Below are 57671 nucleotides of genomic sequence, written 5' to 3' on the forward strand. Positions count from 1 at the left end.
ACTTCGCGGCCATGCACCCGCCCCGGCAGGCGTCGAATGCCGAACACGACGTGCACGCGCCGCCGGTCTGCGGCCTGCGCAGGTCGGTGAACAGCTCGGACTCCCGCCACACGCGGGAGAAGCCGCCGGTGTCGCGGACGTTGCCCGCGAGGAAGTTCTCGTGGATCGCGAACGGGCAGGCGTAGACGTCGCCGACCGGGTCGATCAGGCACACCACCCGCCCGGCACCGCACAGGTTCAGGCCAGGCAACGCGTCGCCGTAGGCCGCGAGGTGGAAGAAGGAGTCACCGGTGAGCACGTCCTCGCCGCGCGCGAGCAGCCAGTCGTAGAGCTGTCGCTGCTGCGCGGCGGTCGGGTGCAGCTCGTCCCAGACGTCCGCGCCCCGCCCGGACGGCCGCAGCCGGGTCAGCCGCAGCTGCGCGCCGAACCGGTCCGCGATCTCCTTGAACGCGTCGAGCTGGCCCGCGTTCGCCCGCGTGACCACGACCGACACCTTGAACCCCCGGAACCCGGCGGCACGCAGGTTCTCCATGGCACGCAACGCCGTCCGGTACGAACCGGGCCCGCGCACCGCGTCGTTGACCGCCTCGGTCGCGCCGTCGAGGGAGATCTGGACGTCCACGTAGTCGCTCGCCGCCAGCCGTTCCGCGACCGACGGCGTGATCCGGACCCCGTTGGTGGAGAACTTGACGCCCACGTGATGGGCGGTGGCGTAGTCGACCAGCTCCCAGAAGTCGGGACGCACGGTCGGTTCGCCGCCGCCGATGTTCACGTAGAACACCCGCATCCGCGCCAGCTCGTCGACGACCGCCTTGCACTCCACAGTGGACAGCTCACGCGGGTCGCGGCGCCCCGAGCTGGACAGGCAGTGCACGCACGACAGGTTGCACGCGTAGGTCAGCTCCCAGGTCAGGCAGATCGGCGCGTCGAGCCCGTACTGGAACTGCTCGACCAACGGCAGGACAGTCACGTTCGCTCCCGGATCATGTCGGACGCGGCCAGCGCGGTCAGCGCGGCGCGGAAGGCGGGCAGCTCCTCGACACCGACACCCGCGTGCTCACAGGCGATCCTGGCCGTCGGCCAGTCGCCGAGGGTCCGCACCACCGCCAGCAGCGCCGGGCTCTTCAGGAACGACAGCCGCCGCGTGCCGAAGTGGTACAGCAGTGCCCCGAACCGCTCCGGTCGCACCGCCACCTGCTCCGGCACGCGCCAGGCCGCGTCCAGAACGTCAGTCATTCTGTTCGCTCCGCAAGCTTCGCTCAGTACACACCGCACATTCCGTCGATCGAAACCTCTTCCACGAGCAGTTCCTCCACGACCAGCACCGGCTCGGGAGTGTCCTGCTCGATCGTCCGCGTCTGGTTGTCCGACATGGCGAACTCCTTTTTGGCACCGTGTGTCGAATATCTAGTACGATAACGTCACGGTGTGACACAAACAAGCCCCGGACGGCGCGGGCGACCCCGTGGCACCAGCGCCCGCCAGCTGGAGCTGATCGCGCTGCGCCTGTTCACCGGACAGGGTTTCCACGAGACGACCGTCGACCAGATCGCCGAGGCCGCTGGCGTCAGCAGGCGCACGTTCTTCCGCTACTTCGACGCGAAGTCCGAGGTGCTGTGGGCGGAGTTCGACAACGAGGTCACGACGATCCGCGCCATGCTCGCCGAGACGCCCGAGGACCTGCCCGTGATGGTCGCGGTGCGCCAGGCGGTCATCGCCGCCAACCACTACCGCGCGGAGGACGTGCCCGAGCTGCGCATGCGGATGCACCTGATCAGCACCGTGCCCGAGCTGGCCGCCAGCGCCACCGTCCACTACGACGCCTGGGAACGGGCCATCGCCGAGTTCGTCGGCCGCCGCACCGGCCAGCCCGGCGACTCCCTGTACCCGCTCGCCGCGGGCCGCGCCACCCTCGCCGCCTGCCGGGCGGCCTACGAACGCTGGTCGGCCCGCGCGGACGCCGACCTCACGCACTACCTCGACGCCGCACTCCGTGCCCTGGCAGCGGGTTTCGGCGACACCGCGCTGACCACAGAGCCGGATCCCGGCAGTGGCAGCGAATCCGGCGGGGTCAGCGCGCGGTCCACCCGCCGTCCACGACGACCGTCTGCCCGGTGACGTAGCGCCCGGCGTCGCCGACGAGCCACAGGACGGCGCCCACGATGTCGTCCGCGGTGCCCTCCCGGGGCAGCGGGGTGTTGCGGCGCAGGTACTCGACGGCTCGCTCGCTCTCGTACAGCGGACCGGTGATCTCGCTGCGGAAGAAGCCCGGTGCCACGGTGTTCACGCGGATCGAGTGCCGCGCCCACTGCACCGCCAGCTCGGCCGTCAGCCCGGACAGGCCGGCCTTGCTCGCCGCGTAGGACGCCTGCGGAATCCCGGGGATGCCGACCCGGCCGCTGATCGACGACACGTTCACGACCACACCCCGGCCCGCGTCACGCATGTGCGGGAACACGGCCTGCGCCAGCAGGAACGGCGCCACCAGGTTGAGGTCCAGCGTGCGGCGGACGGCGTCGAGCGGCTCGGACTCGGCGCGTTCGGTCGTGAACATGTTCCCGGCCGCGCTGACGAGGATCTGCGGCGGACCCAGGCCCTCGACGACCGCGGGCACCACCGTGCCGACCTCGTCCACGCTGGACAGATCACGGCAGACGGCGACGCCGCCGATCTCCTCGGCCAGCTCCGCCAACCGGTCCCGGCGCCGCGCGACCACCGCGACCCGGGCGCCGAACGCGGCCAGTGCCCTGGCCACGGCCGCGCCGAGACCCGACGACGCGCCGGTCACGATCGCGACCCGGCCGTCGAGGCGGAACATCGTGTCGGGGTCCGGCGGCACTGGTCTCCTTCGCGCGAGGTCTCTAGCCGCGGCGGAACCGCGCCCGGCTGGCTGCCGACGCCGCGTCGACCACCCGGTCCCTGAGCGTGCGGTTCACCCAGCGCTGGGTCGCCGTGAGGTGCTCCCCGGCGATCCGCGCCGCCTCGTCGGCGTCGCCTGCCGCGATGCTCGCCACGAGGCGCTCGTGCGCGTGCTGGGCGGCCTCGCAGTCCGTGCGCGACGGGTACGCGCCCCGCGACACCTGTGCGTCCGCCCACGCCTCCTCCTGGACCGACCAGAGCGACGTGATGCTCTTGACGACCACGCGCAGCGTGGTGTTGGGCTCGAAACCCACGATGGCGTCGTGGAAGTCACGCGAGGCACGGGTGAACGCCGCGCCGTCGTCGATGTGGCGCAGGCTCTCGGCCAGCAGTGCCTTCAGGTGTGGCACGACGGCCCGCCGCCGGTCCGACCGCCGCGCGCAGTGCGCCGCGCACAGCGGTTCCAGTGTGGCGAGGGCGGTGCCGAGGTCGGGAGCCGTGACCCGCATCGCCTGGAGCGTCAGGCCGAGCGCGTAGCCGGCGGTCCCGATGTCGGGCGCGTGCACGGTGGCGCCGCCGCGGTTGCCGCGCCGCACGGTCACGAAGCCCTCGGTCTCGAGGATCCGCAGCGCCTCGCGCACCGACGGGTGGCTGACGCCGAACTCGGCCATCAGCTCCTCCTGCTTGGGCAGCGTCGAGCCGTCCTCGATGCCACCCGCGAGGATCCGGTCGCGCAGGGCCGAGGCGACCAGCTCCGCCATGCGCAGCTGCCCGATCTTCACCGGCTGTGCGGTCACCATGATTGCAAGGCTAACAGTGATCCCGGACGAGGTCGGGCAGCCCGGCGCGCACGACCTTGCCCATGGCGTTCACCGGCAGGGCGGCCACCTGCGACCAGACCTCCGGCACCTTGTACGGGGCGAGCGCGGCCCGGCAGCGCTCGGCGAGCGCCGTGAGGTCGAGCGGGGGACCGGTGCTCTCGACGAGGGCGGCCACCCGTTGTCCGAGCCGGTCGTCGGGGATCCCGCACACGGCCACCCGTGCGACGTCCGGGTGTGCGGCGATGACCCGCTCCACCTCGAGCGGGTAGACGTTGGCCCCGCCGCGGATGATGACGAGCTTCCTGCGGTCCAGCACCGTGAGCCACTCGTCGACGGTGCCGACGTCGCCGGTGGCGACGGGGCCCGGCTCCGGTGGCCGGACGCCGCCGCGCTCCCAGTACCCGAGCATCGGCCGCCACCGGCCCGCCCACGGCCCGGTGGTCGCCGCGGAAAGGCGCAGTTCGCCCAGCTCGCCGGGCGGCAGGCGGTTGCCGTCGTCGTCGTACGCGGCCACGTCGTAGTGCGGCAGCACCCGTCCGCTCGCGCCCGGCCGCCACCCGGTCCCCGGCGGGTCGATCGCCACGACGGTCGGCGCCTCGGTCAGGCCGTAGGTGGCCCGGGGGACGAGCCCGTGCGTGCCCGCGAACGCCTCGCGCACCGAGTCCGGGGTGTCGCCGCCGCCGCTCCACACCTCGCGCAGCGTCCCGAGGTCCCGGTCGGGACGGGCGGCGAGGTCGTAGAGCTGTGCCGGGGCGCCGTTCCACACGGTGACGCGGCGTGTGGTGATCCAGTGGGCGACCCCGTCGACGTCGCGGCGGTCCATCACGACGGCGCACCCGCCTGCCTGCGCGGTGAGCAACGTGGACAGGACCATCAGGTTGAGGATGGTGAGCGGGAAGCTGTCGCCCTTGCGCAGCTCTGGTCCCCAGCCCCGGGTGGCGACGAGGACCGCGCCCGGCAGCAGGAGGTTGCGCTGGCTGTGCACGACCGCCCTGGGGCGACCGGATGTGCCGCTGGTGAAGGCGATCCCGGCCGGCGCGTCGACGTCCGGGTCCACGTGCGGCACCGGTTCGTCGCGGGCCAGGAGCGCCGCCCACCGGTCCAGGTCGACACCGTCCAGGTGGCACCGTGGCCCGGCCAGCACGACGGCCGGGTCGCACACCTCCCGCAGCTCGCGTTGCTCGGCCGCCGACAGCGCCTCGCCGATGCCCGCCCAGACCGCACCGATCCGTTGTGTGCCATGGAAGGCCGCCACGATGTCCAGATCGTTGGGCAGACAGGCCGCGACCCGGTCGCCGGGACGCACCCCGAGCGACCACAGTGCGCCCGCCGCGCGTCGGGCCCGGTCGTCGAGCTCGGCGTAGGTCCAGACGCCGGACGCCGCCTCGACGGCGGGGGCGTGCGGGTCGGACGCGAGCGCCGCGTCCAGAACTCCGGCGATGCTGTGCACAACCCTTCTTATCACTATCCTTGCAAGGATTCACCAGATAGTGTCGAACGCGTGGAGTCACACACGGGACCGTTGTCCGGGGTGCGGGTCGTCGACCTCACGGCGATGGTGATGGGGCCCTACTGCACACAGATCATGGCCGACATGGGTGCGGACGTGGTCAAGATCGAGCCACCGTCGGGGGACAACACCCGCTACATCTCGGTCGGGCCCGAACCGGGCATGGCAGGCGTCTTCGTCAACGTCAACCGCGGCAAGCGCAGTGTGGTGCTGGATCTGCGCACCGAGGCGGGAAAGGCGTCGCTGCGCGCACTCGTGGCACGGGCCGACGTGGTCATCCACTCGATGCGGGCCACGGCCATCGCGCGGCTCGGCTTCAGCTACGCGGACGTTGCCGCGGTCAACCCGTCGGTCGTCTACACCAACTGCTACGGCTACGGCCGCCGCGGCCCGGAGGCCGATCGCACCGCCTACGACGACACGATCCAGGCGGAGTGCGGCCTCGTGTCCGCGCAGGAGAGGCTGACCGGCCGGGCCGCCTACGTCGGCACCATCCTGGCGGACAAGGTCGCCGGGCTGACTGCCCTGTACGCCACCACGATGGCGTTGTTCCACCGTGAACGGACCGGCGAGGGCCAGGAGGTCGAGATTGGCATGTTCGAGACCATGGCCTCGTTCATGCTCGTCGAGCACGCGGGCGGCGCGCTGTTCAGCCCCGCGCTCGGTGGCGCCGGGTACCCGCGTGCGGTGACACCCGACCGTAGGCCCTACCGCACCAAGGACGGGTACCTGTCCGCCCTGGTGTACAACGACAAGCAGTGGTCCGCGTTCGTCGCGGCCGTTCGTCCGGAGTGGGCGGACGCGCGGTTCGCCACCCTCGAGCAGCGAGCACGCCAGATCGACACCGTCTACGCGTTGCTGGGGGAGACCTTCGCGGCCCGCACGACCCAGGAGTGGCTGGACCTGTTGCGGTCCCTCGACATCCCCGCCGCCCCGGTCCGCACGCTCGACGAGCTGTTCGACAACGCGCACCTCGACGCGGTGGGCTTCTTCGAGACGGTCGACACGCCGAACGGCCCGGTGCGGTTCCCCGGCTCGCCTGCCTGGTTCTCCCGCAGCCCCGGCCGGGTCGCGGGCCCGGCGCCGAGACTCGGCGCCCACACCGAGGAGGTCGCGGCCGAACTCGGTCTGGTGGAGGGAAACCAGTGATCGCACGCTCCTGGCTGTTCGCCCCGGGTGACAGCGAGAAGAAGATGGTCAGGGCCGCCGCTGGCCCGGCGGACGTCGCCATCCTCGACCTGGAGGACGCGGTGGCCGAGGAGGCCAAGCCCGCCGCACGAACGATGGTCGCGGACTTCCTCGCCGCCCGACCCGAGGCGGACCGGGCACGGCTGTGGGTGCGGATCAACCCCCTCGACGGCCCGCACGCGCTCGCCGACCTGGCCGTGGTGATCCCGGCACGCCCGGGAGGCGTCATGCTGCCCAAGGCGAACGGCCGGGCGGACGCGGAACGGCTCGACCACTACCTGTCGGCACTGGAGGTCTCGGCCGGGATCGACCGGGCCACGACGAAGGTCATCGTCCTGGTCACCGAGACCGCCGCGGCGATGTTCACCACCGGCTCGTACGTGGGCGCGCCGAGGGTCGTGGCGATGACCTGGGGCGCCGAGGACCTCGCCGACGCCGTCGGTGCCGCCGGGAACCGCGGTCCCGACGGGAGCTACGGGTTCACCTACGAGCTGGCGAGAAGCCTGTGCCTGCTGGGCGCGGCCGCCGCGGGCGTCGCGCCGGTCGACACCATCCACGGCGACTTCCGCGACCTCGACGGCCTGCGTGCGCGGGCCGAGAAGGTGCGCCGGGACGGCTTCCAGGGCATGCTCGCCATCCACCCCGCCCAGGTCGACGTGATCAACACGGCGTTCACGCCGACGACGGCGGAACTCGCCGCCGCGCAGGAGATCGTCGACCTGTTCGCCGCGAACGCCGGTGCCGGGACGATCGGCCACCGGGGCGTGATGCTGGACCGCCCCCACCTCGCCCGGGCCCGCGCGGTGCTGGCGGCGGGTGGTCGAGGATGAGCGTGGACCTGCGCCGCCACCTGCGTCCCGGTGACCGCATCGTCATGGGGCAGGCGTGCGGAGAGCCGACCACGCTCGTCGAGGCGCTGCTCGCGCAGGCCGGCGACATCGGTGGGCTCTCGGCGTTCGTCGCGACGAGCTTCTCCGGCCTGTTCACCCCGGGAGCGGGCTTCTCGCTGTCGAGCATGGGCGCGATCGGCGGGTTGCGGACCATGGCGAAGGCACGCGAGCTGACCGTGGTCCCGTGTCATGTCAGCCAGGTCGGCCCGCTGATCGAGGCGGGGACCATCGGCTGCGACGTCGCCTTCGTACAGGTCAGCCCGGCCGACGAGAACGGCGACCACAGCTGCGGGCTCATCGGCGACCACGTGCTGGCCGCGGTCGCGAAGGCCCGTGTCGTCATCGCCGAGGTCAACGACCAGGTGCCGTTCACCGTCGGCGAGACGCTCCCCTCGGCCGCGATCGACCACGCCGTCCGGGTGTCACGGCCGCCGGTCGAGGTGCCTCCCGCGCGGATCACCGACACCGACGAGGCCATCGCGCACCACGCCGCCGCCTACGTCGAGGACGGCTCGGTCCTCCAGACCGGGATCGGGGCCGTGCCCGACGCGATCCTCCGCCTGCTGCGTGACCGCACGGACCTCGGCGTGCACTCGGGCATGCTGGGTGACGGCCTGGTCGACCTGGTCGAGGCGGGGGTGGTCACCAACGCGCGCAAGGACATCGACCGGGGCGTCTCGGTCACCGGCGCCCTCATCGGCACCCGCCGCCTTTACGCCCACGCCGACCGCAACCCCGACCTCCGCCTGTGCGCGGCGTCCTACACCCACGACCCGGCGGTGCTGGCGCGGCTCGACCGGCTCGTGACCGTCAACTCGGCGGTGGAGGTCGACCTCACCGGCCAGGTCAACGCCGAGCAGAGCGGCTCGGCCTACCTCGGCGGCACCGGTGGGCAGGGCGACTTCGTCCGGGCAGGTGCCCGTTCGCCGGGTGGTCACGCCGTCGTCGCGTTGCCCGCCACCGCGAGGGGCGGCACGGTCAGCAGGATCACCGCCGCCCTGTCCGGCCCCGTCACGGTCGCGCGCAGCGACGTGGACGTGATCGTCACCGAGTTCGGCGCGGCCGAGCTGAAGGGCCGCTCGCTCGCCGAACGCGCGGGCAGGCTGGTGGCGATCGCCCACCCCGACTTCCGCGAAGAACTGGCACGGGAGGCACACGCCATTGCCCAGCGAGGTTTCTGACGCCGTCCTGTTCGACGCCCGCGACGACGGCATCGCCGTCATCACGCTCAACCGGCCGCGGTCACGCAACTGCCTGACCCGCGAGGTCCGGGACGGGCTCGGTGCCGCGTGGGACCGGTTCGAACACGACCCGGCGCTGCGCGTCGCGATCCTCACCGCCTTGGGGGAGAAGGCGTTCTGCGCGGGCGGCGACCTGAAGGAGATGGTGGCGACCGGCATGGGGGTGCCGCCCCGTGAGATGTTCCCCGTCCCGTACGACACGGTGGAACTGTCCAAACCGACCATCGCGGCCGTGAACGGCGCGGCGTACGCGGGCGGGTGGATGATCGCCCAGGCGTGTGACCTGTGCGTGGCGAGCACGAGTGCCACCTTCGCGGTGACGGAGGTCAGGGTGGGCCGTGCGTCCCCGTGGGCGGCGCCGCTGATCCACATGATCCCGCAGCGGATCATGATGGAGCTCCTGCTCACCGGGCGCCCCGTCACCGCGCGGCGGGCCTACGAGATCGGCCTCGTCAACCGGCTCGCCGAGCCTGCCGACCTGCTGGCGACCGCGCTCGACCTGGCGCACGAGATCCTCGCGGGCGCACCGCTGTCGGTGAGGGCGGCACGCGAGGTCGTCATGCTCGCGACGGAGATGGGCCGCACGGCGGCACTCCAGGCGGCCCGCCACGCGTCGGAACACTGCTACCACAGCGAGGACGCCCAGGAGGGCCCGAGGGCGTTCGCCGAGAGGCGCGCTCCCCGGTGGCAGGGCCGGTAGCGCGTCCTACGGCTGGTTCGGGACGCGGAGGTTCACCAGCGGCCGGCGGTAGGAGGGGTCGCCGAGGTCGCGGGCGGGGATGCCGTTGCCGTGGATGTCCGGCACGTCGGCGAACGGCACGGCGGTGGTCGGCAGCATGCCGGACCACTCGATGACGGTCGTGCGGAACGCGATGCGCCAGGTGCCGTCCCGCCGCTGGAAGCGGTCGAGGTAACGGCCACCGGCCACCCAGTTGGTCTCGTCGCGGTTGCGGCCCACGAACAGGTAGTAGGTCTCCGTGTGGGCGGTGCTGCCGGTGATCTCGCAGCTGTGGTTCACCAGGTTGTGCTGGGTCGACCGCTGGTCCCGCTCGTGCACGGCCGCCGCCCAGTCGTACAGCGCGGTGGCGCCGCCGACGAAGTCCCCCGCCGCGATCGTGGCGTCCGGGTGGAACGCCGAGAGGAACAGTGCCCGGTCGAAGCGGTCCATGCCCCGCGCGAAGCGGGTGAGCGCGTCGAGGATGTCCTGCCGTTCCAGCAGGCGTTCGAGCCGGGCGATGCGTTCAGCCTCCATGACGTGCCTCCACGATCGGGTGCCAGACGGGTGCGCCGCGCTCGGCCCGCAGGGACGGGACGACGGCGCCGTCGACGTCGGTGACGCCGTACTCGCGCGCCAGCTCGGCGGTGATGAACGTGCCGCCGGAACGCGCCATGACCGCCGGGTCCGTGGCCAGCGCCGCGATCACCCGGCCGGGGAACTCCGGGGTGCACGCGTTCGCGGGGTCAGTGACCGTCCGGGAGGTCATCGCGGCATCGCGGGCGAGGTTGCGCCGCGCCCGTTCGGTCAGGGTGAGGCCCTGCCACAGCGACACCGACGCCACCCCGTGCGGCGCCAGCTCGACCGCCATGTCACGCGCCATGCGGTCGACCGCGGACTTGCACGTGCCGAAGACGACGCCGTAGGTGTAGGTCACCCCGACGTAGCCGGAGATCGCCACGACCAGGCCGGACCGCCTCGGCGCCATGAGCCGCGCCGCGTGCCAGGCCGCGACGTAGTTGGACCGCACGCCGACGTCCACCATTGCCCAGTCGGACAACGGCTTCTCCCAGAACGGCCGCGGCTCGGTGAGGTTCTCCGGCAGGGCGAAGGCGTTGTTGACGAGGACATCGAGCCTGCCCTGCTCCCGCGCCACCCGCGCGAACAGGGCCGCCACCTGCTCGTCGTCGGCGTGGTCGACCCGCACGGCGACGCCGGTGCCGCCCCGGCGGTCGACCTCGGCCGCGGTCTCGCCGACCGTGCCGGGCAGCGGGTGGGTGCCGGGGGTGACCGTGCGCCCGGTGACGTAGACGGTCGCCCCCTCCGCACCCAGCGCCAGCGCGACGCCCCTGCCGATCCCGCGGCTGGCGCCGGTCACCACGACGACCCGGCCGGTCAGCGACCCCATGTCACGAGGCGGGGTCGTAGCCCAGGATGCCCTTGATCTCCAGGTAGTCGTGGAAGCCGAACTCGCCCCACTCGCGGCCGTTGCCGCTCTTCTTGTAGCCGCCGAACGGGCAGGCGAAGTCGAACCCGTCGTTGATGGAGATGTACCCGGCCCGGAGCCGCCGGGCCACGGCGCGTGCGGCGTCGAGGTCCGCGCCCGCGACATAGCCCGCGAGGCCGTACTCCGTGTCGTTGGCGATCGCCACGGCGTCGTCCACGTCGGCGTAGCCCAGGATCGTCAGCACGGGCCCGAAGATCTCCTCGCGGGCGATCGTCATGTCGTTGGTGACGTGGGCGAAGACCGTGGGCCTGACGTAGTAGCCGGTCGCCAGCCCGTCCGGGCGCCCGGTGCCGCCGGCGACCAGCGTGGCGCCCTCGTCGATGCCCTTCTGGATCAGCGCCTGGATCCTGTCGAACTGGCCGCCCGACACCACCGGGCCGATCGCCGCGTCACCGGTCGGGTCGCCGACGGTGACCGTGGCCGTGGCCTCCCGCGCGACGGCGATAGCCTCGTCCATCCTGGTGTGGGGCACCAGCATGCGGGACGGCGCACTGCACGTCTGCCCCGAGTTGCCCATCATGCTGACGACGCCCCTGGCCACGTTCTCCGCGAACGCCGTGTCGTCGAGGACGATGTTCGGGCTCTTGCCGCCCAGCTCCTGGGTCACCCGCTTGACGCTGGGCGCCGCGTTCCGCGCGATCTCCACACCAGCACGCGTCGACCCGGTGAACGACACCATGTCGACGTCCGGGTGGCTCGACAGCGGCACGCCGACCGCGGGACCGTCGCCCTGCACGAGGTTGAACACCCCCGCGGGCACGCCGGCCGCGTCGAGGATCTCGGCGAAGACCTGCCCGGTGAACGGCGACTTCTCCGACGGCTTCAGCACCATCGTGCAGCCCGTCGCGAGCGCGGGGAACACCTTCACCGCGATCTGGTTCATGGGCCAGTTCCACGGCGTGATCAGGCCGCAGACGCCGATCGGCTCCCGCACGACGAGCGTCGCGCCGCGCCCTTCCTCGAAGGCGAACTCCTTCAGGACCGCGATCGCCGTCGTCAGGTGCCCGGCGCCCAGCCCCACCTGGTTGCTGGTGGCGAGCGCGGTCGGCGCACCGATCTCCTCGGTCAGCGCCGCGGCGAGGTCGCCCGCGCGCTGCTGGTAGACGGCCAGGATGCTCTCGAGCACCGCGACCCGGTCCGCGACGCTGGTCGCGGACCAGCCTGCGAAGGCGCCGCGGGCCGAGGAGACCGCGCGGTCCACGTCGGCCGCCGAGCCGACCGCCACCGTGCCGCACACCTGCTCGGTCGCGGGGTTCACCACCGTCATCGTGGTCGGCTCGGCCGGGTCGACCCACCGGCCGCCGACGTAGAACTTCAGATACTCCCGCATGTCACTGCGTTCCTTCCGCGTACCAGGTTCGGAACTCGGCGTAGCTCGGCATCTCCTCCGAGTTCGCCTTCGGGTCGACCGCCACGTGGACGACGGCCGTCCTCCCGGAGGCGTAGGCCCGTTTTATGGCCGGGGCGATGTCCGCGTCCCGCTCCACGTACTCGCCGTGGCAGCCGAAGCCCTCCGCGACCTTGTCCAGGCGGGTGTCGGTGCTCCAGTGCGTGCCGGTCTCCCGCGACCCCTGGCCGAAGGTTCTCTTGTAGACCCCGACCTCCAGGCCCCAGGCGTAGTCGACGGCCACGACGCAGACCAGCGGCAGGTTCAGCCGTGCCGCGGTCTCCAGTTCGGCGATGTGGAACAGGAACGACGAGTCCCCGGTCACCAGCATCACCGGCCGCTTCATCCCGTCCGCCACCGACGCGCCGATGGCGTAGGGCAGGCCGGTGCCGAGGTGGCCGAAGTTCTGGTTCCACATCACGTCGTGCGGCTTGGCCTGCGAGTAGGTCCAGCCGAAGATGGTCGTCGCGCCGCCGTCCCGCACCATGATCCCGTCGGCGGGGAACACCTTCGTCGCCTCGACGACGAGCCGTGCGGGGTGGACGGGGGACCTGCCCGACGGCGCGGTCTCCGCCAGCTCCGCGAGGGTGGCCGCGTCCTGTGCGATCCAGCCGGCCAGCTCGGGTGACGGCGTACGCGGCGTGTCGGCCAACGCGTCGACGAGCTGCGGGACGATCGCCCGCAGGTCACCCACGAGCGGCACGTCGACCGCGCGGTTGACGCCGATCGCCTCGGGATCCTGCTCGATGACGATCCAGGACCGGTTCGCCTCGTTCTCGACCCAGTGCCGCCCGCGTCCGTAGTGGACCGGCTCACCGAGCTCGGTGCCGATGGCGAGGCACAGGTCGGAGCGCACCACCGCGTCGATGGCCGACGCCGAGAAGCCGTACGGGAAGGTGCGGTCCTCCAGCCCCGCGATGTAGGAGGTGCCGCCGGAGGTCTGGATGACCGGGCACGCCATCACGTCGGCGAGTGCCCTGACCACCGCACCGGCACGCGACGTGTGCACGCCGTGCCCGACCAGCAGGATCGGTTGCGTGGCCGCGCGGATGAGCCGCACGGCCGCCGCGACCCGGTCCGCGCCCGCGGTCTGGTCGACCAGCCGGTACCGCTGCGGCGGCAGCGCGGGCGCCACGTCGAGGTCCTCCTGGATGACGTGCGAGGGGTACTCGATATACACCGGGCCCGGCCGCCCGGTCAGTGCCCTGCGCAGGCCCTCGCGGATGATCTCGTCGGTCTGGTCGGCGTACTCGATGCTGGCGCTGTACTTGACCGACGGCTCGAACAGCTCGGCCTGCCTGACGAACTGGATGCGACCGCGGCGGACCCGCTGCTCGGTGATGCGGGCGCGCTGCCCGCCGAGGAAGACCACCGGCGAGCTCTCGACCTTCGCGCACATCATCGCGCCTGCCAGGTTCGCGACCCCCGGGCCGAGCGTGCCGACGCACACCGCGGCCGTCCCGGTCATCCGCGACACGGCCTCCGCCATGAAACCCGCGGCCTCCTCGTGGTGGGGCGCGACCACGGTCCAGCCGCGTTCCTCGGCGAGGTGGAACATGTGGACGAAGTTCGGGTCGGGGATGCCGAAGATCGTGTCGATGCCCTCGGCCTCGAACAACTCCAGGATGCGCTCGTAGACCTTCATGTTCAGCCCTTCGTGGCCATGGCGAAGCTGTCGCGGATGTGGTCGACGTGCGCCGAGGGCACGACCGGCAGGATCCAGGGGTCGCTCGTGTCGCGGATCTCGGCGAGCCGGTCGCCGACGTCCCCGACCGTCCACGCCGGCCGGTACACGCCCGGGGTCTCGGCGACGAAGGCCCGCGCCACCCGCCCGGCGATCGCCACCAGCATCTCCCCGGTGACCGAGCAGGACTCGTGCGCGAGCCAGCCGACGACCGGCGCGATCAGCTCCGGCCCCATGGGCGGGTAGGCGGAGGTGTCGATGCCCTCGGCCATCCTGGTCACGGCACCGGGCACGATCACGTTGCACGCCACCCCGTGCTCGGCACCTTCCAGGGCGACCACGTTGGACAGTCCGATCATGCCCGCCTTCGCCGTGCCGTAGTTGGCGACGTAGTGGTTGCCGTAGAGGCCGCCGATCGACGACGTCAGCACGATCCGGCCGTAGCCCGCCGCGCACATCACGGGGAACGCGGGGCGCACCACGTGGAAGGCGCCCCGCAGGTGGACGTCCAGCACGGCGTCGAAGTCCTCGTAGGACATCTCCGAGAGCGGCGCGGACCGCACGATGCCCGCGTTGTGGACGAGGACGTCCAGCCTCCCGTAGTGGTCGAGCGCCGACTCGACGATCGCCCGGCCGCCCCGCGCGGTCGCCACGGACTCCGTGCAGGCGACGGCGTCCCCGCCGGCGGCCGTGATCGCCGCGACCACCTCGTCGGCGGGACCGGTGTCGACGCCCTCGCCACGCATGCTGCCGCCGGGGTCGTTGACGACGACCTTCGCGCCCAGCCCGCCGAGCAGCAGCGCGTAGGCCCGTCCCAACCCCCGGCCGGCGCCGGTGATCACGGCGACGCGTCCGTCGAACCTGGCCTCAGACATCGGAGTCCAGGACGAGCCCGGCCAGCTCGCCCGTCTCGCGCCACGCCTGCAGGACGTCCTCCATGGCGTAGAAGCCCGGCCAGTACGGCTCGCCCAGGTGTGACCTGATCTGCCGCTCGCCCTCGTTGTTGTAGTAGCCGGGTGTGCACTCCCGCTGGAAGTTCGTGTTGTCGACGGCGGTCTCCCGCACGGTCGCGCACCAGGAGTCCGCGGCCTCGGCCGTCGGCTCCACGGTGGTCGCGCCGCGTGCCACCGCCTCCCTGATGATGTAGGCGATGTGGTCGGCCTGCTGCTCGAACATCGCCGTCGTGGCCGCGGTCACGCCGCCCTGGACGAAGCCGGTGAAGAACTGGTTCGGGAAGCCGTCGGTCATGATGCCGTGCAGCGTGTGGTAGCCCGTGGCCCAGTGGTCGTAGAGCGAGCGGCCGCCGCGGCCGGTGAACGGCGCGATGCCGAGCCTGCGGTCGAGGTCGGTGGTGATCTCGAAGCCGCTCGCGAAGATGATGCAGTCGACCTCGTGCTCCACGCCGCCCGCGACGATGCCCCGCTCGGTGATCCGCTCCACGCCCCTGGTGGCCGACACGTCGACCAGCGTGACGTTGGGGCGGTTGAAGGTCGGCAGGTAGTCGTCGCTGAACCCCGGACGCTTGCACAGGAACCGGTAGTAGGGCTTGAGCGCCTCGGCCGTCGCCGGGTCCGCGACGACCGCGTCCACCCGGTCGCGCAGGCGTTGCATCGCCCGGTAGTCCTCGCGTTCCCGCAGTTCCATGAACCTCCCCGGGTCCGTCATCGCGGCCCAGCCGTCGGTGGCGTCCAGGTGTGCGGCGAGGTTGCGGCTGACCTCGGTCCAGCCGTCGCAGACGAGGTCGGGCTGGCCGGGTGCGAACGCCTCGAACGCGGCGGTGTGGAAGTTGCGCCTGCGCTCCTTCTGCCAGCCCGGCGTCAGCGTCCTCACCCACTCGGGATCGGTCTTCGCGTTGCCGCGGTCGTCGATGTAGGACGGTGTCCGCTGGAAGACGTGGAGGTGCCGGGCGGAGCGGGCGAGGTGCGGGATCGCGCCGATGCCGCTCGCGCCGGTGCCGATGATCGCGACGTTCTTGTCGGCCAGCCCGTCCAGGCCGCCGTCCATGCCGCCGCCGGTGTACTCGTAGTCCCAGCGAGCGGTGTGGAACGTGTGTCCTTTGTAGTCGGTGAGGCCGGGGATGCCCGGGAGCTTCGGCCGGTTGAACGGCCCCTGGCACATCACGACGAAGCGGGCACGCAGGTCGTCGCCCCGGTTGGTGGCGATCCGCCAGCGCGCGGCCTGTTCGTCCCACGTCATCGAGCGGACCAGCGTGCTGAAGAGGGCCTTGTCGTAGAGCCCGAAGTGCTTGCCGATGCGTTGGCAGTGCTCGAAAACCTCGCTGCCCATGGCGTACTTCTGCGTCGGGATGTACCCGACCTCCTCCAGCATGGGCAGGTAGCAGTAGCAGTCGGTGTCGCACTGGATGCCGGGGTAGCGGTTCCAGTACCAGGCACCGCCGAAGTCACCGCCCAGCTCGACGATCCGGATGTCGGCGATGCCCGCCTGCCTGATCCGGGCGGCGGCGATGAGTCCGGACAGGCCACCGCCGAGGACGGCGACCTCGACGTCCTCGGTGATGGGGGACCGCGGCACGACCGGGGTGTAGGGGTCGACCTCGTAGTAGTCGGCGAACTCCCCGCCCGCCTCGACGTACTGCTTCTGGCCCTCGGGGCGGAGGCGCTTGTCGCGTTCGGACAGGTACTTCTCGCGAAGTGCCGCCTGGTCGATCTCGGGTGTGCTGGTGGGAGCGCAGTTCTGCATGTGTGGACCCTCGGGGCTCAGGTGAGGTCGCGGGGCGCGCCGGTGCCCATGTACCTGGCGAGGTTGCGGTGCAGGTTGGCGACGCTGCGCTCGCGGTACGGGTTGGGCTTCGGACCGGTGAAGCCCCGGGTCTTCATGCCCTTCTGCACGGCGGCCATGTTGTCGAAGTCCTGGGGGAGCACGGTCCGCCAGGCCGGGTCGTCGGCGGGGGTGTACTCCCACTCCGTGGCCGGTTCCTCGCCCGGCGGGTACAGCTCGTAGACCGCGACGTCGAAGTAGCACTTGTCGGGGTCGTAGCCGTAGGGGCGGGCGCTGTAGCAGAGCATGTTGTTGAGTGCGTGGCCGATCTGGAAGTTGGGGAAGATCTGCCAGGCGGTGCCGCTCCTGCCGACGTGCACGGGGTCGACGGTCGGCCAGACCACGCCGCGCTTCGCGTCGTCCTGCCGGGCCGAGTCCAGCCAGTGCTTGAGGACCTCGCCCGACGACGTGCCCTCCGGCAGTTCGTCGACGAGCCGCCGCGCGGCGTCGACGAGTGTCTGCGTGGTGTTGGTGTTCGCGTGCTCCCACGTGAAGTTCTGCAGCTCGGCCGTTGACACGCGGGGGTCGGCCCCCGCGCCGAGCCGCAGCTTCGCCTGGTTCTCGTCGAGGCCCTTGGGTGCGTCGTAGCCGATGTTGCTGTGTTTGCCCTGCGCCTTGGCCCAGCCGAGGAAGCTGCCGAAGTTCATGAACTCCGGGTGGGTCCCCGGCACGTGGTAGGTCTCCATGAACGCCTCGAGCGCGGTCTTCCAGTTGCAGTCGAACACGAGCCAGCGCCGCCACCTCGGCCGCATGTTCTCCAGGTGGAACGGGTCGAGCAGCGACGCGGCGGGTTCGAGGTAGTCCCGCAGCGGCTCGCAGTCCGGGTCCATGGTGATCCAGATCCAGCCGCTCCACGTGTCGACCCGGACCTCGGTGAGCCGCGTGTTCTCCTCGGTCAGCCCGCAGGGCCAGTCCTCCCGCTCGGAGACGTGGGTGCACTGGCCGTCCAGGTTGTAGCGCCAGCCGTGGAAGCCGCAGACGAACTGCCGGCCGCGGCCGCGGGCGTGCTTCGCGCCGGAGGGCACGTCCACCAGCGGGCGGCCCCGGTGCGAGCAGGCGTTGTGGTAGGCGCGGATCGTGTCCTTCGCCGTGCGCACCACGATCAGCGAGTCGTCGAGGATGTCGTAGGTGAGGTAGTCACCGACGTTGGGGATCTCCTCGACGCGGCCGACCTGCTGCCACACCTTCGCCCACAGCCTGTCCCGCTCGGCGCGTGCGTAGTCCGCGGAGATGTACGCCTCGACACCGATCGTGAGCGGCTCCGACAGTTCCTCCGGCACGGTTTCCTTGCTGTCCACGATGTCGGTCATCGACTACTCCATATCAGCGCGTGATGGCGGCGCGGAACGACTCGTCCTTCAGGAACAGGGAGGTGTTGTCGGCACCCAGGTGTGTCCACCTGAGATCGAGGCCGCCGTCGACCAGGAGCGTCTGCCCCGTGACGTAGGTGGACAGGTCCGACAGCAGGAACAGGACCGCCCCGGCCTGCTCCCGCGGGGTGCCGCGGCGGCCCATGGCGATGGCGCGGCGGTCGCGGTCCGGGTCGTCGTCGACGTAGGTGCCCGACGCGGGGGTCTCGGTGACGCCGGGGGCGACGGCGTTGACGCGGATGCCGTCGCACGCGAGCTCGACGGCCATCGTGCGGGTCGCCGCCACCACCGCGGCCTTGGCCGTGCCGTAGGCGATGTGCAGCGGCGCGGTGTTCATGCCGCTGATCGAGGAGACCGACACGATCGACCCGGGACGCCCCGAGGACCTCAGCTCCGCGGCGACCGCCTGGCTCATGAAGAACATCGTCTCGAGGTTCTGGGTGAACAACGCCCGCCAGTCCGCCCGGCTCACCCGGGTCGCGGGCATCCACGTCGACGGGGCGGCGCCGCCCGCGACGTTGACGAGCCCGTACAGCTCGCCGTCGGTTCGCCGGACCTGCGCCACGACCGCAGCGACGCCCTCGTCGGTGGCGGCGTCGGCCGCGACCGGGACGACCGGAAGACCCTCCGCGGCAAGGGGTTCGACGTGCTTGCCGAGTTTCTCCGGCGAGCGGCCGACGGCGATGACCGTCGCGCCCGCGGCGGCGACCATGCGCGTCACCGCCGTGCCGATGCCGCCGCCGCTCGCGCCGGACACGACGACGATCCGCCCCGCCAGTCCGAGTAGGTCCATCGCTCAGCCCTCACGCAGCGCGAGGACGCTGCCGTCGGCGTCGGCGGAGACGTAGAGGGTGCCGTCCGCCCCGGCGGCGATGCCCGCGAACGGGCCCTGCGGCCCGGAGAACGGCGGCAGTCCCCGCAGCGGCCTGGGGGTGACACCGGGCGGCGCGCCCACCGGCAGGTCGGCGGCGACCGTGTGCAGGGCCTTGCTGTCGAGGTCGAAGCCGACCAGCGCCTTCGCGCCGGCGTCGACGACGAACAGCCGCCCGTCCCGTACCAGGATCCCCTGCGGCTTCTCCAGACCGTCGACGACCGTGTCCACGCCCGCGCGGGTGACCGCGACGACCCGGCCCGCGCCCGCCTCGGCGACCAGGCACGTGCCGTCCGCGCCGAACGCGACGCCGACCGGCTCGGCGAGACCCGCGGCCAGCTCCTCGACGCGGCCGTCGCGGATCGCGAGCACCCGGCCGCGACCAAGCTCGGTGGCGACGACGTCGCCGTTCGGGGCGACCGCGACGCCGTAGAGCTGGTCGAGGTCATCGGCCAGCACCTCGCTCTCCCCGCGTGCCGGCCACCACCGCGTGACCTGCCCGGTCGAGGTGGTGACGAGGAACGCGCCGTCGGCGACGGCGGTCACGCCGCGGACGAAGCCCGGGTAGCCGGGTGTGAAGAGCATCGCCATGGTCTCCGGCTCGGCGCCGGGGCGCAGCCGGTAGAAGAAGGTGCCGTCGGCGACGTAGAGGGTGCCGTCGGCGCCCACGGTCAGGTCCAGCGGCCAGTTCAGCCCGCCCGGCAGCGTCGTCCTGGTCTCGCCGCCACCGAGGATCTCGGTGATCTGGCCGGTGAAGCAGGAGACGAACAGCCGGTCGCCAACGAAGGCCAGGTTGTCGAGGCCGGGGGAGACGGTGGCGAGGACGGTGCGCTCGCCGGTGCGCGGGTCGATGCGCAGCACCTCGCCGGTGTGCACCTGGGTCGACACGATCCGGCCTGCCGCGTCGAACTTCACGGCGTCGGGCACGCCGAGGTCGCCGACGACCCGCTCCGGCTCGCCGCCGTCCGGGTCGACGCGCCAGATGTCGTTGGTCCCCATCACGGGGTAGTAGAGGAGACCGTCCGGCCCGACCTCCATGGCGTTGGGCATCGCCAGGCCCTCGACCAGCACCCTGGGCTCGCCGCCGTCGCGGCCCAGCTCCACGATCCGCCCGCCGACGCGGCACTCGCCGACGAACAACCTGCCGTCGTGGACGGTGATGCCGTTCGCGCTGGGCAGGTCGTCGCGCAGCACCCTGGTCGTGCCGTCGGTGCCGCGCACGCTCACCCGGCCGTCCATCACCTCGGTGGCGTACAGGTTGCCCTCGGCGTCGAAGGCCACGTCGTCGGGCGCGACGATGTCGCCGCCCTTGGCGGCCACGGTCGCCAGCTCGCCGGTGTCGACGTCGAGCGCGCTGATCTGGCTGCCGGTCACCTGCGCCACGTAGACGCGGCCGTCCGGGCCGGTGCGCAGCCCGTTCGCCCCGAAGAGCCTGCTCGGCGGCGTGAGCCGGGTGAGGGTCCATCCCCGCGTGAGACGGGCCGGTGTCGCGCCGGTGTAGCGCGCGTCGTGCGACAGCATCGTGACGGACTCCCAGCAACCTCGTCGTTGTCCTGGTGGGGTCGCCATTGTGAGAATGACGCTCTCTCAGAACGTATCGTTTGTTCTCAATCATTGCAATGTATGGCTAGCATGTTCGGTGAAGAGCGCTCTCAGGGCGCCTCACCGCCGACGAACCGACCGGGAGCGTGTGATGACCGACGAGAAGGCCGCCCGGCTCGACCTGTCCGACGTCGACCACCGTGTCGGCAGGCCGGTCGGCGGGGGACAGCTGTGGGACCCGTGTGCCGCCTCCGACATCCGCCGCTGGGTGATGGCCATGGACTACCCGAACCCACTGCACTGGGACGAGACGTTCGCACACGAGTCCAGGTACGGCGGGCTCGTCGCGCCGCAGTCGATCGCGGTCGCCCTGGACTACGGGCACGGCGCGCAGCCGGCCTGTGTCGGCCACATCCCCGACAGCCACCTGATCTTCGGCGGCGAGGAGTGGTGGTTCTACGGCTGCCCGGTGCGCGTCGGCGACAAGCTCTTCCAGGAACGGCGTTTCCACGACTACAAGGTGGTGGAGACCAGGTTCGCCGGGCCGACCATGTTCTCCCGGGGCGACACCGTCCACACCAACCAGCACGGCGCGCTGGTGGCCCGCGAGCGGTCGACCGCCATCCGCTACCTCGCCGCCGAGGCGGAGAAGCGCGGCCTGTACGACAACCAGGCCGCCGCGCCGCGCTGGACAGAGGCCGAGCTGGACGGGGTCGCGCGGCTGCGCCACGAGTGGCTGATGTCCAACCGGGCCGGTGTCTCGCCGCGCTTCGACGAGGTGAAGGTCGGCGACGTGCTGCCGAGGCGGGTGATCGGCCCGCACAGCATCGCGAGCTTCACGACCGAGTACCGCGCGTTCCTGTTCAACATCTGGGGCACGTTCGGCTGGACCGCCCCGCCCGGCGTCGAGGACCCGTGGGTCAACCAGGACCCGGGGTGGATGAAGGACTTCGCCTTCGACGAGGAGGGCGCCACGATCGACCCGCGCAAGCGCGACGGGCTCTACGTCGGCCCCTCCCGCGGCCACATCGACGCGGCCAGGGCGGGCGAGGTCGGCATGGGCCGCGCCTACGGCTACGGTGCCACGATGGGTGCCTGGTGCACCGACCACCTCGCCTACTGGGCGGGCCACGACGGCATGGTGCGCCACTCCAGGGCGACCTTCCGGGGCCCCGCCTTCGAGGGCGACGTCACCTACTTCGACGCGGAGGTCGTCGACAAGCAGGCCGAGTCGTCGTGGGGCGTGCCGCTCGTCCAGGTGAGGCTGCGACTGTCCAACCAGGACGGCGTGGTGCTGGTGGACTGCACCGCGGAGGTCGAGCTGCCGTGGTGACGCCCGACTCGGTCGTGTCCGGCCCGCCGCTGCACACCGAGCCGGGCCTCGGCGCGCTCACGCTGCCGGGTTTCCTGCGCGAGGTGAGCACCGCCTACGCCGACCGCGAGGCGCTCGTCCTGCGCACGCCGGAGGAGACCGTCCGCTGGACCTACACCGACCTGTGGGAGCAGGCGGTCGCGGTGGCGCGGGCGCTGCGGGCGTGCGGCATCGGCAAGGACGGCCGGGTGGGCGTGCTGATGACCAACCGGCCCGAGTGGCTCGCCTCGGTGTGGGGCACGGCGCTCGCCGGGGGCGTGGCCGTCACGCTCAGCACGTTCTCCACACCGCCGGAGCTGGCGCACCTGCTCCAGGCCTCCGCCGTGTCCGTCCTGCTGTTCGAGCGGACCGTCGCGGCGACCGACTTCGCCACCGTGCTCGGCGACCTCGCCCCTCGGTCGCCGCTGTTCCCCTTCCTGGGCCACCTCGCCATGGTCGGGGACCCGCTGCCCGGCAGCGCGATCGACACCTGGGCGGACTTCCTCGCCCGCGGCGCAGGCGAGCCACGCGAGCTGGTGGCGGCCACCGCCGAGGCGGTGGCGCCGAGCGACACCGCCGTGTTGTTCTTCTCCTCCGGCTCCACGAGCAGGCCCAAGGGCATCCTGAGCGCGCACCGCGGTGTCTGCGTGCAGCTGTGGCGGTTCCGGCGCATGTACGGGGTCGGTCCGGCCGACCACGTCCGCTGCTGGACCGCCAACGGCTTCTTCTGGTCCGGCAACTTCGGCATGGCACTCGGCACGACCCTCGCGAGCGGCGGCACCCTGGTGCTGCAGCGGACCTTCGACGCGCGGGCCGCACTGGACCTCATGGCTGCCGAGCGGGTGAACCTCCTGCTCGCCTGGCCCCACCAGTGGGCCCAGCTCGAGGGCGCGCCCAACTGGCACGACACGGACCTGTCCGCGTTGCGCTTCGTGGACGCCGACACCCCCATCGCCCGCCACCCGACCGTGAGCACGACCTGGCACGAGCCCGGCCACGCCTACGGCAACACGGAGACCTTCACGATCTCCACCTGCTTCCCGGCCGACACACCACCCGCGACGCACGGCGGCAGCAGCGGCGAGCCGCTCCCCGGCAACACCGTGCGGATCGTCGACCCGCTGACCGGCGCCGTCGTGCCGCGCGGCGAACGCGGCGAGATCTGCGTCAAGGGCCCCACGCTGATGCTGGGCTACCTCGGCACGCCACTGGACGAGACCCTGGACGCGGAGGGCTTCTTCCGCACCGGCGACGGCGGCCACGTCGACGAGGCGGGCAGGCTGTTCTGGGAGGGCAGGCTCACCGACATCATCAAGACTGGCGGCGCCAACGTCTCCCCGCTGGAGGTGGACGAGGCGCTTGCCGCCTATCCCGGGGTGCGGGTCGCGCACACCGTCGGCGTGCCGCACGAGACGCTCGGCGAGGTCGTCGTCGCCTGCGTCGTCCCCCACGACAGCGCCGCCCCCGACGTCGAGGCGATCCGCACCCACCTGCGGGCGCGGCTCGCCAGCTACAAGGTGCCCCGGCACGTCCTGTTCTTCACCGCGGCCGACGTCGCGCTCACCGGCAGCTCGAAGATCAAGTCCGCGGAGCTTCGGGAGCTGGCCACGCGGCGCCTCAAGGAATGTCAAGACTAACAATCCTTGCAATGAATGAGAGCATGACTGTCGTGGACCTCGACTTCGGCACCGACGCGACGGCGCTCCGCGAACAGTTGCGGGGGCTGGTGCGCGACCACGTGCCAGACGACTTCCTCGGCGCGTTCACCGACGACCCGGCCGACCTCGCGACCGCCCAGCGGTTCTGCGGGCTGCTCGCCGAGCGGGACCTGCTGTGCCTCGCGTGGCCCGCCGAGTTCGGCGGGCGCGACGCGTCGGTCTGGGAGCAGACGGTGGTCCGCGAGGAGATGTGGGCACACCACGAACCCCGGGGCGCGCAGTACATGGGCGTCAACTGGGTCGGCCCCACGATCATGCGGCACGGCACCGACGAACAGCGGCGCACACACCTGCCGCCCATCGCGCGCGGCGAGGTGATCTGGTGCCAGGGCTTCAGCGAGCCGGACGCGGGCTCCGACCTGGCGTCCCTGCGCACCACCGCACGCCGGGACGGCACGGGGTGGCGGATCTCCGGCCAGAAGATCTGGACCTCCTACGCCACGATGGCGCAGTGGTGCTTCCTGCTCGCCAGGACCTCGAGGGGCGACAAGCGCCAGCAGGGCCTGACGATCTTCCTGGTGCCGATGTCCGACCCGGCGATCGAGGTCCGGCCCATCCACAGCCTCCTGGGACCGCACCACCTCAACGAGGTGTTCTTCGACGACCTCGTGGTGACCGCAGCCGACGTGCTCGGCACCGTGGACGAGGGCTGGCGGGTGGTGCAGGAGGTGCTGGCGTTCGAACGGGTCGGCATCGCCCGCTACGCCCGCTGCGAGCGCCTGCTGCAGGCGGCACCGGACGCGCTCGGCGCCGCGTGGGAGGACCTGCCCGCGGAGCTGCGCGGGCGGTGGGCGCGGATGCTGGCGCACTGCCGCCGGGCCCGCCTGCTCGCCTACCGCGTGGTGCGGACGCAGAGCCAGGGCACGGTGCACCCTGGCGACGCCGCGACCTACCGCATCGCGGTGACCAGGCTCGACCAGGACAGCGCCGAGGTGCTGATGGAGCTGGCCGAGCACGCCGGCACCGGGGCCGGCCGGTTCCGTGCGGCGGTCGCGGACCACTGGCGCTACGCGCAGGCGTCCACGGTCGCGTCGGGAAGCGTCGAGATGCAACGGGTCCTGCTGGCCCGGTCGCTGCTGGCGGCGCCGTGAACCTCGAGCTGAGCGACGAGGCGCTCGCCTACGGCAAGGAGGCGCGCCGGGCGATCGAGGCGGCGGGCGGCGACGAGCTGACCCGGCGGGCCGAGCGGGAGCCGGACGTGCGGTCGCGGCTCGTCGCGCCGCTGCTCGCCGAGATCGGGGCGTGGGACCTCGCGCCACGCACCGACGCCGACGAGCTGGAGGCGGCGGCCACCCTGTGCCGGGCGGCCGGCTACTGGGGCCTGGCCTACCCGGTCGCCGAACGCCTGTCCCGGCCTGCGGACCTGGACGTCGACGGGCTGGTGGTGGGCACCCGCGGCACCGTCGCCGGACTGGGCCTGCGCTGGGCGGCCGTGACCCTGGACGGCCACCGGAGCATCGCCGTGCCCAGGACACCCGCCGCCCCGCCGCGTGCGTCCGCGTTCGTCGGCGACCTCGACCTGCGCCCGGTCGACGACGACGGCGCGCAGGACGTGGCGCTGGGCCTGGTGCTGCCGTGCTGGACCCTGCTCGGCATGCTGGACCGGGCGCTCGCGCTCACCCGCGAGCACGTGCTGGTCCGGCACCAGTTCGGCCGCCCGCTCGCCGAGTTCCAGGGCGTCCGCTTCCAGCTGACCGACGCCGAGGTCGAACGCGCCGGCGTCGAGGCACTCGCGAAGTACGCGCTGTGGAGCGTCCAGTCCGGCCTGGCCGAGGCCGTCGAGGACGCGCTCACGCTGCGGCTCGCGGCGGTCGAGGCCGCCGAGCTCGTCTTCCGGGTCGCACACCAGCTGCACGGCGCCATCGGCTTCTGCGACGAGACGACCCTGTCCTGGCTCTCCCGCCAGAGCCAGCCGCTGCGGCGGCTGCCGCTCGCCAGGTCCGCCACCCTGGACGCGCTGACGAGGGCACTCGGCAGGCACGGCATGACCGGTTTGTTCGGCCCGTCGCGGGGAGCACGATGAACTACGACCTGCCCGACGAGCTGGCCGTCGAGTGCGTGGGCCCGGTCCGCACGGTGGTCGTCAACCGCCCGGCGGAGCTGAACGCGGTCAACCGGCCGCTGCACCGCGCGCTGGCGGAGGTCTGGCGGCAGCTGGCCGCGGACCGGGCGGCCAGGGTGGTCGTCCTGACCGGCGCCGGGCGGACGTTCTGCGCGGGCGGTGACCTCGACTGGATCACCTCGTTCCTGGACGATCCGGTGGCCAGGGACGAGAGCCTGCGCGAGGGCGCGCAGATCATCGAGGAGCTGCTCCGCTTCCCGCTGCCGGTGATCGCCGCGGTCAACGGCGCTGCGGTGGGACTCGGCTGCAGTCTGGCCGTGCTGTGCGACATCGTGCTGATGGCCGACACCGCGCACCTGGCCGACCCGCACGTCTCGGTCGGTCTGGTGGCGGGGGACGGCGGCGCGGCGTTCTGGCCGCTGCTCACCCCGATCCTGCGGTCCCGCGAGTACCTGTTCACCGGCGACCGCATCCCGGCCGCCACCGCCGTCGAGCTGGGACTGGCCTCCCGCACCACCGCACCGGCGGCACTGCTGCCCGAGGCCCGTTCCCTCGCCGAGCGCCTGGCCGCCCAGCCCACCGAGGCGCTGCGCGGCACCAAGCGGGTGGCGAACATGTACCTGTCCCAGGCGCTGGCGGGCGCGGTGCAGGCGGGTTTCGCCGCCGAGGCGGTCACCATGCGGTCCGCGGAACACCGTGACCGGCTGACGGCGTTGCGACGGAGAGCGGGCCGATGAGCACGCGTCCCGACGAGTTCCGCGCCGAGGTGCGGGAGTGGTGCCGCACGCACGTGCCTGCGGGCTGGCGGACGCGGACCGGCGGCGACGCGGAGTTCGCCGCGTTCCAGCGGGACTGGTTCCAGGAGCTGCGTGGCGCGGGCTTCGCCGTCCCGCACTGGCCCGCGCGGTGGGGCGGCGGCCTGCCGGTGGACGAGCAGGTCGTGCTGTACCAGGAGCTCGCCGCCTCGGACGCGCCCCGGCTGGTGCTGGCCTTCGTCGCGATCCACCACGCCGCCGCGACACTGCTCGCCGCGGGCACCGAGGAACAGCGCCGGCGCCACCTCCCGGCCATCCTGGACGGCGAGTTGTGGGTCCAGGGCTTCTCCGAGCCCGACGCCGGCTCCGACCTCGCCGCGCTCCGCACGACCGCGCGGCGGGACGGCGACACCTACGTCGTCACCGGGCAGAAGCTGTGGGCGAGCGGCGCCGCGCACGCCGACCGGTGCCTGCTGCTGGCCCGCACCGATCCCACCGCGCCGAAGCGGCACGGCATCTCCTACTTCCTGCTGGACATGCGCACCCCGGGCATCGACGTGCGGCCCGTCCGCCAGGCCACCGGCGAGTCCCACTTCAGCGAGATCTTCCTGACCGACGTGGCCGTCCCGGCGACCGACCTCGTCGGCCGGGAGAATGCGGGATGGCAGGTGGCGCAGGCGACCCTGGCCGCCGAACGCGGCATGACCATGCTGGAGCTGGCCGAACGGCTGGGCAACGCGGGCTTCCGGCGCCTCCTGGACACCTGCGCGCGGACCGGGTCGCTCGACGATCCGCTCGTGGCCGACGGGCTCGCCGCGTTCGACACCGAGATCACCGGACTGCGCGCGCTGTGCCGGGACCTGGTCGGGACCGGGGAACCCGGCCCGGCCGACGCCTCGATCGTGAAGCTGTACTACAGCGAGCTGTTGCAGCGGATGACGGACTTCGGCGTCACCGTGGCCGGCCTCGCCGCACACACCGAGCTGACCAGGCCCGCGTCCAGCAGCTGGGAGTCCGGCGCCTGGATGCTGGACTTCGTGGGCTCGTGGGAGTGGACGATCCCGGGCGGCACCAGCGAGATCCAGCGCACGATCATCGCCGAACGCGGCCTCGGCCTGCCCCGCGAACCGAGGCCGACCCGATGACCGGCTTCGCCGCGGTCCACGACGAACTCCGGGCGGTGGCCAGGAACCTGCTCGCGAAGCCGACCCGGGTGGACCGGAAGCTGTTGGCCGAGACCGGATGGCTGGGCCTGGAGGTGCCGGAGGCACTCGGCGGCGCGGGCGCCACCTTCGCGGAGACCGCGGTCGTGCTGGACGAGCTGGGCCGCACGGCGGCTCCCAGTGCCTACCTGGGCGCGGGAGTGCTGGGCGTGGGCACGCTGACGGCGCTCACCCCGAACGCGGACCGCGACGCGTTGCTCCGCGACACCGCGTCCGGCGCCCTGCTGCCCGCGGTGGCACTGGTGCCGGACGCGAACACCGCGGCCCCGAACGAGCCCCCGTTCCGGCTCGAGCGCGGCATGCTGCTGCACGGCAGCGCGACGTTCGTCCCGGACGCCGCGGACGCCGACCGGTTGCTGGTGCTGGCACGGGACCACGACGGTGTGCCCGTGGTCGTGGACGTGCCGCCCTCGGCACCGGGTCTGGTCCGGGAGCGGCAGCCGGTGCTGGACGCGACCCGGCGCCTGGCGACGGTGACCGCGACCGGTGTGCGCCTCCGCGAGGACGCGCGGTGGCGGTTCGCCGACGACCCGGACACGGCGGTGCGCGGCCTGTTCGCCAGGGCGGCGACCGCCGTCGCGTGCGACAGCCTGGGGATGAGCGAGGCGATGCTGGCCGCGACGGTCGGCTACGTCGGCGTGCGGGAGCAGTTCGGCCGCCCCGTCGGCTCCTTCCAGGCGGTGCAGCACGCGTGCGCCGACATGCTGGTCCGCGTCTCGGTGGCGCGCCGCCTGGTGACCGCGGCGGTGGCCGCCGGGGTGACCGGCGAGGCCCCGGAGGTCGCCGCGGCGATGGCGAAGTCGTACACGTGCGAGACCGCGGTCGCCGTGGCGGGCAAGGCGATGCAACTGCACGGCGGCATCGGCTACACCTGGGAATGCGGCCTCCACGTCCACCTCAAGCGCGCGACCCTGAACCGGGCCCTGTTCGGCTCGCCCGCCGCCCACCGCGCCCGCCTTGCCGAGCGGTACCGCCCCACCCGCTGACGGCCGCCTCGCCACCGCCTCCCCGGGGCCCGCCCGCACCGCGGCGTGGACGGACCCCGAGCGCTACGGCGGCGCCGTCAGAAGACGCGGCCCACGTCGGTGCGCACGATCGTGGCCATGCTGTGCTCGGCCAGCGCCGCGATGGTCATCGACGGGTTGCACGCCCCGGTCGAGCCCGGGATCCGCGCGCCGTCGAGGACGTACAGGCCGGAGTGGCCGAGCACCCGGCCGTACCGGTCGACCGCGCTGCCCATCGGGACGCCGCCGAGCGCGTGCCACGTGGACGCGCCCGCCGCGTTGGTGTCGATGATCGTGCCGCCGCCGACGGTGGCGAAGCGCCCCACCTGTGCGCTGATCGCGGCGAGGGTCGTGGCGTCCGCGTCGGCGGGCCAGGTCAGCCTGGCGTCGTCGGCGCTCGCGTCGTAGGCCCACGTGCCCGCGCCGGGCACGATGCCGAAACCGACGAGGGTCACCAGCGACGGGCCCTGGGGCGGCTGCTGAGGTGAGCCCGCGTGGATGATCGTGGTCGGGACGGGACCGCGCGGGTCCCGGCCGCCGACACAGGCTGGGCCGCCCTGGACCTTGCCCGGGTCCTCGTTCATGCCCAGCCACGCGTAGATCCGGTCGCCGTTGTTGCCCCACCCGGTGCCGATCGCGTCGGGCAGGCCGGGGACCAGGCCCTTGGCCTTCGCCTTGACGAGCAGCCGGGTGGTGCCCGCGGTGCCCGCGTTGAGGAACACCGCGTCGGCGATGACGCGCTTGCGTTCCTGGACCTCGCCGTCGGTGTTGACGCGGTCGACGTGCAGCACCCAGCGCCGGTTCGCGTCCAGGGCGATGTCCCGCACCACGTGCAGGGGCGCGACCCGCACCCGCAGCGTCGCCTCGGCGGCGGCGAGGTAGGTGACGTCGATGGAGTGCTTGCCGCCGTTGTTGACGCCGAACACGAGGTCGCTGGTCGTGTAGGTGGGCTGGTAGCGCCCGGACAGCTCGCCGCGCACGAAGTTCCAGTCGACCGGCAGCGGGACCCGGAACGTGTCGAGTCCCGCCCGGGGCGCGGTGTCCAGGAACAGCCGCGACGAGTGGTACTGGGGTGCGGCGAGGATGTCGTCCGGGATGGTCGAGATGCGCAGCATGCGGGCCACGAGCGGGTAGTAGACGGCGTTGAGCACGGCGTAGTCCGCGGCGGCCGTCGGCATGGACCGGGCGAAGTCCGCCTCACCGGGTTTGAGCGTCATCCCGTGGTACATCAGGGATCCACCGCCCACGGCGGCGCCGCAGTTGATGGTCATGCCGTTCTCGACGAGGGTCTCGATCAGGCCGGTGAACGGCTTCCACGTGGTGGGTGGCATGCCGGGCAGCAGGCTGTGGTCGGTGAGCCACGACGAGCGGCGGTCGACGTTGTCGATGCGGGGGAACGTGGTGGCGTTCGGGCCGGTCGGCCAGCGCAGGCCACGCTCGAGCACCAGTGTGGACACCCCGGCCAGCCCCAGTCGCAACGCGGTCACCCCGCCGCCGAACCCGGAGCCGACGACGACCGCGCGTTCGCGTTGTTCGGTCACCGGCACGGTCGTGGCCAGGGCGGGGCTTCCACGCAGGCCGATCGCCGCGCCCAGCCCGGCGGCGGCAGCCGCACCGAGCAGCCGGCGGCGGTCGAGCGTGGGGGAGCGGTCGGGGACGGTCCGGGCAGCGTTGTCCGGCATGAGACCTCCAGGGGCGCAGGGGGAAGACGAGCGGTGACCACGCACGAGTCGACGTGACGGCACGGAACACCGGCGGCCTGCGGGGGTGGGCGGCCACCGGGCGATGCGTGGAACCAAACTCTAACAAGGAGAGAATGTAATTACCACATTCAGAAAACTACGAACTCCCTGTGGTGTCAAGGCTTTGCGCGACCCCGGCGATCGGCACGCAGCGCCGTGGACGTCGGCGACGCGGTCGTGCTCCTCGCCTTCGCTTCAGCCGACCACCAGGGGCAGGCGCTCCCAGCCGCGCACCACCCGGTCCCGCGGGGGCCGCGACGCCGTTGAGCGATCCGCATCACCGCCGCGCCGAGCCGGTCCGTCTCATGCCGCTGAGGGCCGCCCCGGCGTCGGACGCGTGTCGTTTTCCCTACTGTGCCAGGCGTTCGCGGAGGCCGACCGCCAGACCGGCGACGGTGACGAGGTCGACGAACCCGCCGCCGTACTCGGCCAGGCGGCGACGACGTACACCGGCCAGGCGCAGTCGCAGGTGGACTCTGGTGCCGTCGGCCGTGGGGCGCAGGGTGATGGCCCAGCTGAGGTGCATCGCGCCGCGCGTGGAGCGGTGCACGAGGGTGCCGGGCGGGTCATGGGTGACGATCTCGAACGTCGCGTCGCGGCCGCCCCAGTCGTCGATGATGTCGCCGGGGCTCAGGTGCTGGAGCGACTCCTCGAGGTGGCGCAGTGCTCGCGTGCGGGGTGGCATCAGGCACTCGACGGCACGCGGGAGGTACCAGCCGGCGCGGTTCCTGCCCAGCTGGGCGAACCACGGCCACACGTCGGCCGGTGGCGCGGGGAGGTCGAAGCCGCGGTCCATGACGACCTCGGCGTCGGGGACGAGATCGTCGCCCGGCAGGTCGGCGGCGACCTCCTCCGGGTGGGGTCGGATCCGCATCGGCCGCTCCGTGCTAGTTTCAGGTGATATAGTTTCATATGAAACTATCACGAGCGAATCTAACACGGAGGTGGCATGGGCACCACCCGGCTCGACGCGATCGGCAGCACCTCGCTGTTCGTGGCGGCGTTGCGCGCGAAGGAGACACTGCGGCCGGACCGGCTGGTCGACGACCCGTTCGCGGCACGGTTCCTCGACGCGGCGGGCGTCGCGGGGGTGAGCGCGCCGGGTGACGTCACGAGGTTCGTCGAACTCATGGCCGACCAGGTCGCACTCCGCACCCGCTACCTCGACGACGCACTGCTCGCCGCCGGTTGTCGGCAGGTCGTCCTGGTCGCCGCCGGTATGGACAGCCGCGCGTTCCGGTTGCCGTGGCCGGCAGGCGTGGAGGTGTTCGAGCTCGACCAGCCCGCCGTGCTGTCCTTCAAGGACGAGGCGCTCGACGGCGCCGAGCCGCGGTGCGTCCGGCACGCGGTCGGTGTCGACCTGCGGGAGGACTGGTCGACACCGCTGCTCGACGCGGGCTTCCGCGTCGACCGGCCCACCGCGTGGCTGGCCGAAGGGCTGCTCTACGCCCTCACCCCGTGGGCCGCCGACGTCCTGCTCGAGACCGTCGGGTCCCTGTGCGAGGTGGGCAGCATGATCGCCTTCGACCACATCCAGATGTCCGACGCGATGCGCCGGGCCCTGCTCGACGCCGATCCCGGACTCGTCGACCTCTGGCAGGGCGGCCCCACCGACCCGCAGACCTGGCTACGACAGCACGACTGGCGACCGCGGGTCGAGGAACTCGCCGACACCGGCCGCCGCCGTGGCCGTCCGGTCCACCCCGCCTACGACCCGGCCGCCGACGGCGCACACAGCTGGCTCGTCACCGCGGCCCGCTAGCGTGACCGCCATGAGCAGCGTTCCGCGTGCCACCGGCAAGCCGGGCGACCCCTCGCCCTTCGCCCTCGGCCTCCTGCTCAGACGCGCCCACAACCGTGCCGCCACGGCGATGGCCGAGGCCATCCGTCCCTTCGGGATCGAGCTGCGCCACTTCGCCGTCCTCATCGAGCTCGCCAACAACGGCCCGGCCAACCAACGCGACCTCGCGGCCGCCGTCGGCAGCGACAAGGCCTCCATGGTCCGCGTCATCGACGACCTCGAGAACGCCGGGTACGCCACCCGCCGCACCGACCCCGCCGACCGCCGCGCGAGGACCGTCGAACTGACCGGCGCCGGCCTCGAGGTGTTCGACGCCGCCCACCTCGCCGCCGGGCCCCTCGCCGACCGCACCACGGCCCACCTCGACCCCGGCGAACGCGCCCAGCTCCTCGACCTGCTCACCCGTTTCACCTACCCACCCGGCGAGACCGACCCGTGAGCCCGCGAGGGTCGGCCACGTACTCCCGTTCGCGCGGCCACCGGACCGCGTCCACCGCCGTGCACCGGGTGCGGGTCACCGTGATCCGGTGACGCCCGCTCTCCTCGGCGATGTGGTGCACGGTGCCGCCCCACCCGCCAGACGTCGCGACCGATCCGGCGCAGCTTGTCGACGGTTCCTCGATCCTCGACGTGGGTCGAACGCGGCCCGGTCAGCTCGTCGCGGTCGGGCGGCGGGACAGGGCCATGGGGTCGTCCCGGCGGGTGAGGGGGCGTAGCCGGTAGGTGTACCGGTAGTCGCGGTCGGGGAAGAGCTTGTACTCGTCGTGTGTCTGTGCGCCCCAGCTGTCGTCGCCGCCGACGCCCATCTGCCGGTGGTTCAGGCGAAGCACCACCTCGGCGCGTGGGGTCAGCTGGTAGTCGTGCCGGGCCCCGACGGACAGGTCCTCGGGGGTGAGGTGGGACGCGTTGGTCTCCAGCAGCGGCTCGCCCGTGGCCAGTAGCCCGCTGCCGTGCCGGTCGGTGAGCGCGAGCCAGCGCACGTCGGTCCTGTTCCCGTTCTCCTGCGGGCGGATGTAGTCGGTCCACTGCCGCGCCACGGTCGAGGTGTACCGGCCGACGTGGGAGCCGGTGTTGCGGTCCCAGTAGTTCTCCTCCGGGCCGCGTCCGTAGTACTCGACGATGTCCAGTTCCCCGGGCAGCAACAAGATGGTGCCCACTTCCGGGATGTAGGGCAGGGTGGGTGAACCCGGGTGCAGGGTGTTGTCGACCCTGATCTCGGCGTTGCCGAAGATCGTGTACGTGGTGGTGTACGTGGAGGGCACGGTCGTCGGGAGGGTGCCGGTGACCGTGACCACCGCCGCCCTGTCCGAGTCGGTGTGGACGGTGACGTCGGTGACGAGCCGATCCGCACCCGCGTAGCGCCAGGTGCCGTTGCGGCTCGGCTGCCCGTTGCCGCGGTCGTTGTCGGTGGGCGCGCGCCAGAAGTTGGGCACGGGCCCGGACTTCACGAGCGGGGTGCCGCCGACAACGTAGGAGGTGATGGTGCCGGTGGTCTTGGCGACGACGACGCTGAAGTCGTGGCCGCCGACGGTGACGTCGTCGTCGGACTCGCGGACGGTCACCGTCGGCACGCGTGCCGGCGGTACCGGTGTCACGGCCGGGCTGCCGAGGTCCAGCGGCAGCTGCTCGCAGGCCACCTCGAAACCGGGGTCCGCCCACGGCGTGCGTGCCGCGGTGGTGAACGACAGGCGCAGGAAGTGCTCCTCGCCGGGTACCGGGTGGGTCGGGCGCCGGAAGGGCACGGTGACCGTCCGGCTCGACAGCGGCGGCACGTTCAGCTGCTCTCGCGTGAGCCGGCCGCGTTGGACCACCGTGCCGTCGGCGACGAGCGCCCAGTGGCCGTCGTAGGCGTCGACGTTCGTGAAGAGGTGCTCGTTGGTGATCGTCACCGAGCCTGCCGTCGCGCCCGCGGTGACGTTGACGTACTGGTAGACGTGTTTGACCTCGACGGCCTTCCCGCCGAGCGCGCGCTCCGCGGTGACGATGCCGTTGGCGCAGAAGTTGCCGTCGTTGGGATTGTCGCCCCAGTCACCGCCGTAGGCCAGGAAGGTCCGCTGCGCCGGCTGTTGCTCGGTGTAGCCGGCGGTGGACGTGTCCAGCCACAGCCGCACGTCGGGGTCGTGTACGTCGCGGCTCCCGTCGGCGAGCTCGGTGGGGGAGAGCGCCCGGGCGTAGACGCGGCCGGCGCGGATGGTCCCGCTGAACACGCGGTCGGGGTCCTCGGCCTCCGTGCCGACCGCGACCTGCGTCCTCGTGCTGTCGGGGGCGCGGTCGGTCGGCTGGCTCACCGCACGGCCGTCAAGGTGCAGCGTCAGGGTGTTCGCCCTGTCGTCGAAGACTCCGGCGACGTGGTGCTCCCGGCCGGTCCAGTCCGCCGGGAGCGGTGTGGTGACCGAGATCCAGCCGCCCGCGTAGACGAAGAACTCGAGGTTGCCCTCGGTCTGCTTGAGCGAGTACTGGTGGTCGCCCCTCGCGACGATCGGCTGGTGCCCGCCGACCGAACCGGGGGTGACCCACGCCTCCAGCGTCAGCGAGCCGGTGAGGTCGAGGCCCTCGTCCGAGGCGAAGATCGCGCCGCCGGACAGGCCCTTCGTCCGGTCGAAGGACGCGGCGGGGGTCAGCTCGGCACGCAGCGCCTCGGGTCCGGTCTCGGTGAGCAGCTTGCGTGGCGGGGTGCGCCGGCGCAGGCCCTGGTCGACGAAGTCCCAGATGAACCCGCCCTGCAGGACCGGGTGGGCGCGGACGATGTCCCAGTACTCCTCGAGGTTCCCCGTGGAGTTCCCCATCGAGTGCGCGTACTCGATCATGACGTACGGCCTGGTGTCCGACGTGTCGTGCGCCCGTTGCTCCACTGTGGACGGCGGCTCGTACATGTGGGAGCGGATGTCGCTGACCTCGGGCCGGTTGTCGCCCTCGTAGTGGATCACCCGCGTCGTGTCGTAGCTGCGGATCGCGTCGTGCATCGCGACGAAGTTGCTGCCCGCGCCCGCCTCGTTGCCGAGCGACCAGATCACCACGCAAGCGTGGTTCTTGTCCCGGTGCACCATCCGCATGGCGCGGTCGACCACCGCGTCCGTCCAGTCCGGGTCCGAGGCGGGGACCCGGTCGCGGACGCCGTGGGTCTCCAGGTTGGTCTCGTCGAGCACGTAGAGGCCGTAGGCGTCGGCCAGCTCGTACCAGGTGGGGTTGTTGGGGTAGTGCGACGTGCGGTGGGCGTTGATGTTCATCCGCTTCATGACGCCGATGTCCGCGACCATGTCGTCGCGGGTGAGCGCGGCGCCGCGGTCGGGATGCATCTCGTGGCGGTTGGTGCCGTGCAGCTTCACCGGTTGGCCGTTGATCCGCATGAGCCCGTCGACGATCGCGAACTCGCGGAACCCGACGCGGCACGAGAGCGTCTCGATCGCCCTGCCGGACGGGTCGCGCAGGACCAGCACGGCCGTGTAGAGGTCCGGGTGCTCGGCCGACCACAGCTTCGGCGCGGGCACCGCCCTGGCGGCCGTCGCCGTGACGTCCTCGCCCGAGGGTGCCGAGCCGACGTCGACGCGCTGTCGTAACGGATCACGCCACACGGGCCGGTCGGCGGCGTCGTAGAGCTGGGTCTCCACCGTGTAGGTCCCGTGCGCCGACCCGCCGTAGTCGCGCACGCTGGCCGTGACGGCGAGGTCGGCGTTCGTGTACCCGTCGCGCAGTGGCGTGTCGAGGCGGAAGTCCCGCAGGTGCACGGGAGGCGTGGAGAACAGGTAGACCGACCGGAAGATCCCGGAGAGCCGGATCATGTCCTGGTCCTCCATCCAGTCGCCGTCCGGGAAGCGGTACACCTCGACGGCGAGCTGGTTGGTCCCCGGCCTCAGGTAGTCGGTGATGTCGAACTCGGCCGCGTCGTAGGAGTCCTCGCGGTACCCGACGATCCGGCCGTTGACCCACACGTAGAACGCCGACTTCACGCCCTCGAAGTGCAGGAACGTCCGCCGGGCCGGCCAGCCCGACGGGAGCCTGAACGTGCGCCGGTACTGGCCGACGGGGTTGAACCGGGTCGGCGCGAACGGCGGCTGCGCGTTCTCGTTCTGGCCGTTGGCGCCCCACCACGGGTAGGTGATGTTCACGTAGATCGGGAAGTCGTAGCCGTGCGGCTGCCAGTTCGCCGGGACCGGGATCGTGTCCCAGTCGTGGTCGTCGACGTCCTCGCGGTAGAAGTCGGGGTCGCGTTCGTCGGGGCGGCTCGCGTGCCGGAACCGCCAGTCCCCGTCGAGGTCGAGCCGGAACGGCGAACGGGTCCGGTCGCAGGCCAGCGCGCCGTGGAGATCCGCGTACGGCATCAGCGTGGCATGCGGTGGTTCCGCGTTGACCTCGAAGATCCGGATGTTGCCGTTCCACTCCGGCAGACCGTTGGGCGGCGGCGGCCACCCCGCGGCCGCCGCGGCGGCCGGCGCGCACCACGCGGAGACCCCCGGGAGGGCGAGGCCGCCGAACAGCGCGGCGCCTCCCTCGAGCAACCTGCGGCGACTGACCGACCCCGAACGATCCGATGACGAGGGAGACACCGTTGAACCACCCCGTTCCCGAGCGACTCACAGATTCACACTCACTCACACTAAGGCTCGACACTTTCCCTCCATATTGTCTGTTGGAAAGTGTTGACTCGCGAGCGGTCTGTGCGAGGGTGGCCGGTGGGATCGGCCGCGCCCGGTGCCGGGACACGACGTACCAGGAGGTGACGCGGCTGCGCACCGTGGCGCTCCGCGAAGCGGTGCTCCAGGCCACGACCCCCTGGCGTTGACCGACGGCACGCGACCGCCGCTCGTCAGGGCGCCGTCGAGGTACGCCTCGGCGCCCACCGCGGGCCAAGCCCCGTCCACCGCTTCCCCGACGCCACCGAGACCCTCCAGGCCCCGCGCCTCGCGGCGGGTGCCGGTGCGCCGGCCAGACTGCCGAGCCGGAGACAGTAGGGCCGGACCGGAGTCGCGGAAGGCCGCGGGGTTCGCGGTCGGTCAGTGCCCTGCGCGTGTGCCGCTCCGGTCGGGCTCGTCGGCGCGGTTGATCTTCGGTGATTGCGCACTGCGCGTGCACTGTGGCACGGTCTCAGCCCACCGGGTACGGGGGACCATGGCGTGCCGGCCTGGGCCTACCATCTCGGCTGATCAACGCCGATCTTTCGGAGGGTACGCAGAATGTCTTGGCAGGCGGGGAGAACACGCCGGTTCGGCGCGGTGCTGGGCACGGCACTCCTGGTGGCCGGCTGCGGCGGCGCGGCCTCGTCGGTCGACGAGGTGGTCGTCGGGCTCCTCTTCCCCACCACGGGCCCCATGGCGGCGCTGGGCACCGACCAGAGCAACGCGGCCAGGATGGTCCTCGAGTGGGCCAACGACCGTGGCGGCGTGGGCGGCGCGAAGATCAGGATCGTCGAGGGCGACTCGGAGAGCGATCCCGCCACCGGTGCCGCCGTGGCGCAGCGGATGGTCGACGACGACGGCGTCCAGGTGATCATCGGCTCGTACGCCTCCAGCATCGCGCAGGCCGTCGCGCCGGTCGCCGAGCGCAACCGCGTCATGTTGTGGGAACTGGGGGCGGCCGCGCCGAACATCGCCAGTGACGGCAACCGTTACGTCCTGCGCACGGTCAGCACGGCGACCACCTACGCCGCTGCCGACATCGACTTCCTGGAGCAGTACCTCGCGCCGACGATGGGCAGGCCGCTCGCGGACGTGCGGGTCGCGATCGCGCACGAGGACGGTCCGTTCGGCACCAGCGTCGCCGAGGCGATCGACGACCTGGCGCGGAAGAAGAACGTGACCATCGTGGCGAACGAGTCCTATCCGGAAAGCTCGACCGACCTGACGCCCGTGGTGCAGCGGCTCAAGGAGGCGAGCCCGGACGTCGTGCTGGCCGCCCCGCTCGTCGCCTCGACCCCCCTGTTCTGGCAGGCGGCGCGGGCACAGGACCTGCGGCTGACGGCTCTCATCGGGTCGGCCGGGTTCAGCTCGTCCGCGTTCCTGGACAAGTTCGGCGCCAGGGGAATCGAGGGTGTCTACGACGTGGAGCCACCCGCGGTGGCCGAGATGAACACCCTCCAGTTCGCCTCCGACGCCCGGGAGGTGGCCGACGACCTGCGGTCGGCGTTCAGGCAGCGGTACGGCCGCGACTGCCTGGTGCACTGCGGTGACGGGCTCGGCGGCACCTTCGTGCTCGTCAAGGACGTGCTGCCGAGGACGGTCAGGTCCGGACAGGTGACCGGCGACTCCATCCGCGAGGCGGCGAACGCCACGAACATCGCGGACGGCGGCACCCCGCAGGGCTTCGGTGTCAAGTTCGACGCGAAGGGCGACAACGAGCGGGCCGAGTCGTACATCATGCAGTGGCAGGGCGGCGTCCTGAAGGTGGTGTTCCCCGCCGACCGGGCCGTGGCCGAACCGGTCTTCCCCATGCCCGGCTGGGAACGGGGCTGACGGTGGCGTGAAACTGTTGACGCACGACGCGTTGCGGTTGACGAGGTGAGGGGGAGACGCGGTGGGGTGTCGGGACTGCCGGACATGCACCATGTCGAGGGTCTTCAGGGGGCTGCGCGGCCTGTTGCTGGTCTGGTGGGTGTGGTTGCCCAAGCTGTTCGTGCGCAACTGCCCGCAGTGCGGCCACACCCTGCGGCGCCACCGCTACCGCGAGGACGGGTCGTTTCGGGACTGACCCCGTCGTCGGCGGCGTGGCCTCGGCAAGAAGTGGTTGGTAACTGGCCACCGAACGGTTGATTGCGGAACGTGTCCCCTCGACTAACGTGAGAAAGAGTCGCGTTCAGCCGAGGAGGCGTTCCATGGTTCGTCGGGTTGTCAGCACCGTCGCTCTGGTGTCCGCGCTGGTCGCCGCCCCACTGGTGGTGGCCGCACCGGCGTCGGCGATCCCCGCGTGCAGGGCGGGCTATCAGTGCGACCGCATGTACTACACGGACGTCACCCACGAGGTCATCGTCGGCGGCTTCACCCTCTTCTGCGACGGCTCCACGATCTCCTGGGGCGAGACGACGATCTACCAGGTGACGACACAGGCACGATGCCAGTGACCTGCGCCGGGACGGTTCGCGCCTGACGTTCGGGGTACCTGGCCGAGGGCGGGTCAGATCAGGCCGCACCGGACGGCCGACGCGACCGCGTGCGCGCGGTTGCGGGCCTGCAGTCGCGACATCGTCTCGTAGATCACGTTCTTCACCGTGTGCTCGGAGCACGACAACCCGGCCGCGATGTCGGCGTTGCCGAGACCGTCCGCCATCAGGCTCAGCACGGCCGTCTGGCGCGGGGTCAGGTGCGGGCGCGGCGCGGGGTGGCACCTCGTGCCGCCGCCCAGCGCCCGGAACAGCAGCTCCCTCGGCACGGACCCGTCGCCCGCGCGGACCGCCACCTGTGCCGCCACCACGTCAGCGTCCAGCACCGGCGCGCTCACAGCAGGCCCGTCCGCAGCGCGTACGCCACCGCGTGCGCCCGGTTCCGCAACCGGAACCTGCTGATCACGTCGTGCACCACGCTCGCCACCGTCCTCGGGGAGTAGCACAGCTCCCGTGCGATCTCGTCCGTGTCCTGACCGTCCGCGACCAGGCGCAGCACGGCCCGCTCCCGCTCGCTCAGTGCCGACGCGCCGTCCTGCGCCCCCGACACGCAGGTCAGCAGGTCGTCCAGCATCTCAGGCAGCACCGTCGTGGCCCCGTCGGCCGCCGCCAGCACCGCGTCCGCCAGCCGGTCGGCACTCGCCTCGCGTCTGCGCAGCAACCCGCGGGTGCCCGCGGCGAGCGCGTGCAGTGCCGCCGTCACCGTCAGGTCCGCCGCCACCAGCACCACCTCCGGGCGGTGCGCGGCGTCGCGGGTCCGCCGCACCAGATCCAGCTCTCGTTCGCCCACGTCGTCCACCACCACGACGGTGACGAGCGGGCTCTCGCCGGGCGGGACCACCGTGATGTCCGGGCGGGAGCGCAGTACGGCCGTCGCGCCGGACTCCACCATGGGGTCGAGCGCCGCGACGCTCACGGGGACCGGGACACCCATCGCCACTCCTCCTCGAACCGGGCCGCAAACCTTGGGAGAAGCTTCACCGAAGGACACGGGCACGCACATCCGGTGCGGCCCCGCACATTCACCACGCAGCCGCCCACCTGCGCGAAACCGGTCCAGGCGCGTACCAGCACCCCACCCCGGCCCGCAGTCCACCGCACGGGCGCTCCTCGGCCCGCACGAGAAAGTGCGGGTTCGACCCTCATGACGTGCGTGCCGGGTCCCGGCAGTGTGGTGGACATGACACCGAGCAGCCCCGACACCGGGCCCACGACCTGGCCGAACCCGGCCTGGTGGGCACCGGCGCTGGCGCTGCACGAGCGCGTCACCGACCGTGGACCCGCGGTCCCCTCGGACCCGGCCGACCTGTTCGCCGTGCTCGCCGCCGACCTCGGCGCCGACGCGAGCACCGTCGCCGACCTCCGGTCCGAGGCGCCTGCCGCGCTCGCCGCCCGGACTCGCAGGCCGGTGTGGGTCGAGACCACCGAGCGGGTCGTCCGCGCCGCCGACCCCGACACCGACCTGGGGCAGACCTGGCGGGACGCGTTCGGGCACGTGCTCGACCCGTTCGTCGCCGACGCCCTCGACCGGATCGGCGCGGCTGCCCCGCAATCCCTGGACCTGCCGGCCATCGGCGCCGTGCTGCGCCACGACCTCGTCTCCCTCGCGGTCCGCACACTGGTCACCGAGCTGCACGACTGGAAGGGCGCGGGCCGCCTCACCGGCGCGGACGGCCGGGCCCGCTTCCTCTGCTTCGCCCGTGCGATCGCCACCACCGAGGGCCTGACCGGCCTCTTCGGCCGCTACCCGGTGCTGGCCCGGCTGCTCGCCCAGACCACCGACGCCTCCGTGACCGCCACGCTGGAGCTGCTCGACCGGCTCGACGCCGACCGCACCCTGATCGTGGCGACGCTGTGCGGCGGCACCGACCCTGGCGCGGTCACCGCGATCACCGCCGGGCGCGGCGACCGCCACGACGGCGGCCGCACCGTCGCGTTCGTCGACTTCGCGGACGGCACCCGGATCGTCTACAAGCCAAGGGATGTCACGACCCAGGTGCGCGTCGGGGAGTTCCTCGCCCTGCTGGCCGAGGCGCTGCCCGGCCAGTGCCCTCGGGCCGTCACCACGATCGCGAGGCCCGGGTACGGCTGGTCCGAGTTCGCCCCGGCCCGCGAGCTGACCGGCCGTACCGGCGCCGACCGGTTCTACCGCCGCCAGGGCGCGCTGCTCGCGGTGCTGCACCTGCTGCGTGCCACGGACATGCACTACGAGAACGTGATCGCCGCGGGCGACACCCCGGTCCTGATCGACACCGAGACCCTGTTCAACGCCGAACTCGCCGCGGGCACGGGCGACCCGGCCACCGACGTGTTGTCCTCGTCGGTCTATCGTACCTGCCTGCTGCCGCTCATGGTCGTGGGCGAGCAGGGTGTCGCGGACCTGTCCGGCCTCGGCGGCGACCGGGGCGGCAACAGCCCGGCGAGCGTCGTCGACTGGCTCGACGCGGGCACCGACTCGATGCGCATCACCCGCCGCGAACTGGTGATGACCGGCTCGGCGAACCGGGCGCGGATCGCCGGTGCCGACGTCGACCCCGGCGACCACGAACAGGCGCTGCTGACCGGTTTCCGCCAGGCCTACGACGCGATCACCACCCACCGCGCGGACTTCGCGGCGCTCGTGCGGACGTGCGCGGACCTGGAGGTCCGCGTGGTCACCCGGCCCAGCTGGATGTACGCGACGCTGCTCGACGAGACCACCCACCCGGACGTGCTGCGTGACGCGCTCGACCGCGACGAGGCGCTGTCCGTGCTGTACGCGGGCCGCGCCGCGCACCCCCTGTTCGGTGCGCTGGTCACCCACGAGCTGGCCGCGCTGTGGAACGGCGACGTGCCGATGTTCCTGGCCTGTGCCCGTTCCGGCGAGCTGCGGCTGCCCGGCGGGCGGCCCCTGCCGGTGTCGTTGCCCCAGGCGGGGGTGAGTGCCGCACTGGCGACACTCGCCGGGATGGGCGAGGTGGACCGGCGTGCGCAGGAGTGGATCATCTCGGCGACGCTCGCGACCCGCCGCGGCGCGCCCGCGCATCCGCCGGCCGGTGCCCTGCCGAACGTCGCCACGACCTCCGTCGTGCACCCGGACGCGTTGGTCACCGCCGCCCGTGCGATGGGCGACCGCATCGTCGCGCACGCGGCGGCGGGCGAGCACGTCAACTGGCTCGGCCTGGAGCACGTCGACGGCCAGTGGCTGGTGCTGCCGATGGGCGCGAGCCTCGGCACCGGATATCTGGGGGTGGCGCTCTTCCTCGCGCAGCTCTCCGAGGTCACCGGCATCGGCCGGTACGCCGAGTACGCCGGCCGGGTCGTCGCCGACGCACCGGCGTTCACCCAGGCCTTCACCGCGCGGCCCGAGTTGGCCGAGGCGGCGGGCTGGGGTGGCATGACCGGCCTCGGTGGCATCACCTACGCGTTCGCCCGGCTCGCCTGCCTGCTCGACTCCCCGGTCCTGCGTGACTGCGCCACCCACCTGTCCGAGGTGGCCGCCAAGTCCGCGGGCACGACGACCGAGCCCGGCTGGTCCGGCGGTCTCGCCGGCTGCCTCGCCGCGATGACCGCGGTGCACACCGACCTCGGGCTCGAGACCGCGGCGACCGCCGCGCGCGACTGTGCCGACCGGCTCGCCGACCTCGCCGACCGGGACGTGGGCACCCGCCCGCTGTCCTTCGCCGACGGCCTCGCCGGGGTCGCGTGGGCGCTGAACACCTTCGGCCCGCAACCACGCCACCGGGAGGCCGGGCACCGGGCGGCCGCTCTGGTCGCCGCGCGTGCCAGGACCGGCGGCGGCTGGTGCGAGGGCGGTGCGGGCCTTGCCCTGGCCGCCTCGTGCGTGCCGGGGCAGGCCTCGGCGGCCGACGTCACGGCTTTGGCCGACGGCCCGCCGTGCCGGGACCTTTCCCTGTGCCACGGCGAGCTGGGGGTGCTCGAGGTGCTCGCCACGCTCGCCGAGGCGGGCCCGCGGCACGGCCCCGCCACCCGCGCGCTGTCGCGCCGCACCGGTCAGGTGCTGGAGCTGTTGCGCAGGGCGGGGCCCGTGTGCGGCACGCCAGGCCGCATCCCCACGCCGAGCCTGCTGACCGGTTGCGCGGGCATCGGCCACGGGATGCTGCGGCTCGCCACCCCGCGCGAAGTGCCGTCCGTGTTGCTGCTGCAGCCGGAGATCCGCTGAAACTGACGGAAGAAACGAATGTAGGGAAGGGAAACACATGTCGGGGATCCAGAACGAGACCGCCGAGCCCGGGATCGACGCACCGGCGGGCCGCATGCGCCTGCTGCCCTCGGTCACCTTCGGCGTCCGCGCCGCCGCTCTCGCCAGGGTGGCGCTGCCGGTGGCCATGGTGACCGCGAGCCTGGTCGCCGGCGGCCCCGCGGCGGGGGCCGAGAGCTACTTCACCATGGACACCACCTGCTGTCCGCCGCAGGTCTGACGCGACCTGTCCCGACCGGACCACCGAACCGTTGCGGCGTAGGGCAACGGTTCGGTGGTCCGGTCGGTCTTCCGCGTGGCAGTGGGCGAGCCCCTTCGTCGTCGGGCCTCTCACGCAGCGGCGCAGTACCATTACTTCTCGTGTACCACGGATCGACAGCCATGATCGGGCGCGATCGGGAGCTGAGGACCGTCGGGACCGCGCTGGCACGGACGATGAACGGCCAGGGGGGAGCGGTGTTCATCGCCGGTGATGCCGGCGTCGGGAAGTCCCGCCTCTTAGCCTCGATCAGCGAGGAGGCCTACGCGGCAGGCATGAGCCTGATGCGGGGCCGCGCCAGCACCATCGGACCGACGACCCCGTTTCGCCCACTGACCGAGGCCATCCTCTACCTGTTGCGCGCTGACCGGATCGACCCGGCCGCGCTCGGCCCGTACGGGCCCATCCTCGGCCGCGTCGTGCCCGGGTGGGGCGACCCGGCCGCCGGCCACGACGGCGAGTCGCTCGTCGTGCTCGCGGAGGCGATGCTGCAGCTGACGGGACTGACCGGCCAGAGCAGGGGCTGTCTGCTCACGCTCGACGATCTGCACAACGCCGACGCCGAGACGCTCGCGGTGCTCGAGTACCTGGTCGACAACGTCGACTCGCAGCCGACGCTGGTCGTCGGCGGCATCCGGGAACGCGACAGCACGGCCTACACGCTCGCGCGCACCGCCGCCCAACGCGGCCGGTGCACGCTGATCGAGCTGGACCCGCTGAACGAGGACGAGCTGTGCCGGATGGCCGCCGCGTCGCTCGACGTGCCCGCCGAGCAGGTGCCCGCGGACGTGATGGCGCTGCTGTGGGCGGGCAGCACCGGCAACCCGTTCATGGCCGAGGAGATGCTGCGGGTCATGCTCGACGACGAGGTCATCGTGCGCACCGGCGACACGTGGACCCTCGCCGTGGAGCCGGACAACGCGACGCTCGGGCTCGTCGGCCCCCTCGCGGGCCGCGTCGCGAACGTCGGCGCGCAGACCCGTGAGGTGCTCTCGGCCGCGGCGACGTTCGGCACCCGGTTCCCGCTCGCCGTCATCCAGCTCGTCACCGGGCTTTCCGACCAGGTGTTGCTGAGCCTGCTACAGGACGACCTCGCGAGCAGGCTCGTCACGATCGACGAGCAGACCGCCGACTGGTACGCCTTCCACCACCAGCTCTCCCGCGACGCGGTGCTCGCACAGCTCGACCAGTCCGAACAGGCGCGGCTCGCGGGCAGGATCGCCGACGCGGTCGACACCGTCCACCCGGACCACCCCGGCGAGTGGTGCGAGATCGCGGCGCGGCTGCGACTCGAGGCGGGCGACCGAGTCGCGGCGGGGGAGCTGTTCGCGGAGGCGGGCAGGCGCGCGCTCGCCATCGGCGCGGCGTCGTCGGCGGTGTCGCTGCTGGAGCGGGCGTGGGAGCTGCTGGCCGAGGCGCCGCAGTCGCGGGCGGAGGCGTTCGAGCAGCTCGTGCTGGCGCTGGCCGAGGCCGGTCAGGTGGAGCGCGCGCTGGCCGAGATCACGGGCCTGGACCAGGTCAGCGGCCTGCCGCCACGCAGGCGGGCGAACCTGCACACGCGGCTGGCGTGGGCGGCGGCCGTGGCGGGCCGGATCGACGAGGCGATGCGGCAGGTGGAGGTCGCCCGGGTGCTGCTCGGCGCGGACGCGCCCGCGGAGGACCTCGCGCCGGTCGACGTGGTCGCCGCGCACCTGGCGCTGGACCAGACGGGCGCGGACCGGTTCCCCGACGCGGAACGCATGGCGCGGCAGGCGGCGATGGTGGCGGAGACCGTGCCGCTGCCGGTGGTGGCGTGCCAGGCGTGGCAGCTGCTGGGCGCGATCGTGCGCCACCGCGAACCGGACGAGGCGACGCGGTGCCTGGAGCGCGCCAACTCCCTGGCCGTGCGCCACGGGCTGCCGATCTGGGAGATCCACGCGCTGATCCGGCTGGGCAACGACGACGCGCTGCGCACCGCGGACACGACCCGGCTGGAGCAGGCTCGCGTCAAGGCTGGTGCGGTCGGTGCCGTGACCGCCCGGTACCAGGCGGAGTCGAGCATCGCGCTGCACCTGATCCTGCGGGGCGAGTACGCGGAAGCGCGGTCGATCATCGACCGGGTGCTGGCGTCCACGGGGCGGTTGAAGCTGCTGGAGACGACGCGGTACGTGGCGCTGCTGCGGGCGGTGCTGGCCGCGCACGAGGGCGACCGCGACGCGATGGCGGCGGCCCTGGGGGTGTTCGAGCACTGGGGCGGCAACCTGACGCTGCACGCGCCGAGGGTGCACGGGCTGGCCGGGGCGTTCTGCGCGCTGCTGGACGAGGACCGCGAGCTGGCGCATGACGAGCTGGCACGTGCGGTGAGCAGTGCGGACAGCGGGTCCAGCGTCTACTACCTGTCGGGCAGACACGGGCTGGACGTCCTGTTGCGGGTGCTGTCGGGGCAGGCGGGCTGGCCGGAGTACGAGGCGGTCGCGAAGGATCCGGCGAGTGCCCTGCGCTGGGACCGGCAGTTCACGTCGTTCGCGCACGCCGTGCTGCTGGGCCGGTTCGGCGGCGCGGCCGACGCCGTTGCCGCGATGGACGACGCGCTGGCACTGGCCGAACCGTTCGAGATGAGCCGCCATCTCGGGTTGCGGCTGGTCGCGGAGGCGGCACTGGCGGACGGCTGGGGTGATCCCGCGGCCTGGCTCCGCGAAGCCGAGGGCTACTTCCACGGCCGGGACGTGCGTGCGGTGTCGGCGGCGTGCCGTGCGCTGCTGCGGAAGGCGGGTGCGAAGGTCCCGCAGCACCGCACCGGCGCGGACGACATCCCGGTGGAACTGCGGACAGCGGGCGTGACGGTCCGGGAGTTCGAGGTGCTGGGACTGTTGGTGGGGCGCCTGGGAAACCAGGAGATCGCCGCACTGCTGCACCTGTCGCCCCGCACGGTGGAGCGGCACGTGGGGAACCTGAAGACGAAGACCGGGCTGCCGAACCGGATCGCACTCGGCGAGTTCGCGGCGGAGTTCGTGGCGGACACGGTCGACCCGTAGCCGGCGACGACACCGACCCGGGACAGGACGAGTCCCGGGTCGGCGCCGCTCGCGGGTCAGGCCGGTCGGCCGGCCAGACCTGGCACGGGGTCGTCCAGAGCGCTGGTCCAGTCGACCCGGACGCCGTGCGTGTGCGCCTTCGCCACCGCCGTCAGGAACCGGCTCTGGTCGCCGTCGTACTTCCTCGACGTCGCGATGACCGTCGGGTCCTGCTCGCGGAGGGTGTTCGCGATCGCGGGCGCCAGGATCGGGTGCGGGCTCGTCTCCACGTACGTGCCGTGGCCGTCCGCCCACAGGGCCCTCGTCGCCTGTTCGAAGTGGACGGTCTGCCGCAGGTTGCGATACCAGTACTCCGTGCCGAGCACACTGGTGTCGGCCAGCAGGCCACCCGTCACCGTCGAGTAGAACGGCGTCCTGGCCTGCCTCGCCCGCACACCCGCGAGGTCACGGCTGAGCCGGGCCTCGATCCGCTCCACCGCGGGCGAGTGCGACGCGTAGTCCACGTTCACCTTCCGGACGGTCACCTCCTCCGCCGACCCGAGCAGCGACGCCTCCAGTTCGGCCAGCGCCTCCGTCTCACCCGCCACCACGGTCGAGCCGGGGCTGTTCACCACCGCCACCGCGATGTGCCGTGACCACGGCGCGATCCGCGACGCCAACTCCGCCGCGGGCAACGAAACCGACACCATCCCTCCCGTGTCCGACAGCTCCGACAACGCCTGGCTCCGCAACGCCACGATCCGCGCCGCGTCCGCCAGCGACAACGCACCGGCCACGTGCGCCGCCGCGATCTCGCCCTGCGAGTGACCGACGACCGCGTCCGGTTCGACACCGTACGAGCGCCACAACCCCGCGAGCGCCACCATCATCGCGAACAGTGCGGGCTGCACGACGTCGGTCCGCGCGAACGGCGTCGGGTCCGGGGTCGTCAGCACGTCGTGCAGCGACCAGTCCACATAGGAGCCGAGCGCGTCCGCGCACGCATCGAGGTGCGTCCGGAACACCGGCGACGCCGCGTACAGGTCCCTGCCCATGCCGGGCCACTGCGAACCCTGACCGGGGAACACGAACACCACCCCGCCCGGCTCCACCGGACCGGCCTGCGTCAGGTTCCTGGCCTGTTCCCCGGCAGCCAGCGCGGCCAGCCCCGCCAGGAACTCCTCGCGCCCCGAGCCGACGAGCACGGCGCGGTGCGCTAGCGCAGGCCCACGGGCCAGACCGCGGGCAAGACGGGGTGGGTCCAGTGACGGCAGGGACGCCACGAACCCGTGCAGGCGGGCGGCCGCGGCCCGCAGACTGGTGTCCGACTCCGCCGACAGCAGCCACGGGACGACGGCCCTCTGGTCGGTGCCCGTCATCGCGTCCGCTCCTGGGTGTCGTCCACGGCCACGAACCGCAGCTCCGAGGTGTACCGGTTGCCCGTGCCGTCGGTCAGCCACGTCTGCTCCGGGCTGGGCAGCATCTCGCTGATCGTCACGCGGCCGGACGGGTCGTCCCGCACCAGCCTGCGCACGGCCTTCGCGAAGATGTTGACGTACACGGGACTGTCGAAGTCCACGTAGAACGGCCGAGGCTCCGTAGGGGAGACGACGAACACGAACCGGGGCAGCCCCAGCGACTCGCGCCACTGGCGGGCCCGGACGTACCGGCGCGCCTCGCTCTTCTCGTTCGCGAAGTCCATCGTGGACGGTTCGAACCGCCACGTCTCCCGCGTCACGACCATGCGGTCGATCGTGACGCGCGGGAAGTAGTCCGCGTCGGCGGGCACGATCCGGAACAGGTCCAGCGCGAGCACGGTCATCGCCTGGGAGAAGACGTCGATCACGTCGAAGACGGCGCCGTCGGGCAGCACGGCCACCAGCTCGCCGTCCCGGTCCTCGACCCGCACGTCCGCGCTCGCGACCGTCCTGGCGCGCTCCGGGTCGGCGCTGGCGTCCGCGAGCGCCACGTTGTAGTCCTGGTCGCGGACCAGCGCGTACCGGGTGCGCAACGACAGCCGCGCGCGGCTCGCCTTGGGCTGCAACGGCATCAGCCGCGGCGTCGGGTGGTCGGCGTCGATGAGCGACAGCAGCTCGGCCCGGTCGGGGTGCTGGTGCACGAACAGCGACGCCCCGAGCGTGTTCATGGCGATGTGCATCTCGCCGATCGCGACCTCGTAGTCACCGCGGTTCACCGCGTCCGCGTCGTCGGCCACCACCATCATGTCCGGGCACGCGTACCGGGCCGTCGACCACTGGTGGCCCGTCTCGCCGAACGCCTCCCGGACCCGGTCCGCGATCTCCGCACTGGTCAGCCTCACCCGCCGGGCGCCGGGCGCCGGCTGCAGGATCGACTCCCAGTGCTTGCAGAACAGCCGGTGGATGTCGGTCGCGTCGGCGACGGCCTCGCCGTGTGTCATGCCGATGCACGCGAACCACAGCGTCGACAGGTCCAAAGTAGACTGACCGGCCTTGGCCGCCTGCTTGTCGAAGATGCCGCGCATGTGCTCGCGCACGTGCTCGGTCAGGGTCGAGGTCACCCAGTTCGCGCTGGACAGCAGCAGGTCCAGCGGGCCGAGCGCGTCGAGCAGGTCGGTGCCGAGCCGGACGCGGGTCGAACGGCGGCTGTCGGAGTAGATGACCGCGCGGGACGTGCTCGTGCCCTGGCCCTTCTGCCGCTGCGCGGCCGTCTGTGTCAGCTCGGTGAAGTCGTTCTCGAGCGCCTCCATCGCCGCGGTCAGTGCCGCCGGGTCCCCCAGCGACGCGCGCACGCGGTCGCGTCCTGCCTCGAGGACGCCCAGGCGGGCGAGTGCGGGGTCCCGGAGCGCGGGATCACCGATCCGGTCGAGGATCTCCCGCAGCCGCCGCTCCGGGTAGGTGTCGGCGGGCACCTCGAGCTGCCACACGATCCAACGGCGCTTCACCAGCCCGTCCAGCACCGCGGCCACGTCCACCCCGGCGCCCAGCTCGCGCTGGAGGTCGCGGGCCGGGCGCACGCCGTCACACAGCTCGAGCACCCGCCGCTGGACCGGGTCGACCGCGCGGGGCCGCAGGCCGGGCACGGCGATCTCGTCACCGAGGATCCGCACGAACGGCATCCGCGTGGGTGCCACCCACTCGCGGACCGCCGGGTCGTCGCTCACGGTCCTGGCGAGCGCGTCGATGGCCCAGCTCGCGAAGTACACGTTCTGCTCGGCGATCAGGCCGTCGTCCTCGTGGTCGAACTCGACGCCTCGGACGGAGTCGTCCCAGCTGCCCCAGCCGACCGGGCCGAAGAAGCCGATGGTGTCGTTCTTGACGCAGAACCGCTGCCAGTACTGCGCGACGAACTCCTCGCGCTGGCGGGCCATGCTGGGCCGCTTCCCCAGCTCCGGCTCCCACTTCAGGAACGGCTCGATGCCCGACTTCAGCACCGCCCGGTTCTGCCACGCCACGGCGGCCTGGAACATGGGCTGTGCCGCGATGTCGAGCAGCGCCTTCGACATCTCCAGGGCCGAGGCGTCGAACAGCTTCTCGAACTCCTGCCACGCGGGTCCGCCCAGCTGCCTGCCCTCGGCGAACTCCGCCGCGGCCGCCGCCAGCTCCTCGGGCGCGAGCCGCAGCACCCCGTCGGCCGGGAACCCCGGGCCGCGCAGGCCGAACTGGTCCCAGAACCGCCACTTCCCGACCCGCGGTGCCGACGCGTCGTTCATCTCCGCTCTCCGTTCGTTCGGGGCCGTGCGCACAGCAGGCCGGTCAGTCAAGGTCGTCGACGGCGGATGCCAGGTCGGCCGGGGTGGGGCAGGCGAACACGAGCGCGATGGGGACCTCGACGTCGAGCGCGGCGGTGAGCCGCGTGACGATCTGGAAGGCCACCATCGAGTCCCCGCCCGCCTCGTAGAAGTCGCTGTAGGGCCCGAGCTCGTCGCGGCGGAGCGTCTCGCGGTAGGTGGACACGACGAGGTCGAGTACGTCGGTGGTGGCGCTGGTCATGGTTCCGTCCTCCCGAAAACCGTTGAACTACACGGGAAGGAACGTATGGCCGGGGGCGGCGGCCACGGCAGGGGCAAAGGTGACCACCCCGGCCGTGGCCGGAACTGCCCAGCTGGCAACGGGTCCGTCCGCTGACACGCTGGGAACCGCCAGAGAAACCTGACCCCGGCGCCGAACTCGGTGGAGACCAGCATGTCGATGACGATCAGCTCGCCCGTCGGTCACACGCGGGTGGACCGCACCCCGTTGTCGTTCGCCCAGCAGCGTCTGTGGTTCCTCGACCAGCTGGAGCCCGATGGTGACGAGTACCTGATCCGCCGCGCCCTGCGCCTGAGCGGCCCCGTGGACGTGACCGCGCTGCGGGTGGCGCTGTCCGGGGTGGTGGCCCGCCACGACGCGCTGCGCACCCGGTTCGCCGCCGGTGAGGACGGCCGCCCGTACACGGTCGTCGGCCCGCCCGCCCCGGTCCCGGTGCGGGTGGTCGAGGTGCCCGCCGCCGACGTCGACACGGTGGTCAACGCCACAGCGGTGGCACCTTTCGACCTCGCCGCCGGACCGCTGCTGCGGGCGGTGCTCGTCCGGTCCGGACCCGAGGACGCGGTGCTCGTAGTGTGCCTGCACCACATCGTCTTCGACGGCCTGTCCGAGCCGGTCCTCGCCCGCGAGCTGGGGGTGCTGTACGCGGCCGCCACCGGCGACCCGTCGGCCGTGCTGCCGGAGGTGCCGGTCCGCTACGCCGACTACGCGGTGTGGCAGCACCGGCGCCTCACCGACGAGCGCCAGCGGATGCTGCTCGACTACTGGCGCGACAAGCTCTCCGGCCTGCGACCGCTGCAACTGCCGACGGACCGGCCGCGCAGGGCCGTCCGCGGCACCGCGGGCGACGTGGTCGGATTCACCATCCCCGCCGAGACGCTCCGCCCGCTCGCCCGCACCGCGGGACGGGCCGGTGCGACCCTGTTCATGGCTCTGCTGGGCGGTTTCCAGGTCATGCTGTCCCGCTACAGCGGACAGGACGACGTCGCCGTCGGGACCGCGGTCGCGGGCCGCACCCTGTCCGGCACCGAGAACCTCATCGGGTTGTTCGTGAACAGCCTGGTGCTGCGCACGGACCTGTCCGGCGATCCCACGTTCGCCGAGCTGCTCGGCCGCGTCCGAGACACCGCCGTCGGCGCCTTCGGCCACCTGGACCTGCCGTTCGAACGGCTCGTGGAGGAGCTCGCCGTCGGGCGCGACCTGTCCCGCAACCCGCTGTTCGACGCGATGCTGGTGCTGCAGAAGAACCCGCCCGGCTCCGCGTGGCGGCTCGCGGGGGTCGAGGTGGAGCAGTACCCGCTCGCCGCGCCCGACTCCGAGACCGACCTGACCCTGCACCTCACCCAACAGGACGACGGCAGCGCGGTCGGGCGGCTGTACTTCAGCACCGACCTGTTCGACCGGTCCACTGTGGAGCGGATGGGCGAGCACCTCCTGGTGCTGCTGGACGAGCTGGCCCGGCAGGCGGATGTCCCGATCTCGGCGGTCAGCATGATCCCCGCCGTCGAGCGCGCGCGGGTCCTCGTCGAGTGGAACGACACGGCGGGCCCCTTCCCGGCCGGGAGGCTCCTCCACGAGCTGGTCGCCGAACGGGCCGCGACGCACCCCGACGAGCCCGCGGTCGTCGGCGGCGGTATGGTGCTCACCCACGGCGAGCTGGACGAGCGCGCCCGCCGCCTGGCCCACCGCCTCCGCGACCTCGGCGTGCGGCCGGGAGTGCTGGTCGGGGTGTTCCTGGAGCGGTGCCCGGAGCTGGTCGTCGCGCTGCTGGCCATCCTCAGGGCGGGTGGTGCGTACGTGCCGCTGGATCCCGAGCACCCGGCCGACCGCATCGGGTTCGTGCTCGACGACACCGCCGCACGACTCGTGATCACCCAGGAGGACCTCGCCGACCGCCTGCCCGCCACGACCGACCGGCTGCTGGTCGACGCCGACTGGCCGACCGTGGCTACCTACCCGGCGACCGAGCCCGCACCTATCGCCACCCCGAGCGACCTCGCGTACGTCATCTACACGTCGGGCTCGACCGGCCGCCCCAAGGGTGTGATGGTCGAGCACGAGGGGATCGTCAACTACCTCGCCGGCATGCAGCACGACTTCCCGCTGCGGCCCGGTGACGCCTTCCTGCAGGCCACGCCGCTGACCTTCGACGTGTCGGCCTACGAGATCTTCTGGCCGCTGTGGCAGGGCGGCACGGTCGTGCTCGTCCCCGGCGCGACCCGGCTGGACATGGCGCACGTGTCGTCGCTCATGCGGGAGCACCGGGTCGTGGGCCTGCACTTCGTGCCGAGCCTGATGGACGTGTTCGCGAACGAGGCGGACCCGGCGGACTGCGCGGCGCTGCGGTACGCGTTCTGCAGTGGCGAGGCGCTGCCGCGCACACTGGTGCGGCGGTTCGCCGAGCGGTTCACCGGCGACCTGGTCAACCTGTACGGCGCCACCGAGGTCTCGGTCGACACGACGTACTGGCGTGCCGAGCCGGACACCCCGGTGCTCGCGGGCCGCCCGATGCTCAACCAGACCGTGTACGTGCTGGACGCGGCGCGCAGGCCCGTGCCGGTCGGTGTGGTGGGGGAGGTCTACCTCGGGGGGCTGTGCGTCGGGCGCGGGTACTGGAACCGGCCGGAGCTGACCGAGGAGCGGTTCGTCCTGGATCCCTTCCAGCCCGGCGGCCGCCTGTACCGGACCGGTGACCTCGGCAGGTTCACCTCCGACGGGCAGCTGGACTTCCTCGGCCGCGCCGACACGCAGGTGAAGCTGCGCGGGGTGCGGATCGAGCTGGGGGAGATCGAGGCGGCGCTGCTGTCCGATCCGGACGTCGGCGCATGCGTGGTCGTGCTGCGGCAGGACCAGGGCGGCGACAAGCACCTCGTCGCGTACTGCGTGGGTGACGGCGAGTTGGACACCGTGGCGGTGCGGGAGCGGTGTGCCGGGCTGCTGCCGTCGGTGATGGTGCCCGCGGTGTTCGTGGCGCTCCCCGAACTCCCGTTGACCTCCAACGGGAAGGTCGACCGAGGACGGCTGCCCGAACCCGACCTTGCGCGGGTGGTGACCGGTGCCGTGCACGTGCCTCCCGGCGACGAGGTCGAGGAGGCCATCGCCGGGGTGTGGGCCGACGTGCTCGGTGTCCGCGACCCCGGTGTCCACGACGACTTCTTCGCGTCCGGCGGCCACTCGCTGCGCGCCGTCCAGCTGGTGAACCAGGTGGAACGGCTCACCGGCGTCCGCATCAGCCTCCGGGCGCTCTTCCTCACGCCGACGATCGCCGGCGTCAAGTCCCAGCTGCTCGCGATGATCGAGGACCAGTCATGAACGACGCCCAGTCCCTGCTCCTGTCCCGCATCCGCGGCAGGCGGAACGACCACCTGCCGCGCCGGGACCCGTTCCTGCCGGTGCCCTTGTCCTCGGCCCAGCGCGGGCTGTGGTTCCTCGACCGGCTGGAGCCGGGACGCGGCGACTACGTCGTGCCGATCGCGCTGCGGGTGACCGGGGACCTGGACGTGCCCGCCCTGCGGCACGCGCTCACCCGGCTCGTCGCCCGGCACGAGGTGCTGCGCACCCGGTTCGTCGCCGACGACACCGGCAGGCCGTGCCAGGTCGTCGACCCGCCGGCACCGGTGACGGTCGCGGTCGAGGACGTCCCCGAGGCCGAGGTCCGCGCCCGCGTCGACGCCATCGCGGCCGAGCCGTTCGACCTGGCCGCCGGGCCGCTGCTGCGGGCCGTGCTGGTCCGCGCGGACACGGACACGCTTGTGCTGTGCCTGCACCACATCGTGTTCGACGGTTGGTCCGAGTCGGTCCTGGCGCGGGAGCTGGGTGCGCTGTACGCCGGGGAGGGCCTGCCGGAGCTGCCGGTGCAGTACGGCGACTACGCCGCCTGGCACGACGAGCAGCTCGGCACCGACCGGATGCGTGGGCAGCTGGAGTACTGGCGCACGCGCCTCGCGGGCCTGGCGCCGTTGCAGCTGCCCGCCGACCGGCAGTGCCAGGCCGCCGGTGTCACCGGTGGTGACGCCGTCCGGTTCACCGTGCCCGCCGCGACCGTCACCGCGTTGCGTGCCGCCGCCGCGACCGTCGACGCGAACCTGTTCATGGCCGTGCTCGGCGCCTACCAGGTCCTCCTGTCCCGCTACTCCGGGCAGACCGACCTCGCGGTCGGCACCCCGGCGGCGGGGCGCAACCGTACGGAGACCGAGAACCTCATCGGCCTGTTCGTGAACAGCCTGGTGCTGCGCACGGACCTGTCCGGCGACCCGTCCTACGCCGAGCTGCTCACGCGGGTCCAGGAGACGGCGCTGGCCGCGTACGACAACCAGGAGCTGCCGTTCGAGCGGATCGTCGAGGAGCTGGCGCCGCGGCGGGACGTGGGCCGCAACCCGTTCTTCCAGACCACGTTCGTGCTGCAGACAGCCGGGGAGACCCAGCCGTGGCAGCTGCCCGGCGTGACGGTCGAGCGCACCCCCGTCTCGGGCGGTCTCGGCAAGTTCGACCTGAACATGACGCTCCGCGAGACCGCCGAGGGCGCGCTGACCGGCTACGTCGACTACCCGGTCGCCCTGTTCGAGCGGGCCACCGTGGAGCGGCTGGTCGGCCACTTCCGGACGTTGCTGGCGCAGCTCGCCGAGAGGCCCGCGGCACCGCTGTCGGAGGTCTCGCTGCTCGGCGAGGACGAACGGTTCCGGATGGTCGTGGAGTGGAACCGGACCGAGGGACCGTTCCCGAGCGGGCGGACGATCCACGGGCTGCTGGCCGAGCAGACCGCCGCACGGCTCGACGAGCCCGCCGTCCGCTACGGCGACGAGGTGCTGACGAACGCCTCGCTGGACGCGCGGGCGTGCCGGCTCGCCCACTGCCTGCGGGAACGCGGGGTCGGGCCGGACGTGATGGTGGGTGTCTTCCTCGACCGCACCCCGGATCTGGTCGTGACGCTGCTGGCGATCATGAAGGCGGGTGGCGCGTGGGTGCCGATGGACCCGGAGTACCCGGCCGACCGGCTCGCCTACCTGATGGCGGACACGGCCGCACCGCTCGTGATCACCCAGACGAGCCTCACCGACCGGCTGCCCGAGCACATCAACCGCCTTGTCGTCGACCAGGAGTGGCCCGCCATCGCGCAGTACCCGGCGCACGAGCCGGAGCCCCTCTCCGGGCCGCACGACCTCGCGTACGTGATCTACACGTCCGGGTCGACCGGCAAACCCAAGGGTGTGATGATCGAGCACGAGGGTGTCGTCAACTACCTGCACTGGTGCGCGCGGAACTACCCGCCTGCCGGTGAGGCGGGGACGCTGCTGTACTCACCCGTCGCGTTCGACCTCACGGTCACGGCGTTGTTCCTGCCGCTGCTGCAGGGACTCCCGATCGACATCCCGGTGCCGCAGGACGGCGAGTCCGCGTTCAGCGCCGCCGTCGAGGTGCTGCTGTCGGGGGCGTCGGTGAGCTTCCTCAAGATGACGCCGTCGCACGCCGAGCTGCTCGTGACCTCGGCGGAGGCGGCGGACGTGACCCTCAACGTCGGCACCATGGTGCTGGGTGGGGAGGAGCTGACGGCCGACCTCGCACGCCGGATCCTCGCGGTGTGCCAGCCGGACTGCGCGATCTTCAACGAGTACGGCGCGACGGAGTGCTCGGTCGCGAACGTCATGTCGGAGACCCGGCACGTGGACGCCGACATGACCGGCCCCGTCTCGGTCGGCGGCCCCATCACGAACACGACCGCCTACATCGTGGACGCGCACAACCGGCCGGTGCCGATCGGCGTGGCGGGAGAGGCGTTGCTGGGCGGTATCTGCGTGGCACGCGGCTACCTCAACCGTGAGGAGTTGACCGCCACCCGTTTCGTGGAGCTGGACCTCGGCGATGGTCCACAAAGGCTCTACCGGACCGGTGACCTCTGCAAGTGGCTACCGAGCGGCGAGATGGAGTTCATCGGCCGCATCGACAACCAGGTCAAGCTGCGGGGCTACCGCATCGAGCTGGGCGAGATCGAGGCCACGTTCATCGACCACCCCGCCATTTCCGGCGCCGCCGTGGTCGTCCGCGAGGACACCCCGGGTGTCAAACGCCTGGTCGCCTACCTCGTCGGCACCGACATCCCGAGTCCCGACGACCTCAAGGCCCACGCCGCACGCACCCTCCCCGCCTACATGCTGCCCAACGCGTTCGTCACTCTCGACACGCTTCCGTTGACCCCCAACGGAAAGGTCGACCGCGCCGTACTGCCCGCACCGGCCGTCGAGGCCGCCGACCACACCCCGCCCCGCACCCCGGCCGAGCACCTCGTCGCCGGCATCTGGCGGGACGTCCTCGGCGTCACCGAACCGGGGGTGCACGACGACTTCTTCGACCACGGCGGCCATTCGCTGCTCGCGATCAAGCTCACGACCAGGCTCGGGCGTGAGCTGGGCGTGGACGTCCCGCTGCGGGTGGTCTTCCAGGCGCCGACGATCGCGGAGCTGAGCGACCTGCTGCCCCGTCTGCACGCCGCCACCGAGGACACGATCCCGCCGGCGCCGCGCCACCCGCTGGTGCCGCTGCCGCTGTCGCCGGCGCAACGCGCGCTGTGGTTCCTCGACCAGCTGGAGCCGGGCCGAAGCGACTACGTCGTCCCGATCGCGCTGCGGATCACCGGTGACCTGGACGTGGTGGCCCTCGAGACGGCGCTGACCCGCCTGGTCGCCCGGCACGAGGTGCTGCGCACCCGCTTCGCCGCCGACGACACCGGCCGCCCCTTCCAGGTGGTCGACCAACCGTCCACGGTGGACGTGACAGTGGTCGACGTGGACGAGGAACACGCCCCGGCCCGGATCGCCGCGGCCGCCGCGGCGTCGTTCGACCTCACCGAGGGCCCGCTGCTGCGCACGGTCCTCGTCCGCACCGGTCCCGGGGCGGCGACGCTGGTGCTCTGCCTGCACCACATCCTGTTCGACGGCTGGTCCGAGGCGATCCTGGCCCGCGAGCTGCGCCACCACTACGCCGCCGCCACCGGTGGCACGGTCGGGACACTGCCCGAACTACCCGTCCAGTACGCCGACTACGCCGCCTGGCAGCACGACCGCCTGGCCACCGACGCACTGCGGGCGCAGCTCGACTTCTGGCGCGG

The 57671-nt window shown here is 72.4% G+C and carries 45 protein-coding genes (2 of these 45 only partly in view); 22 read left to right on the plus strand and 23 right to left on the minus strand.

Annotated elements, in window-relative coordinates; translation table 11 throughout:
* The 3 genes in view from mftC to mftA are tightly spaced (at most 23 nt apart) and all read right to left on the minus strand, a layout consistent with a single transcriptional unit that may run on beyond the window.
* Positions 1-961 carry the 5' portion of a mycofactocin radical SAM maturase gene (mftC, locus tag CLV71_RS21315; RefSeq protein ID WP_133904685.1) on the minus strand. Its footprint begins 203 nt before the window's first position, so only the first 961 of its 1164 coding nucleotides appear in the window; the start codon lies at positions 959-961; its stop codon lies off the left edge, out of view.
* Between the two features lie 5 nt (positions 962-966).
* Complete coding sequence (gene mftB, locus CLV71_RS21320) at positions 967-1236, minus strand: mycofactocin biosynthesis chaperone MftB (RefSeq protein ID WP_133904568.1); 270 nt, start codon at positions 1234-1236, stop codon at positions 967-969.
* 23 nt (positions 1237-1259) lie between these two features.
* Complete coding sequence (gene mftA, locus CLV71_RS21325) at positions 1260-1373, minus strand: mycofactocin precursor MftA (RefSeq protein WP_133904569.1); 114 nt, start codon at positions 1371-1373, stop codon at positions 1260-1262.
* 55 nt (positions 1374-1428) lie between these two features.
* On the opposite strand from mftA, the gene mftR reads away from it, so the two are divergent.
* Positions 1429-2118 carry a mycofactocin system transcriptional regulator gene (mftR, locus tag CLV71_RS21330; RefSeq protein ID WP_133904570.1) on the plus strand — a complete coding sequence of 230 codons (690 nt, stop codon included), beginning with the start codon at positions 1429-1431 and terminating at the stop codon, positions 2116-2118.
* Here mftR and CLV71_RS21335 read toward each other — a convergent pair.
* From CLV71_RS21335 to CLV71_RS21345, 3 genes are read right to left on the minus strand one after another with little or no spacing between them, the layout of a single operon-like run.
* Complete coding sequence (locus tag CLV71_RS21335) at positions 2072-2839, minus strand: SDR family NAD(P)-dependent oxidoreductase (protein ID WP_208297652.1); 768 nt, start codon at positions 2837-2839, stop codon at positions 2072-2074. The genes mftR and CLV71_RS21335 overlap by 47 nt on opposite strands.
* Positions 2840-2861: 22 nt before the next feature.
* Positions 2862-3659 (minus strand): FadR/GntR family transcriptional regulator, encoded by a 798-nt coding sequence (locus CLV71_RS21340; RefSeq protein ID WP_133904571.1) that lies wholly within the window; start codon positions 3657-3659, stop codon positions 2862-2864.
* Between the two features lie 10 nt (positions 3660-3669).
* Complete coding sequence (locus CLV71_RS21345; RefSeq protein WP_208297653.1) at positions 3670-5130, minus strand: class I adenylate-forming enzyme family protein; 1461 nt, start codon at positions 5128-5130, stop codon at positions 3670-3672.
* Positions 5131-5181: 51 nt separating this feature from the next.
* Here CLV71_RS21345 and CLV71_RS21350 point away from each other — a divergent pair, with 51 nt between their 5' ends.
* The 4 genes from CLV71_RS21350 to CLV71_RS21365 are packed head-to-tail and all read left to right on the plus strand — an operon-like array spanning position 5182 to position 9209.
* Complete coding sequence (locus tag CLV71_RS21350) at positions 5182-6339, plus strand: CaiB/BaiF CoA transferase family protein (protein ID WP_208297654.1); 1158 nt, start codon at positions 5182-5184, stop codon at positions 6337-6339.
* Entirely contained in the window at positions 6336-7208 is an 873-nt protein-coding gene (locus CLV71_RS21355; RefSeq protein WP_208297655.1) for an HpcH/HpaI aldolase/citrate lyase family protein, read from the plus strand. Before CLV71_RS21350 ends, CLV71_RS21355 begins: the two co-directional genes overlap by 4 nt.
* On the plus strand, positions 7205-8449 hold the full coding sequence (locus CLV71_RS21360) for an acetyl-CoA hydrolase/transferase family protein (protein WP_133904573.1): 1245 nt from the start codon (positions 7205-7207) through the stop codon (positions 8447-8449). The genes CLV71_RS21355 and CLV71_RS21360 overlap by 4 nt, the downstream gene beginning before the upstream one ends.
* Positions 8430-9209, plus strand: coding sequence for an enoyl-CoA hydratase/isomerase family protein (locus CLV71_RS21365; RefSeq protein ID WP_133904574.1), 780 nt, complete (start codon positions 8430-8432; stop codon positions 9207-9209). Before CLV71_RS21360 ends, CLV71_RS21365 begins: the two co-directional genes overlap by 20 nt.
* A gap of 6 nt (positions 9210-9215) precedes the next feature.
* Here the strand turns inward: CLV71_RS21365 and CLV71_RS21370 are convergent, their stop codons facing one another.
* The 9 genes from CLV71_RS21370 to CLV71_RS21410 are packed head-to-tail and all read right to left on the minus strand — an operon-like array spanning position 9216 to position 20342.
* Positions 9216-9761 carry a nuclear transport factor 2 family protein gene (locus tag CLV71_RS21370; RefSeq protein WP_133904575.1) on the minus strand — a complete coding sequence of 182 codons (546 nt, stop codon included), beginning with the start codon at positions 9759-9761 and terminating at the stop codon, positions 9216-9218.
* Positions 9751-10632: an SDR family NAD(P)-dependent oxidoreductase gene (locus CLV71_RS21375; RefSeq protein WP_133904576.1), complete on the minus strand. Its 882-nt coding sequence runs from the start codon at positions 10630-10632 to the stop codon at positions 9751-9753. The genes CLV71_RS21370 and CLV71_RS21375 overlap by 11 nt, the downstream gene beginning before the upstream one ends.
* A gap of 1 nt (position 10633) precedes the next feature.
* The gene (locus CLV71_RS21380) at positions 10634-12061 is read right to left on the minus strand and encodes an aldehyde dehydrogenase family protein (RefSeq protein WP_133904577.1); all 1428 of its coding nucleotides are present in this window, start codon (positions 12059-12061) and stop codon (positions 10634-10636) included.
* Position 12062: 1 nt separating this feature from the next.
* Entirely contained in the window at positions 12063-13763 is a 1701-nt protein-coding gene (locus tag CLV71_RS21385) for a thiamine pyrophosphate-binding protein (protein ID WP_208297656.1), read from the minus strand.
* Between the two features lie 2 nt (positions 13764-13765).
* A complete protein-coding gene (locus CLV71_RS21390) occupies positions 13766-14677 on the minus strand; it encodes an SDR family NAD(P)-dependent oxidoreductase (RefSeq protein WP_133904578.1) in 912 nt (303 codons plus the stop codon).
* Positions 14670-16502, minus strand: coding sequence for a flavin-containing monooxygenase (locus CLV71_RS21395; RefSeq protein ID WP_133904579.1), 1833 nt, complete (start codon positions 16500-16502; stop codon positions 14670-14672). Before CLV71_RS21395 ends, CLV71_RS21390 begins: the two co-directional genes overlap by 8 nt.
* 17 nt (positions 16503-16519) lie before the next feature.
* Positions 16520-17890, minus strand: coding sequence for an aromatic ring-hydroxylating oxygenase subunit alpha (locus CLV71_RS21400; RefSeq protein ID WP_133904580.1), 1371 nt, complete (start codon positions 17888-17890; stop codon positions 16520-16522).
* A gap of 13 nt (positions 17891-17903) precedes the next feature.
* Positions 17904-18743, minus strand: coding sequence for an SDR family NAD(P)-dependent oxidoreductase (locus tag CLV71_RS21405; protein WP_133904581.1), 840 nt, complete (start codon positions 18741-18743; stop codon positions 17904-17906).
* A 3-nt stretch (positions 18744-18746) separates the two neighbouring features.
* Entirely contained in the window at positions 18747-20342 is a 1596-nt protein-coding gene (locus CLV71_RS21410; protein WP_133904582.1) for an SMP-30/gluconolactonase/LRE family protein, read from the minus strand.
* A gap of 172 nt (positions 20343-20514) precedes the next feature.
* On the opposite strand from CLV71_RS21410, the gene CLV71_RS21415 reads away from it, so the two are divergent.
* The 7 genes from CLV71_RS21415 to CLV71_RS21445 are packed head-to-tail and all read left to right on the plus strand — an operon-like array spanning position 20515 to position 28458.
* Positions 20515-21696, plus strand: coding sequence for a MaoC family dehydratase (locus tag CLV71_RS21415; RefSeq protein ID WP_133904583.1), 1182 nt, complete (start codon positions 20515-20517; stop codon positions 21694-21696).
* Positions 21690-23351, plus strand: coding sequence for a class I adenylate-forming enzyme family protein (locus CLV71_RS21420; protein WP_208297657.1), 1662 nt, complete (start codon positions 21690-21692; stop codon positions 23349-23351). Before CLV71_RS21415 ends, CLV71_RS21420 begins: the two co-directional genes overlap by 7 nt.
* A gap of 23 nt (positions 23352-23374) precedes the next feature.
* The gene (locus CLV71_RS21425) at positions 23375-24523 is read left to right on the plus strand and encodes an acyl-CoA dehydrogenase family protein (protein WP_166664191.1); all 1149 of its coding nucleotides are present in this window, start codon (positions 23375-23377) and stop codon (positions 24521-24523) included.
* Positions 24520-25455, plus strand: a complete 936-nt coding sequence (locus CLV71_RS49370; protein WP_133904584.1) for an acyl-CoA dehydrogenase family protein — start codon at positions 24520-24522, stop codon at positions 25453-25455. The genes CLV71_RS21425 and CLV71_RS49370 overlap by 4 nt, the downstream gene beginning before the upstream one ends.
* The gene (locus CLV71_RS21435) at positions 25452-26231 is read left to right on the plus strand and encodes an enoyl-CoA hydratase/isomerase family protein (RefSeq protein WP_133904585.1); all 780 of its coding nucleotides are present in this window, start codon (positions 25452-25454) and stop codon (positions 26229-26231) included. Before CLV71_RS49370 ends, CLV71_RS21435 begins: the two co-directional genes overlap by 4 nt.
* Positions 26228-27394, plus strand: coding sequence for an acyl-CoA dehydrogenase family protein (locus CLV71_RS21440; protein ID WP_133904586.1), 1167 nt, complete (start codon positions 26228-26230; stop codon positions 27392-27394). The genes CLV71_RS21435 and CLV71_RS21440 overlap by 4 nt, the downstream gene beginning before the upstream one ends.
* Positions 27391-28458, plus strand: a complete 1068-nt coding sequence (locus CLV71_RS21445; protein WP_133904587.1) for an acyl-CoA dehydrogenase family protein — start codon at positions 27391-27393, stop codon at positions 28456-28458. Before CLV71_RS21440 ends, CLV71_RS21445 begins: the two co-directional genes overlap by 4 nt.
* A gap of 77 nt (positions 28459-28535) precedes the next feature.
* Here the strand turns inward: CLV71_RS21445 and CLV71_RS21450 are convergent, their stop codons facing one another.
* Both CLV71_RS21450 and CLV71_RS21455 read right to left on the minus strand, forming a co-directional pair.
* Entirely contained in the window at positions 28536-30158 is a 1623-nt protein-coding gene (locus tag CLV71_RS21450; protein ID WP_133904588.1) for a GMC oxidoreductase, read from the minus strand.
* 409 nt (positions 30159-30567) lie between these two features.
* Positions 30568-31092, minus strand: coding sequence for an SRPBCC family protein (locus CLV71_RS21455; RefSeq protein ID WP_133904589.1), 525 nt, complete (start codon positions 31090-31092; stop codon positions 30568-30570).
* A gap of 75 nt (positions 31093-31167) precedes the next feature.
* On the opposite strand from CLV71_RS21455, the gene CLV71_RS21460 reads away from it, so the two are divergent.
* Positions 31168-31980 carry an SAM-dependent methyltransferase gene (locus CLV71_RS21460; RefSeq protein WP_208297658.1) on the plus strand — a complete coding sequence of 271 codons (813 nt, stop codon included), beginning with the start codon at positions 31168-31170 and terminating at the stop codon, positions 31978-31980.
* 10 nt (positions 31981-31990) lie between these two features.
* Entirely contained in the window at positions 31991-32458 is a 468-nt protein-coding gene (locus CLV71_RS21465) for a MarR family winged helix-turn-helix transcriptional regulator (protein WP_133904590.1), read from the plus strand.
* 211 nt (positions 32459-32669) lie between these two features.
* Here the strand turns inward: CLV71_RS21465 and CLV71_RS21470 are convergent, their stop codons facing one another.
* Positions 32670-36515 (minus strand): glycoside hydrolase family 2 TIM barrel-domain containing protein, encoded by a 3846-nt coding sequence (locus tag CLV71_RS21470; RefSeq protein WP_243866619.1) that lies wholly within the window; start codon positions 36513-36515, stop codon positions 32670-32672.
* Positions 36516-37190: 675 nt separating this feature from the next.
* Between CLV71_RS21470 and CLV71_RS21475 the strand changes: the two genes are divergently transcribed.
* From CLV71_RS21475 to CLV71_RS21480, 3 genes are all read left to right on the plus strand, one after another.
* Positions 37191-38465, plus strand: coding sequence for an ABC transporter substrate-binding protein (locus CLV71_RS21475; RefSeq protein WP_133904592.1), 1275 nt, complete (start codon positions 37191-37193; stop codon positions 38463-38465).
* A gap of 91 nt (positions 38466-38556) precedes the next feature.
* On the plus strand, positions 38557-38700 hold the full coding sequence (locus CLV71_RS47835) for a hypothetical protein (RefSeq protein ID WP_166664192.1): 144 nt from the start codon (positions 38557-38559) through the stop codon (positions 38698-38700).
* 124 nt (positions 38701-38824) lie between these two features.
* Positions 38825-39070: a DUF6289 family protein gene (locus CLV71_RS21480; protein ID WP_133904593.1), complete on the plus strand. Its 246-nt coding sequence runs from the start codon at positions 38825-38827 to the stop codon at positions 39068-39070.
* 53 nt (positions 39071-39123) lie between these two features.
* Here the strand turns inward: CLV71_RS21480 and CLV71_RS21485 are convergent, their stop codons facing one another.
* Together CLV71_RS21485 and CLV71_RS21490 are read right to left on the minus strand one after the other, a co-directional pair.
* A complete protein-coding gene (locus CLV71_RS21485) occupies positions 39124-39435 on the minus strand; it encodes a helix-turn-helix domain-containing protein (protein ID WP_243866620.1) in 312 nt (103 codons plus the stop codon).
* An 8-nt stretch (positions 39436-39443) separates the two neighbouring features.
* The gene (locus tag CLV71_RS21490; protein ID WP_133904595.1) at positions 39444-40043 is read right to left on the minus strand and encodes a helix-turn-helix transcriptional regulator; all 600 of its coding nucleotides are present in this window, start codon (positions 40041-40043) and stop codon (positions 39444-39446) included.
* A 246-nt stretch (positions 40044-40289) separates the two neighbouring features.
* Here CLV71_RS21490 and CLV71_RS21495 point away from each other — a divergent pair, with 246 nt between their 5' ends.
* The 3 genes from CLV71_RS21495 (at position 40290) to CLV71_RS21505 (ending at position 46583) form a co-directional block, all read left to right on the plus strand.
* Positions 40290-43271 (plus strand): type 2 lanthipeptide synthetase LanM family protein, encoded by a 2982-nt coding sequence (locus CLV71_RS21495; protein WP_133904596.1) that lies wholly within the window; start codon positions 40290-40292, stop codon positions 43269-43271.
* A 37-nt stretch (positions 43272-43308) separates the two neighbouring features.
* Entirely contained in the window at positions 43309-43530 is a 222-nt protein-coding gene (locus CLV71_RS21500; protein WP_133904597.1) for a hypothetical protein, read from the plus strand.
* A gap of 161 nt (positions 43531-43691) precedes the next feature.
* Positions 43692-46583 carry a helix-turn-helix transcriptional regulator gene (locus CLV71_RS21505; RefSeq protein WP_208297659.1) on the plus strand — a complete coding sequence of 964 codons (2892 nt, stop codon included), beginning with the start codon at positions 43692-43694 and terminating at the stop codon, positions 46581-46583.
* Positions 46584-46639: 56 nt separating this feature from the next.
* On the opposite strand, the gene CLV71_RS21510 is transcribed toward CLV71_RS21505, so the two are convergent.
* From CLV71_RS21510 to CLV71_RS21520, 3 genes are read right to left on the minus strand one after another with little or no spacing between them, the layout of a single operon-like run.
* Positions 46640-47941: an acyltransferase domain-containing protein gene (locus CLV71_RS21510; RefSeq protein WP_133904599.1), complete on the minus strand. Its 1302-nt coding sequence runs from the start codon at positions 47939-47941 to the stop codon at positions 46640-46642.
* Positions 47938-50253 (minus strand): lantibiotic dehydratase, encoded by a 2316-nt coding sequence (locus CLV71_RS21515; RefSeq protein WP_133904600.1) that lies wholly within the window; start codon positions 50251-50253, stop codon positions 47938-47940. The genes CLV71_RS21510 and CLV71_RS21515 overlap by 4 nt, the downstream gene beginning before the upstream one ends.
* A gap of 43 nt (positions 50254-50296) precedes the next feature.
* Complete coding sequence (locus CLV71_RS21520) at positions 50297-50533, minus strand: phosphopantetheine-binding protein (RefSeq protein WP_133904601.1); 237 nt, start codon at positions 50531-50533, stop codon at positions 50297-50299.
* A 192-nt stretch (positions 50534-50725) separates the two neighbouring features.
* Here CLV71_RS21520 and CLV71_RS21525 point away from each other — a divergent pair, with 192 nt between their 5' ends.
* Together CLV71_RS21525 and CLV71_RS21530 are read left to right on the plus strand one after the other, a co-directional pair.
* Positions 50726-53881 carry a non-ribosomal peptide synthetase gene (locus CLV71_RS21525; protein WP_133904602.1) on the plus strand — a complete coding sequence of 1052 codons (3156 nt, stop codon included), beginning with the start codon at positions 50726-50728 and terminating at the stop codon, positions 53879-53881.
* Positions 53878-57671, plus strand: partial view of a non-ribosomal peptide synthetase gene (locus tag CLV71_RS21530; protein WP_133904603.1) — the 5' portion only. 2845 nt of this gene lie beyond the right edge of the window; the window shows 3794 of its 6639 coding nt (coding positions 1-3794); its start codon is at positions 53878-53880; its stop codon lies off the right edge, out of view. The genes CLV71_RS21525 and CLV71_RS21530 overlap by 4 nt, the downstream gene beginning before the upstream one ends.

Source organism: Actinophytocola oryzae (genome assembly GCF_004364325.1).
Classification (GTDB): domain Bacteria; phylum Actinomycetota; class Actinomycetes; order Mycobacteriales; family Pseudonocardiaceae; genus Actinophytocola; species Actinophytocola oryzae.

Coding starts and splice junctions, on each gene's coding strand:
- CLV71_RS21455 (WP_133904589.1), bottom strand. CDS start 31,092: ATGCGGATCCGACCCCACCCGGAGGAGGTCGCCGCCGACCTGCCGGGC.
- CLV71_RS21460 (WP_208297658.1), top strand. CDS start 31,168: ATGGGCACCACCCGGCTCGACGCGATCGGCAGCACCTCGCTGTTCGTG.
- CLV71_RS21525 (WP_133904602.1), top strand. CDS start 50,726: ATGTCGATGACGATCAGCTCGCCCGTCGGTCACACGCGGGTGGACCGC.
- CLV71_RS21385 (WP_208297656.1), bottom strand. CDS start 13,763: ATGAAGGTCTACGAGCGCATCCTGGAGTTGTTCGAGGCCGAGGGCATC.
- mftB (WP_133904568.1), bottom strand. CDS start 1,236: ATGACTGACGTTCTGGACGCGGCCTGGCGCGTGCCGGAGCAGGTGGCG.
- CLV71_RS21380 (WP_133904577.1), bottom strand. CDS start 12,061: ATGCGGGAGTATCTGAAGTTCTACGTCGGCGGCCGGTGGGTCGACCCG.
- CLV71_RS21450 (WP_133904588.1), bottom strand. CDS start 30,158: ATGCCGGACAACGCTGCCCGGACCGTCCCCGACCGCTCCCCCACGCTC.
- CLV71_RS21475 (WP_133904592.1), top strand. CDS start 37,191: ATGTCTTGGCAGGCGGGGAGAACACGCCGGTTCGGCGCGGTGCTGGGC.
- CLV71_RS21500 (WP_133904597.1), top strand. CDS start 43,309: ATGTCGGGGATCCAGAACGAGACCGCCGAGCCCGGGATCGACGCACCG.
- CLV71_RS21440 (WP_133904586.1), top strand. CDS start 26,228: ATGAGCACGCGTCCCGACGAGTTCCGCGCCGAGGTGCGGGAGTGGTGC.
- CLV71_RS21340 (WP_133904571.1), bottom strand. CDS start 3,659: ATGGTGACCGCACAGCCGGTGAAGATCGGGCAGCTGCGCATGGCGGAG.
- CLV71_RS21480 (WP_133904593.1), top strand. CDS start 38,825: ATGGTTCGTCGGGTTGTCAGCACCGTCGCTCTGGTGTCCGCGCTGGTC.
- CLV71_RS21435 (WP_133904585.1), top strand. CDS start 25,452: ATGAACTACGACCTGCCCGACGAGCTGGCCGTCGAGTGCGTGGGCCCG.
- CLV71_RS21375 (WP_133904576.1), bottom strand. CDS start 10,632: ATGGGGTCGCTGACCGGCCGGGTCGTCGTGGTGACCGGCGCCAGCCGC.
- CLV71_RS21415 (WP_133904583.1), top strand. CDS start 20,515: ATGACCGACGAGAAGGCCGCCCGGCTCGACCTGTCCGACGTCGACCAC.
- CLV71_RS21370 (WP_133904575.1), bottom strand. CDS start 9,761: ATGGAGGCTGAACGCATCGCCCGGCTCGAACGCCTGCTGGAACGGCAG.
- CLV71_RS21510 (WP_133904599.1), bottom strand. CDS start 47,941: ATGACGGGCACCGACCAGAGGGCCGTCGTCCCGTGGCTGCTGTCGGCG.
- CLV71_RS21505 (WP_208297659.1), top strand. CDS start 43,692: ATGATCGGGCGCGATCGGGAGCTGAGGACCGTCGGGACCGCGCTGGCA.
- CLV71_RS21515 (WP_133904600.1), bottom strand. CDS start 50,253: ATGAACGACGCGTCGGCACCGCGGGTCGGGAAGTGGCGGTTCTGGGAC.
- CLV71_RS21400 (WP_133904580.1), bottom strand. CDS start 17,890: ATGACCGACATCGTGGACAGCAAGGAAACCGTGCCGGAGGAACTGTCG.
- CLV71_RS21445 (WP_133904587.1), top strand. CDS start 27,391: ATGACCGGCTTCGCCGCGGTCCACGACGAACTCCGGGCGGTGGCCAGG.
- CLV71_RS21495 (WP_133904596.1), top strand. CDS start 40,290: ATGACACCGAGCAGCCCCGACACCGGGCCCACGACCTGGCCGAACCCG.
- CLV71_RS47835 (WP_166664192.1), top strand. CDS start 38,557: ATGTCGAGGGTCTTCAGGGGGCTGCGCGGCCTGTTGCTGGTCTGGTGG.
- CLV71_RS21425 (WP_166664191.1), top strand. CDS start 23,375: ATGACTGTCGTGGACCTCGACTTCGGCACCGACGCGACGGCGCTCCGC.
- CLV71_RS21395 (WP_133904579.1), bottom strand. CDS start 16,502: ATGCAGAACTGCGCTCCCACCAGCACACCCGAGATCGACCAGGCGGCA.
- CLV71_RS21410 (WP_133904582.1), bottom strand. CDS start 20,342: ATGCTGTCGCACGACGCGCGCTACACCGGCGCGACACCGGCCCGTCTC.
- CLV71_RS21360 (WP_133904573.1), top strand. CDS start 7,205: ATGAGCGTGGACCTGCGCCGCCACCTGCGTCCCGGTGACCGCATCGTC.
- CLV71_RS21520 (WP_133904601.1), bottom strand. CDS start 50,533: ATGACCAGCGCCACCACCGACGTACTCGACCTCGTCGTGTCCACCTAC.
- CLV71_RS21465 (WP_133904590.1), top strand. CDS start 31,991: ATGAGCAGCGTTCCGCGTGCCACCGGCAAGCCGGGCGACCCCTCGCCC.
- CLV71_RS21390 (WP_133904578.1), bottom strand. CDS start 14,677: ATGTCTGAGGCCAGGTTCGACGGACGCGTCGCCGTGATCACCGGCGCC.
- CLV71_RS21490 (WP_133904595.1), bottom strand. CDS start 40,043: ATGGGTGTCCCGGTCCCCGTGAGCGTCGCGGCGCTCGACCCCATGGTG.
- CLV71_RS21405 (WP_133904581.1), bottom strand. CDS start 18,743: ATGGACCTACTCGGACTGGCGGGGCGGATCGTCGTCGTGTCCGGCGCG.
- mftA (WP_133904569.1), bottom strand. CDS start 1,373: ATGTCGGACAACCAGACGCGGACGATCGAGCAGGACACTCCCGAGCCG.